This window comes from Streptomyces sp. NPDC026092 (genome assembly GCF_040638605.1).
GTDB lineage: Bacteria > Actinomycetota > Actinomycetes > Streptomycetales > Streptomycetaceae > Streptomyces.
This window is the reverse complement of sequence record NZ_JBEZYN010000002.1, coordinates 460,546-517,672: the sequence shown is the minus strand read 5'-3', so window position 1 is coordinate 517,672 and position 57,127 is coordinate 460,546. Positions and strand designations below refer to the sequence as shown.

The 57,127-nt window shown below is 72.7% G+C and carries 50 protein-coding genes (2 of these 50 running past the window's edge); 22 read left to right on the top strand and 28 right to left on the bottom strand.

The genetic code is table 11. The features are described from left to right. A protein-coding gene (locus AB0F56_RS04935) for a hypothetical protein (RefSeq protein WP_362003974.1) crosses the window boundary here: on the top strand, window positions 1-156 show its 3' portion. 672 nt of this gene lie to the left of the window's left edge; only the last 156 of its 828 coding nucleotides appear in the window; its start codon lies off the left edge, out of view; its stop codon occupies window positions 154-156. A gap of 31 nt (window positions 157-187) precedes the next feature. Here AB0F56_RS04935 and AB0F56_RS04930 read toward each other — a convergent pair whose 3' ends face one another. Continuing rightward, the gene (locus tag AB0F56_RS04930; protein ID WP_362003971.1) at window positions 188-373 is read right to left on the bottom strand and encodes a DUF6104 family protein; all 186 of its coding nucleotides are present in this window, start codon (window positions 371-373) and stop codon (window positions 188-190) included. 96 nt (window positions 374-469) lie between these two features. Here AB0F56_RS04930 and AB0F56_RS04925 point away from each other — a divergent pair, with 96 nt between their 5' ends. From AB0F56_RS04925 to fxsT, 7 genes are all read left to right on the top strand, one after another. Then, entirely contained in the window at window positions 470-946 is a 477-nt protein-coding gene (locus AB0F56_RS04925; protein ID WP_362003968.1) for a CU044_2847 family protein, read from the top strand. Beyond that, window positions 943-3,141, top strand: a complete 2,199-nt coding sequence (locus AB0F56_RS04920; RefSeq protein WP_362003966.1) for a trypsin-like peptidase domain-containing protein — start codon at window positions 943-945, stop codon at window positions 3,139-3,141. Before AB0F56_RS04925 ends, AB0F56_RS04920 begins: the two co-directional genes overlap by 4 nt. A 112-nt stretch (window positions 3,142-3,253) precedes the next feature. Next, complete coding sequence (locus AB0F56_RS04915; RefSeq protein WP_362003963.1) at window positions 3,254-4,261, top strand: MoxR family ATPase; 1,008 nt, start codon at window positions 3,254-3,256, stop codon at window positions 4,259-4,261. Between the two features lie 7 nt (window positions 4,262-4,268). Beyond that, entirely contained in the window at window positions 4,269-7,550 is a 3,282-nt protein-coding gene (locus AB0F56_RS04910) for an SAV_2336 N-terminal domain-related protein (RefSeq protein WP_362003961.1), read from the top strand. 154 nt (window positions 7,551-7,704) lie between these two features. Next, entirely contained in the window at window positions 7,705-7,905 is a 201-nt protein-coding gene (locus AB0F56_RS04905; RefSeq protein ID WP_362003959.1) for a hypothetical protein, read from the top strand. A 78-nt stretch (window positions 7,906-7,983) separates the two neighbouring features. Then, complete coding sequence (locus AB0F56_RS04900) at window positions 7,984-9,315, top strand: HEXXH motif-containing putative peptide modification protein (protein ID WP_362003957.1); 1,332 nt, start codon at window positions 7,984-7,986, stop codon at window positions 9,313-9,315. Window positions 9,316-9,372: 57 nt separating this feature from the next. Further along, entirely contained in the window at window positions 9,373-12,399 is a 3,027-nt protein-coding gene (fxsT, locus tag AB0F56_RS04895) for an FxSxx-COOH system tetratricopeptide repeat protein (protein ID WP_362003955.1), read from the top strand. Between the two features lie 83 nt (window positions 12,400-12,482). On the opposite strand, the gene AB0F56_RS04890 is transcribed toward fxsT, so the two are convergent. From AB0F56_RS04890 to AB0F56_RS04865, 6 genes are all read right to left on the bottom strand, one after another. Beyond that, complete coding sequence (locus AB0F56_RS04890) at window positions 12,483-16,280, bottom strand: multifunctional oxoglutarate decarboxylase/oxoglutarate dehydrogenase thiamine pyrophosphate-binding subunit/dihydrolipoyllysine-residue succinyltransferase subunit (protein ID WP_362003953.1); 3,798 nt, start codon at window positions 16,278-16,280, stop codon at window positions 12,483-12,485. 280 nt (window positions 16,281-16,560) lie between these two features. Continuing rightward, complete coding sequence (locus AB0F56_RS04885; RefSeq protein ID WP_362003950.1) at window positions 16,561-17,658, bottom strand: HAMP domain-containing sensor histidine kinase; 1,098 nt, start codon at window positions 17,656-17,658, stop codon at window positions 16,561-16,563. Further along, entirely contained in the window at window positions 17,655-18,392 is a 738-nt protein-coding gene (locus tag AB0F56_RS04880; RefSeq protein ID WP_315891128.1) for a response regulator transcription factor, read from the bottom strand. The genes AB0F56_RS04885 and AB0F56_RS04880 overlap by 4 nt, the downstream gene beginning before the upstream one ends. Window positions 18,393-18,451: 59 nt before the next feature. Then, window positions 18,452-19,126 carry a spermidine synthase gene (locus AB0F56_RS04875; protein WP_362003947.1) on the bottom strand — a complete coding sequence of 225 codons (675 nt, stop codon included), beginning with the start codon at window positions 19,124-19,126 and terminating at the stop codon, window positions 18,452-18,454. 234 nt (window positions 19,127-19,360) lie between these two features. After that, window positions 19,361-21,106, bottom strand: a complete 1,746-nt coding sequence (locus AB0F56_RS04870) for a glycoside hydrolase family 3 N-terminal domain-containing protein (protein ID WP_362003944.1) — start codon at window positions 21,104-21,106, stop codon at window positions 19,361-19,363. 58 nt (window positions 21,107-21,164) lie between these two features. Further along, the gene (locus AB0F56_RS04865) at window positions 21,165-21,377 is read right to left on the bottom strand and encodes a hypothetical protein (protein WP_362003943.1); all 213 of its coding nucleotides are present in this window, start codon (window positions 21,375-21,377) and stop codon (window positions 21,165-21,167) included. 186 nt (window positions 21,378-21,563) lie between these two features. Here AB0F56_RS04865 and AB0F56_RS04860 point away from each other — a divergent pair, with 186 nt between their 5' ends. Next, window positions 21,564-22,220: a TetR/AcrR family transcriptional regulator gene (locus tag AB0F56_RS04860; RefSeq protein WP_362003941.1), complete on the top strand. Its 657-nt coding sequence runs from the start codon at window positions 21,564-21,566 to the stop codon at window positions 22,218-22,220. A gap of 2 nt (window positions 22,221-22,222) precedes the next feature. Here AB0F56_RS04860 and AB0F56_RS04855 read toward each other — a convergent pair whose 3' ends face one another. From AB0F56_RS04855 to AB0F56_RS04840, 4 genes are all read right to left on the bottom strand, one after another. Continuing rightward, window positions 22,223-22,777 carry a hypothetical protein gene (locus tag AB0F56_RS04855; protein WP_362003939.1) on the bottom strand — a complete coding sequence of 185 codons (555 nt, stop codon included), beginning with the start codon at window positions 22,775-22,777 and terminating at the stop codon, window positions 22,223-22,225. Window positions 22,778-22,793: 16 nt separating this feature from the next. Continuing rightward, complete coding sequence (locus AB0F56_RS04850; protein ID WP_362003936.1) at window positions 22,794-23,012, bottom strand: hypothetical protein; 219 nt, start codon at window positions 23,010-23,012, stop codon at window positions 22,794-22,796. A gap of 103 nt (window positions 23,013-23,115) precedes the next feature. After that, the gene (locus tag AB0F56_RS04845; RefSeq protein WP_362003934.1) at window positions 23,116-23,754 is read right to left on the bottom strand and encodes a sigma-70 family RNA polymerase sigma factor; all 639 of its coding nucleotides are present in this window, start codon (window positions 23,752-23,754) and stop codon (window positions 23,116-23,118) included. Window positions 23,755-24,007: 253 nt separating this feature from the next. Continuing rightward, a complete protein-coding gene (locus AB0F56_RS04840; protein WP_362003932.1) occupies window positions 24,008-24,643 on the bottom strand; it encodes a GNAT family N-acetyltransferase in 636 nt (211 codons plus the stop codon). A gap of 131 nt (window positions 24,644-24,774) precedes the next feature. Between AB0F56_RS04840 and lon the strand changes: the two genes are divergently transcribed. From lon to AB0F56_RS04825, 3 genes are all read left to right on the top strand, one after another. Beyond that, on the top strand, window positions 24,775-27,177 hold the full coding sequence (gene lon / locus AB0F56_RS04835; RefSeq protein WP_362003929.1) for an endopeptidase La: 2,403 nt from the start codon (window positions 24,775-24,777) through the stop codon (window positions 27,175-27,177). 329 nt (window positions 27,178-27,506) lie between these two features. Further along, on the top strand, window positions 27,507-27,977 hold the full coding sequence (locus AB0F56_RS04830; RefSeq protein ID WP_362003926.1) for a hypothetical protein: 471 nt from the start codon (window positions 27,507-27,509) through the stop codon (window positions 27,975-27,977). A 57-nt stretch (window positions 27,978-28,034) separates the two neighbouring features. After that, entirely contained in the window at window positions 28,035-28,676 is a 642-nt protein-coding gene (locus AB0F56_RS04825) for a DUF5701 family protein (protein ID WP_362003924.1), read from the top strand. A gap of 24 nt (window positions 28,677-28,700) precedes the next feature. Here the strand turns inward: AB0F56_RS04825 and AB0F56_RS04820 are convergent, their stop codons facing one another. Continuing rightward, complete coding sequence (locus AB0F56_RS04820) at window positions 28,701-29,570, bottom strand: lytic polysaccharide monooxygenase (RefSeq protein WP_362003923.1); 870 nt, start codon at window positions 29,568-29,570, stop codon at window positions 28,701-28,703. A gap of 216 nt (window positions 29,571-29,786) precedes the next feature. Continuing rightward, window positions 29,787-30,620 carry a lysozyme gene (locus AB0F56_RS04815; protein WP_362003920.1) on the bottom strand — a complete coding sequence of 278 codons (834 nt, stop codon included), beginning with the start codon at window positions 30,618-30,620 and terminating at the stop codon, window positions 29,787-29,789. Between the two features lie 210 nt (window positions 30,621-30,830). Here AB0F56_RS04815 and AB0F56_RS04810 point away from each other — a divergent pair, with 210 nt between their 5' ends. Further along, on the top strand, window positions 30,831-31,325 hold the full coding sequence (locus AB0F56_RS04810; protein WP_362003917.1) for a MarR family transcriptional regulator: 495 nt from the start codon (window positions 30,831-30,833) through the stop codon (window positions 31,323-31,325). Window positions 31,326-31,363: 38 nt separating this feature from the next. On the opposite strand, the gene AB0F56_RS04805 is transcribed toward AB0F56_RS04810, so the two are convergent. Beyond that, on the bottom strand, window positions 31,364-32,137 hold the full coding sequence (locus AB0F56_RS04805) for a hypothetical protein (RefSeq protein ID WP_362003914.1): 774 nt from the start codon (window positions 32,135-32,137) through the stop codon (window positions 31,364-31,366). A gap of 375 nt (window positions 32,138-32,512) precedes the next feature. On the opposite strand from AB0F56_RS04805, the gene AB0F56_RS04800 reads away from it, so the two are divergent. Genes AB0F56_RS04800 through AB0F56_RS04780 form a run of 5 tightly spaced genes read left to right on the top strand, consistent with a single transcriptional unit; the run spans window position 32,513 to window position 38,208 of the window. Continuing rightward, window positions 32,513-35,341: a nitrate- and nitrite sensing domain-containing protein gene (locus AB0F56_RS04800; RefSeq protein ID WP_362003912.1), complete on the top strand. Its 2,829-nt coding sequence runs from the start codon at window positions 32,513-32,515 to the stop codon at window positions 35,339-35,341. Next, the gene (locus AB0F56_RS04795; RefSeq protein WP_362003909.1) at window positions 35,338-35,853 is read left to right on the top strand and encodes a roadblock/LC7 domain-containing protein; all 516 of its coding nucleotides are present in this window, start codon (window positions 35,338-35,340) and stop codon (window positions 35,851-35,853) included. The genes AB0F56_RS04800 and AB0F56_RS04795 overlap by 4 nt, the downstream gene beginning before the upstream one ends. Then, on the top strand, window positions 35,850-36,251 hold the full coding sequence (locus tag AB0F56_RS04790; RefSeq protein WP_362003906.1) for a DUF742 domain-containing protein: 402 nt from the start codon (window positions 35,850-35,852) through the stop codon (window positions 36,249-36,251). Before AB0F56_RS04795 ends, AB0F56_RS04790 begins: the two co-directional genes overlap by 4 nt. Then, on the top strand, window positions 36,232-36,909 hold the full coding sequence (locus AB0F56_RS04785; protein ID WP_362003904.1) for an ATP/GTP-binding protein: 678 nt from the start codon (window positions 36,232-36,234) through the stop codon (window positions 36,907-36,909). Before AB0F56_RS04790 ends, AB0F56_RS04785 begins: the two co-directional genes overlap by 20 nt. A 45-nt stretch (window positions 36,910-36,954) precedes the next feature. Beyond that, window positions 36,955-38,208 (top strand): styrene monooxygenase/indole monooxygenase family protein, encoded by a 1,254-nt coding sequence (locus AB0F56_RS04780; protein WP_362003901.1) that lies wholly within the window; start codon window positions 36,955-36,957, stop codon window positions 38,206-38,208. Window positions 38,209-38,264: 56 nt separating this feature from the next. Here the strand turns inward: AB0F56_RS04780 and AB0F56_RS04775 are convergent, their stop codons facing one another. The 5 genes from AB0F56_RS04775 to AB0F56_RS04755 all read right to left on the bottom strand — a co-directional run bounded on the left by AB0F56_RS04775 (window position 38,265) and on the right by AB0F56_RS04755 (window position 42,332). Beyond that, window positions 38,265-38,807, bottom strand: a complete 543-nt coding sequence (locus AB0F56_RS04775; RefSeq protein WP_362003899.1) for an RICIN domain-containing protein — start codon at window positions 38,805-38,807, stop codon at window positions 38,265-38,267. 168 nt (window positions 38,808-38,975) lie between these two features. Beyond that, window positions 38,976-40,256 carry an NlpC/P60 family protein gene (locus AB0F56_RS04770; RefSeq protein WP_362003896.1) on the bottom strand — a complete coding sequence of 427 codons (1,281 nt, stop codon included), beginning with the start codon at window positions 40,254-40,256 and terminating at the stop codon, window positions 38,976-38,978. A 77-nt stretch (window positions 40,257-40,333) separates the two neighbouring features. Beyond that, window positions 40,334-40,603: a hypothetical protein gene (locus AB0F56_RS04765; RefSeq protein WP_362003895.1), complete on the bottom strand. Its 270-nt coding sequence runs from the start codon at window positions 40,601-40,603 to the stop codon at window positions 40,334-40,336. Window positions 40,604-40,628: 25 nt separating this feature from the next. Then, window positions 40,629-41,351: a TetR/AcrR family transcriptional regulator gene (locus tag AB0F56_RS04760; protein WP_362003893.1), complete on the bottom strand. Its 723-nt coding sequence runs from the start codon at window positions 41,349-41,351 to the stop codon at window positions 40,629-40,631. Between the two features lie 45 nt (window positions 41,352-41,396). Then, the gene (locus tag AB0F56_RS04755; RefSeq protein WP_362003891.1) at window positions 41,397-42,332 is read right to left on the bottom strand and encodes a diiron oxygenase; all 936 of its coding nucleotides are present in this window, start codon (window positions 42,330-42,332) and stop codon (window positions 41,397-41,399) included. A 181-nt stretch (window positions 42,333-42,513) separates the two neighbouring features. Between AB0F56_RS04755 and AB0F56_RS04750 the strand changes: the two genes are divergently transcribed. Together AB0F56_RS04750 and AB0F56_RS04745 are read left to right on the top strand one after the other, a co-directional pair. Beyond that, window positions 42,514-43,623: a ferritin-like domain-containing protein gene (locus tag AB0F56_RS04750; RefSeq protein ID WP_362003889.1), complete on the top strand. Its 1,110-nt coding sequence runs from the start codon at window positions 42,514-42,516 to the stop codon at window positions 43,621-43,623. A gap of 78 nt (window positions 43,624-43,701) precedes the next feature. After that, window positions 43,702-44,556 (top strand): hypothetical protein, encoded by an 855-nt coding sequence (locus tag AB0F56_RS04745; RefSeq protein WP_362003887.1) that lies wholly within the window; start codon window positions 43,702-43,704, stop codon window positions 44,554-44,556. Window positions 44,557-44,560: 4 nt separating this feature from the next. Here AB0F56_RS04745 and AB0F56_RS04740 read toward each other — a convergent pair whose 3' ends face one another. The 8 genes from AB0F56_RS04740 to ligD form a co-directional block, all read right to left on the bottom strand. Further along, window positions 44,561-46,030, bottom strand: coding sequence for a penicillin-binding transpeptidase domain-containing protein (locus AB0F56_RS04740; protein WP_362003885.1), 1,470 nt, complete (start codon window positions 46,028-46,030; stop codon window positions 44,561-44,563). Next, window positions 46,027-47,406 carry an FtsW/RodA/SpoVE family cell cycle protein gene (locus AB0F56_RS04735; RefSeq protein ID WP_362003884.1) on the bottom strand — a complete coding sequence of 460 codons (1,380 nt, stop codon included), beginning with the start codon at window positions 47,404-47,406 and terminating at the stop codon, window positions 46,027-46,029. The genes AB0F56_RS04740 and AB0F56_RS04735 overlap by 4 nt, the downstream gene beginning before the upstream one ends. A 65-nt stretch (window positions 47,407-47,471) precedes the next feature. Next, on the bottom strand, window positions 47,472-48,767 hold the full coding sequence (locus tag AB0F56_RS04730) for a HAMP domain-containing sensor histidine kinase (protein WP_362003882.1): 1,296 nt from the start codon (window positions 48,765-48,767) through the stop codon (window positions 47,472-47,474). Then, the gene (locus tag AB0F56_RS04725) at window positions 48,764-49,594 is read right to left on the bottom strand and encodes a hypothetical protein (RefSeq protein WP_362003880.1); all 831 of its coding nucleotides are present in this window, start codon (window positions 49,592-49,594) and stop codon (window positions 48,764-48,766) included. Before AB0F56_RS04725 ends, AB0F56_RS04730 begins: the two co-directional genes overlap by 4 nt. A 34-nt stretch (window positions 49,595-49,628) precedes the next feature. Beyond that, window positions 49,629-50,315, bottom strand: coding sequence for a class F sortase (locus AB0F56_RS04720; protein WP_362003879.1), 687 nt, complete (start codon window positions 50,313-50,315; stop codon window positions 49,629-49,631). A gap of 125 nt (window positions 50,316-50,440) precedes the next feature. Further along, entirely contained in the window at window positions 50,441-52,534 is a 2,094-nt protein-coding gene (locus tag AB0F56_RS04715; protein WP_362003878.1) for a PBS lyase, read from the bottom strand. 159 nt (window positions 52,535-52,693) lie between these two features. Continuing rightward, the gene (locus AB0F56_RS04710; protein ID WP_362003876.1) at window positions 52,694-53,599 is read right to left on the bottom strand and encodes a DNA ligase; all 906 of its coding nucleotides are present in this window, start codon (window positions 53,597-53,599) and stop codon (window positions 52,694-52,696) included. Continuing rightward, a complete protein-coding gene (gene ligD / locus AB0F56_RS04705; RefSeq protein ID WP_362003874.1) occupies window positions 53,596-54,480 on the bottom strand; it encodes a non-homologous end-joining DNA ligase in 885 nt (294 codons plus the stop codon). Before ligD ends, AB0F56_RS04710 begins: the two co-directional genes overlap by 4 nt. A gap of 49 nt (window positions 54,481-54,529) precedes the next feature. Here ligD and AB0F56_RS04700 point away from each other — a divergent pair, with 49 nt between their 5' ends. Next, window positions 54,530-55,597, top strand: coding sequence for a Ku protein (locus AB0F56_RS04700; RefSeq protein WP_362003872.1), 1,068 nt, complete (start codon window positions 54,530-54,532; stop codon window positions 55,595-55,597). 22 nt (window positions 55,598-55,619) lie between these two features. Here AB0F56_RS04700 and AB0F56_RS04695 read toward each other — a convergent pair whose 3' ends face one another. Then, window positions 55,620-56,435 (bottom strand): hypothetical protein, encoded by an 816-nt coding sequence (locus AB0F56_RS04695; RefSeq protein WP_362003870.1) that lies wholly within the window; start codon window positions 56,433-56,435, stop codon window positions 55,620-55,622. A 227-nt stretch (window positions 56,436-56,662) separates the two neighbouring features. Here AB0F56_RS04695 and AB0F56_RS04690 point away from each other — a divergent pair, with 227 nt between their 5' ends. Then, window positions 56,663-57,127, top strand: the 5' end (the start) of a protein-coding gene (locus tag AB0F56_RS04690) for a BTAD domain-containing putative transcriptional regulator (RefSeq protein ID WP_362003869.1). The gene runs 2,469 nt beyond the window's last position; the window shows 465 of its 2,934 coding nt (coding positions 1-465); it begins with the start codon at window positions 56,663-56,665; its stop codon lies beyond the right edge, outside the window.

The window sequence follows — 57,127 nt, the reverse complement described above, 5'->3', positions numbered from 1 at the left end:
AGGGCCCGGCTGCTCGGCGCGGCGCAACTGGGGGCGGGACTGCCGCTGCTCGCCTGGGGCATCGGCCGCCGCAGCGGAGGCTGGACGACGGCCGGGGCGCTGCTCGTCGTACACGGCGCGCTGGGGCTCGTGTACGACCGGCTGCGCGGTCCGTGACCCCCGAAGGGGGTCACCGGAGACGTACTGGCTACTCGTCGTCCTCGTCCTCGTCGTCGAGGCGGGCCAGCCAGGTCGCGAGGCGCTCGACGGGCACCTCGAAGTCGGGGTTGAGATCGACGAACGTACGCAGCTGCTCGGCGAGCCACTCGAAGGACACCTCCTCCGTGCCGCGCCTCTTTTCCAGTTCCTCGATGCCACGGTCAGTGAAGTACATGCGATCAGGATAGGCCGTGCTCCGCGCGGCCTATCGCGCTTGTCAGCGGCAGGGACTAGCCTTCTTCATCATCGTTTCGGGGAGCGGGGGGCCGCTGTGACGCACGGGATCGCTCGGATTCGACTGGACGACGGCACGCCCGTCTGGGCCCGCGTCAGCGAGCCCGAGGAACTACGCCGGGGCGGCGGCTTCACGGACACCGGCATCGGCGACCGGGTCCTCTCCATGACGGAGGGGCTCACCGACGTCGTGCGCGGGGTCGTCGGCTCGCTGCGGGGCGGGCTCGACCCGCAGGCGCCGGTCGAGGTCTCCGTCAGCTTCGGCATCGAACTCACCGCGCAGGCGGGGAAGGTGATCAGCGTCCTCGCCGAGGGCGGCGGCACGGCCTCGATCGCGGTCTCCCTCACCTGGACCGAACCGGGCCCGGCGACCGCGGCCGACGAGGCAGCCGATTCGGTGGCCGAGCCGGCCCCCGCACCCGGCTCCGTGCGCGCGCCCGCCCCCGTCCCCGGGCCCGCGCCGGCGCCCGATGCGGGGGCGCCGCAGCGGCCGGCGGCCGACGGCGCCGTATGAGCGCCTTCGAATCCCTCGTGCGCCCCGCGCTGGTACGCATCGCGGCTCCCGGTGACGGGTATGACCCGCACGGCGACCGGTACTGGGGCACCGGCTTCTTCATCGCCCCCGGCTGGGTGCTGACCTGCGCCCACGTCGTGGCCAAAGGGGGGAGCGAGGTGTGGAGAGGAAAACGGGCCGTCGGCATCGTCCGGGACGGCGGAGTGACGACCGGCGAGGTCGTCCTCGCGAGCCCGCGCCCCGCCGATCCCGAACAGGTGCTGGACCGCTGGGACTTCCCGGACCTCGCGCTCGTCCGCGTCCCCGACGCCCAGGACGCCAGCTGCGTACGGCTCAGTGAGCGCCCGCCCGTCATCGCCGACCCCATCCCGGTCGCGCTGTACGGCTGGTCACGGGTGACCGGCCGGCTCGCGATCCGCGACGCCGTCGGCAGGGTCCACGGCGTCGACGGCGAGGCCCTCCTGCTGAGCGGCACCCAGCCCGTGGAGGGGCTCTCCGGCGGCCCGGTCGTCGACCTGAACCGCGCGGTCGTCATCGGCCTCAACAAGGGGCGCGGCGCGGACGAGGGCGCCGCCGTCCCCATCACCTCCCTGCGCAGGCTCCACCGCGAGCGCGGCGGCGAGGTGCTCTCCGAGGTCATGCGGGACCACGACCGGTACCACCTCGCCCGCTTCCGCTCGCTCGACAACGAGGACGGCGACTGGACCAGGGCGCAGCTCCGGCACCGTCCACCCGGCACCCCGGGCCTCGACCCCGGGCGCCGTATCCATCTGTACGGTCGGCTCGCCGAGCTGCACCCGCCGACCGGACCCGGAGACGTGCTCCACCTCGTCGACGAGGCCCGGCGGCAGACCGTCGGCCACGACCTGCGCCCGGTGCTCGAAGTCGCCCCGCAGACCTGGCGCGAGGGCGTCGGACTCCTCCACGAACTCCACGAACCGAACCAGGAGTCCGCCACCGACATCGGCCCGAACGCCGTGCTCGTGTACGCGGCCAAGGTCGCCCGGCACGTCAGGGAGCGGCACGGCGAGGGCGCCGCCGTCGCGGACCTGGCCGCCTGGGTCACCGACGCCGCCACCGAGACGCCGCTCCGCACGCGCAAGACCATCGCCGCCGTCCTCGCGAACGGCCGCCCCACCGGCGGCCGTTCGGCCCGGGAGCCCGGGGCCCGCGCCGACGTCCTCGTCGAGATCGACCCCCCGCCCTACGGCCGGAAGTTCCCCTGGCGGGTGAAGCTGCTCTTCGACGGCCACACCATCACCCCGCTGTACGGGGACGACGAGGGCGTCGAGCGCGAACGGCTCCGGGACACCCTGCGGGAGCCCCTCGCGGAGGCGCTGGCCCGCGGCGACCGGGGCGAGCATCTGGCGGCCGTCGAGGCGCTGTTGCCGCGCGAGCTCTTCGACGAGCCCCTGGACACCTGGCGCCTCTCGCCCGACGACGAGTTCTTCGACGAACGCTCGTTACCCCTCGGCCACCGCCGGATCGTCGTCATCCGGGACCGCGGCCGCGCCGGGCGGCCGCCGGCGCCCGAGTGGCGCAGACGGTGGCGCACGTCCGGGCTCGGACCGCTCCGGGCGGTACCGCTGCGCGCCGACACGCTCGCGGCGGCGCGGGACGTCCACGCCGCGCACCGGATCCGCCGCGAGTCGCCCCGCCAGGCCTGGGTACGGCTCTCGGAGGCCGCGGACGGCTCGGTTCCGGTGTACTGCGGCCCCGTGAGCAGCGGTGACGGACTCAAGGCCATGGCCGCCGCGCTCGCCGCAGGCCACCCCATCGCCCTGTGGCGCCACGGCGCCCATGACCACGACCGCACGTCCTGTGCCGAGTTCCACGAGCGGGCCGGCCTGCTGATCGCCGAAGCGGGCGGGGCCGAGGGCCTGCACGGACCGGTCATCTCCCTGCGCAGGCGGGTGTTCGCGGACGAGGACCTGTATCTGGACATGGACCCGGATCCGGACCTGGATGCGGACAGGGACACGTACGCGGACCTGGACGCCGATCCCGCCCTGACTCCAGGCCTGGATCCGGCCCCCTCCCTCGACCCGGCCGTGAGCGGCAGTGGTCCGCCCGCCCCCGTCCGTTCCGAGCACGCCTGGGCCGGGAACCTCGCCGTGCTGTTCGACCCCCCGGACCGCCCTCCGCACGAAGACCCGCTCCAGGGCCCTTCGATGCTCGGAGAGGAGGACTGGTGACCCCGCCGCCACGCGGACAAAAGGTCCGGTTCGTGCATCGCAGAGGGCCGGGGTTCGGCGGTACGTTCGAAAGGCCGGGCCACGACACCGCAGCAGCCAGGAGGAGTTCATCGTGAACGATTGGCGGATCTACCGTGGTGCCGGCCACCCGCACGACGAGATAGGGCGGTTGCCGGCTCCGCCGCCGTGGCGGGACTTCTCGTCGGGCGGCGCCGACGACACCCTGGCCGGCTCCGACCGGCGCCTCGGCGTGCGCCGCCGGCTGGTCCAGAACCACCACCCCAGGCCCGCCGAGACCGACGCCGTCAACGCGGCCCTCTACCTGCGCCGTCCGCTCCTCGTGACCGGCAATCCCGGCACCGGAAAGTCCACGCTCGCCCACGCCGTCGCCCACGAACTGGGCCTGGGCCGGGTTCTTCGGTGGCCGATCGTCTCCCGGTCGACCCTCCAGGACGGGCTCTACCGCTACGACGCCATCGGCCGTCTCCAGGACGTGCAGCTGGAGCGCGCCCAGGCCGGGTCGACGGTGCCCGCCGCGACGCCGGCGGGGATCGGCTCGTACATCCGGCTCGGACCGCTCGGCACCGCGCTGCTCCCCTCCGAGCAGCCCCGGGTCCTGCTCATCGACGAGCTCGACAAGAGCGACCTGGACCTGCCGAACGACCTGCTGAACGCGTTGGAGGAGGGCGAGTTCGCCATCCCGGAGCTGGAGCGGCTCGCCGACCGGGAGCCCGTGGTCCAGGTCCTCACGGACGACGGCCGGAAGGTCCCCGTCCAGGGCGGGCGGATCCGTTGCTCCACGTTCCCGTTCATCGTGCTCACCTCCAACGGCGAACGGGACTTCCCCGCCGCCCTGTTGCGCCGCTGCATCCGCCTGGAGCTGGAGCCGCCGGGCGAGGAACAGCTCGGCGCCATGATCGAGGCGCACCTCGGCCCCGACGCGGCGGCCGGCGAAGAGGGCCTGGTCAGCCGCTTCCTGAACCGCGAGCCCGGCGAGGTCATCGCCACCGATCAGCTCCTGAACGCGATCTATCTGACCCAGCACGCCCCGCGCACCGAGCGGGTGACCCGGGAACGCATCGCGGACATGCTCATGCAGCCGCTCGATCAACCGAGGTGATGGCCGGATGCACCGGATGCATCTGGAAGAGCTCACCCGCAGACTGCGGGCCGGGGGCCAGGAGCCCACGGCCGAGGAGGTCGCGGACGCCGTCTGGCTCGCCCAGTGGCTCCCGACGCCTGTCCCGGACCCGGCGGGCGACGCGGGGGACGACCCGGCGGCGGACCACCAGGAGGACCCGGACGGCACCGAACTCCCGGGAGAGGGACGAGATTCGGCCACCGGCACGGGCGGCGAGCAGGGCGACGGCGGCGACGCGCATTCCCGTACGGGTACGGGTACGAGCCCAGGCACCGGAACCGACGGAGGCCGACCGCCCGGCGACGGCGCCGCCCCCGGCGACGGCACTGGCTCCGACGACGACCCGGACCGGCCCGCCCGCGCCACCGACACCGTCGACATCCGGCCGTTCCTCGGCGGGGCAGGCGGCACCGCCCTCCGGACGGCGGGAGGAAGCCGGGCCCTGCCCGTCCGCGCGCCCGGCGCCAACGCGCTGCCCGGTCTCCTCGGCCTGCAGAAGGCGCTCCGCCCGCTGCGCCACTACGCCCACTTCCCGCTCCGGCCCGGCGAAGGGCTCCTGGACGAGGAGGCGACCGCCGAACGCAGCGCGGCGGCGGGCATGCTCATGCCTGTCATGCGTCCGGCGGCAGGCCGGCGCCCCGACATCCAGCTGCTCATGGACACCGGCCCCGCCATGGTCGTCTGGACCCGCATGGTCGAGGAACTCCGCCAGGCCTGCCAGCAGTCCGGCGCCTTCCGCGACGTCCAGGTGCACCGGCTGTACGACACGGGCGAGGGCGCGCCGCTGGTCACCACGACCTCCGGAGCCGACGGCCGGCCGCGGCTGCGCCCCGGCGACCAGCTGCACGACCCGACCGGCCGTCGCCTCACCCTGATCGTCAGCGACTGCGTCGGCCCGCTCTGGCAGCGCGGCGCGGCCCAGCGGCTGATCCACCAGTGGCCCCGGCAGTCCCCGCTCGCCCTCGTCCAGCCGCTGCCGCCGCGGCTCTGGCCCCGGACCGCGCTGTCCGTGGAGCCGGGCCTGTTGCTCCGTCCGTCGTCCCCCGGCGGACACACCGGTTTCCAGCCCGACGAGGAGCCCTGGGAGCCGTCCGCCCCCGACACGCGCGCGGTGCCCGTGCTCACGCCCACGCCCGAGGCGTTCGCCTCCTGGGCGCGGCTGCACGCGGGGCACGGCTCGGGCGGGGTGCGCGGCTGGGCGGCCCTGATCGCCCCCGAGCCGCTCCGCACGGCGGCGACATCCGGCCCGATCGCCGCCGCGACTCCCGCCCCCACCGCGCCGGCCGCCTCACCCGCGCCCGCCGCCTCACCCGCCCCCACCGCCGCACCCGCGCCGCCCCGGACCCCGCGCAGCGACGAGGAGTTGCTGCGGGCGTTCACCGCGGGCGCCTCGCCCGGCGCGTTGCGGCTCGCCGTCCATCTCGCGGCCGCCCCGCTCGCCCTGCCCGTCATGCAGCTCGTCCAGCGCGCGATGCTGCCCGACACCGGACCCATGGAGCTCGCCGAGGTCCTGCTCAGCGGGCTCCTGCGACAACTGCCGGGCCCTGCTCCGTACCCGTGCTTCAGCTACTCCCCGCGCGTGCAGCAGCACCTCCTCGGCTCCCTGGACCGGGGCGCGGCCGCGCTCGTGCTCAAACACTGCTCCGAGTACGTGGAGCGCAATTTCGGCCAGGGCATGCGCAACTTCCCGGCGCTCGCGGCCGCCCGGCTCGCCGGTCACGGCACCGGCGAGGACCCGGCGGCGGCGCCCGGCACGGTCGAGGGGACCGACGAGCCCACGGGCCCGGTCGGCACGGAACCCGAACTGTTCGCCCGTATCCCCGCGCGCGTGCTCCGCTTCTACCACCCCGACCTGATCACCCCCGATCCGCTGGCCGCCGCCCGGCGCCTCTTCGAGCAGTGGCTCGGCCAGTCCGACTCCTCGCTGCTCGTCCGGGCCCGCCGCCAGGCCGAGGTGGCACTGCCCGACCACCCCGTCGAGGCCGGGATCCTGCTGGGGCGCGTGCTGTACGCGGAGTCCGGCACCGCCGCCGTCCAGGGCACCGAGCGCCGCCGGGAGCTCCTGAGCCGCGCCCTGACCGAACTGGAGCGGGCCGGCGACCTGGCCGAGCCGGGCGGCGCGGAGTGGGCCGAGGCACGGCTCGAACAGGCCGTCGCGCACCACGGGTTGTGGCGCCACACCGCCGACCGGCGGCACCTGGACGACGCCCTGGACGCGCTCTTCGGCGACGTACCGGACTGGCCCGAGGCCCACCACCACACGCTGCACCTGCGCCGGGGGCGGCTGCTCCTCGCGCGCGGTGACGGCGCGGCCGCGGCGACCGAGCTCACCACGGCGCTCTCCCTCCGGGAGAGCGTGGCGGCGCTCCTCGACCTCGCCGACGCCCTGCACCTGTCCGGCGCCGCCCCGGCCGAGATCCTGCCCGTCCTCGACCGGGCCGGGGAGCTGCTCGACGACCGCGTCGCCCTGCGGCTGCGCTGGGCGACGGCGCGCGCCCGGCTGTACGACCGTGCCGGCGACGGCCCGGCCGCCGACACCGCGTACGAGGAGGCCAGCCTGCTCGCCCCCGCCGACAGTGGACAGCGTGGCCGGACCCTGATGGCCTGGGGCGAGTCCCTGATGCGCCGTGCCGCGACCACCCCCGACCAGGCCGCCGTGGACCGCGCCGAGAGCGTCCTGCGCGAGGCCCTCACCAGCCTCCCGGCCGGCGCCCCGGAGCGCTCCCGCGCCGGCATCCTCATCGGCACCGTGCTGGCCCTGCGCTTCCACCGGGCCGGTTTCCTCCCCGACCTCTTCGAGAGCCGCCACCTCCTGGAACAGGCCGCGCGCACGACGCGGGACATCGGACTGCGCTCCGAGGTGTGGCTGCAACTGGGACGGGTGAGACTGGAGTTGAGCGAGACGGCCCGGGACGGCGTCCTGGGCGACGCGCTCACGGCGTACGAACGCGCCTGGGAGGACGCCCGCTCGGCCCACGGCGACACCCCGGGCACGATCACCGGCGCCCGTGCCCTGCACGCCCAGGGGGCCGTGCTGTTCCTGATGGGCCGCAAGGGGCGTGCCGAGACGGCGTTGAGGGCGGCCGCCGAGCAGTGGCGGCGCCTCGACGCCGCGGTCGTGGAGGTGGACTGGAACGACGTGGACCGGACCAGGGGCCTGCTCGCGGAGGTACGCGGGGCTCTGAACCCGTACCGGGCACCGCTCTCCGTCGAGGACCGGCACAGGATCTCGCCGCCGTGGTGGGCCTGGCGCGAGGCGGTCGAGTAGGCGGCCGCCCGAGGGGCGATACGGAGAACGGCTGGATAACGGGGGCGTGAATGGGCGCAGTTGAGTCGAACGGGTTTCCGTCTTCCTGGCGTCGGGAAGAACCGCTCCGCCGCTACGACCGTGGGGGACAGACGTCGGTGGGGAGGAGCCGAGGGTGTCGGAGCACAAGGAGTGGGCGACCGGTGCAGACCGGGACGCCGGTCAGGCTCCGTCCTTGCCCGATCTCACCGCCGTCGACCTGCGGACCTTGCGGGTCATGGACCATCCGGAACTGGTCGCCGCGGTCGAGCGCGTACTCGTGCAGTCCTTGGAGCTCGGCGAGTCCTGGGCGTCGAACAGCGATGGCCTGCCCTGATGGCCCGTCCCTGACGACCGACCGACCGTTTCCGGTCAGATGTGCTCCCCGGGCGCGGGCCCGAGCGGGGAACGGGCCGTGAGCGTCGTGCCCCTCTCCCCGGCCGTCCTCACCCAACTGGCGAGCACCCGCCCTGCCGTCACGGAGGCGCCGCAGCTCCACTCCGCCCTGCGCTCCCGGCGCCTGCTGCTCCTCAAGGCCCTGCGGATCAGGGTCCAGCGCGGGCACGACGACCTGGACCCGGCCTCGTACGAGCGCTTCGTGGACGCCTGGCGGCTCCTGGAGAGGATCGAACGGCAGCGGCCCGCGATCGTCCGGGACGTCCTCGACTACCCCACGACCGGCACCTGGCTGGCCACCGCGCTGGCCGCGCCGACCGTCGCCCTGCTCGCGGAGCACCTGGCGCGCTGGGAGGCCATCGCCGCCACGGCTGCCCTGCGGGCCGGCTGCCCCCTCGACCGGTACGTCGCGGCCCCGCGCGGCGCGCTCTCGCTCACCGGCGTCGGGCGCCTCGGGACCGGCGCCGAGGGGCCGGCCGCCGAAGGGTCGGGTGCCGCGGGTCCGGCCGCCGAGGGGGCGGGCGCCGAGCGGGCCCGTGTCCGCGTACGGGGCCGGACCGCCCTGATCGGCGTCGGCGGCGCCCGGGTTCGGGGCGCCGTCCTGGTGACGAAGGGGCGGCACACCCACGCGGTGGGCCCGGGACGCCGCTGGGAAGCCGTGCGCGCCCTGCCCGGGGGCACCGCCCTCCTCGACGACCTCGACCCCTACCGCGTACCGCCCGGAGGGGTCGGCAACCCGCCGCGGCGCGCCTCCGAGCGGACCGTCGGCGACTTCCCCCTCTGGGCCGCGCGATGGCGGGCGGCCCATGCCCTGCTCTCCCGTACGGACCCCGGCCGGGCCGCCGAGACCGCCCGGGCCGTCCGGATCGTCGTCCCCCTGGCGGCGGGCGACTCGGGCCCGATCGGCGCCACGCTGCGCTCCGCGCCGGGAGCCGTGCTGACCACGCTGCCCGGCACGGCCCAGGAGCTGGCCGAGACCCTCGTCCACGAGGCGCACCACGGCAAACTGGCCGCGCTCCACGAACTCGTACCGCTCTACGACCCCGCGCACGGCGCCGTGCACCGGGTCGGCTGGCGGTCCGACCCCCGCCCCATCTCGGGCGTGCTCCAAGGCGCCTACGCCCATCTCGCCCTCACCGACCTGTGGCGCAGGGCCGCGAGCGGGGGAGGACTGCCGACACCCTGGCGCTCCCGTGCCGGGCAGCAGTTCGAGCGCTTCCACGATCAGGTGGGCGGAGCGCTGGAGATCCTGCTTGAATCCGATGAACTGACAAGCGCGGGGCGGGAGTTCGCCCACCGAATGCACAGGCATCATGCGAGCCTCGGCGCGACCCGAGGCGCCGTTGAGTAACACTGTGCCCACGGGACATGACACTGCGTGGCGCGTGAGTGGAGTAGGGAGAAGCACATGGCGGAACAGGGGCGGTCGAGCGGCTCCGGGACGGCGGACCGAGGAGGAACAGGTGGGCCGGAGCACGTCCTGGTCGTCTTCCCGGGCTATCACCGCCCTTGGGCCACCTGGATCGCGCAGCGCCTCGCGAGGCACGACGTCCGGTCCACCCTGCAACGCTGGGACCCGCCCCGCGAGGTGCCCCTGGAGGACTCCCTCGCGGACCTGCTGCTCTCCAGGGGGCCGGTCCTCCTCGTCCTCAACGACTGGTTCTTCGAACTCGGCCCGCGCCCGGCGGGCGAGTGGAACGACGTGCTGCGCGGCTTCGTCGCCGCCAACGCCGAACGCTTCGCCGCCGTCAACCTGACCAACCGCTCACTGCTCCCCGCCACCGCGGTCCTCGAACCCGTGAGCCTCTGGGGCGTCGGCGAGGAGGAGGCCGAGGCGCGTCTGCTCTCCAGACTCGGCATCGAGCCGCGCCGGCAGGGCGGCCGCCGCATCCCCCTGCCGACCACCCGCTACCCGGACACGCCCCCCGACATCTGGGGAGAGGTTCCTCGCCGGAACCGACGCTTCACCGGCCGCGACGACCTGCTGACCGACCTCCAGCAGCGCCTCATGGACGCCGAGCGCGGCAACGCCGCCTGCACCCTGCTCGGCATGTCCGGCATCGGCAAGACGCAGATCGCCGCCGAGTACGCCCACCGCTTCAGCCCCGACTACGACGTCATCTGGTGGGTCAACTCCGACGACCGCAACATCCAGCGCGACCGCTTCGGCGGACTGGCCTCCGCGCTCGACCTGCCCGTCGGCAGCGAACCCGGCGAGCGCATCCGCGCCGTGCGCGAAGCGCTGCGCCGGGGCGATCCGCACTCCCGCTGGCTGGTGGTCTTCGACGGCTGGGACGACATCGAGGGCATCAACGTGATGCTCCCCCAGGGACCCGGGCACGTCCTCATCACCTCCCGCAACCGCGAATGGGCCGAGCACACCGACGTCCTCGAGGTCCAGGGCTTCGACCGGGCCGAGTCCACCGCCTATCTGATGCGCCGGGCCCCGCACATCAGCGGCGTCGAGGCCGACGAGGTCGCGGCCGAGTTCGGCGACGTGCCCCTGCCGCTCGTCCAGGCGGCCGCCTGGCTCGGCGAGTCCCGCATGGAAGTCCCCGAGTACCTGCGCATGGTCCGCGAGGGACACCTCACCACCGTCGACGAGCCCTCCACCGGCGACGGCTTCCCGAACGCCTCGCTCACGTCCTGGTCGATACTGATCAACCGGCTCCGACGCTCCCAGCCGCAGGCCGTCGAGATCCTCAGCCTCTGCGCCTCCTTCGCGGCCGGCCGCATCCCCCTCGGCATCGTCCGCTCCTACCCCCAGGCGGAACTCCCCGAGGACCTGCACTGGATGGCCACCGACCTCGCCGCGTGGACCCGGGCCCTGGACACCCTGGTCAACTACTCCGTCCTCACCCGGGACAGCCGCGGGACCCTCAGCACCGAGATGGGGCCGCACCAGGAGTCGGTCCACATGCACCGGCTCGTGCACGACATCATCTCCCGGCTCACCGACGGCCCCCACCGGGAGGCCCACCGCAAGGCCGTCCGCACCCTGCTCGCCGAAGCGGACCCCGGCGACCCCATGGACAGCCGGCACTGGCCCCAGTACGCCGAACTGCTCCCGCACCTGGAACCCTCGGGCGCCCTCGTCAGCCGCAACCCCCGCACCCAGACCGCCGTCCTGAACTGTCTGCGCTACTGCTACCGCAGCGGCGAGTTCAAGGCGGGTACGCGGCTCGCCGAGCGGATCCGGGAGAGCTGGACCGACTTCATGGACCCGCTCGCCCAGCCGATGCTCGACCTCACCACGCAGGAGGGCAACATCCTGCGCGCCAGCGGCCGGTTCCGGGAGGCCCACGAACTCGACCGCGCGCTCAAGGAACGGCTCACCCGCGCCACTCCCCGCAACGCGCTGGGCGAACTCTTCTGCGACAGCGCCATCGCGACCAACCTCCGGCACCTGGGCCAGTACGTCGAAGCCGAGGAGCTCCAGCGCGAGGTGCTCGAAGTCTCCCAACGCCTCCTCGGCGAGGGCGAGTTCGTCACCCTCGTCGCCCGCCACAACCTCGGAGTGGCGCTCCGTCTGCTCGGCCGCTTCCAGGAGGCGTACGAGTACGACGTCGACACCCTCGCCCGCCGGGAGAACGTCCTGCGCGCCCGGCACGTGAACACCCTCAACTCCGGAAACGCGCTCGCCCACGACCTGCGGCTGCTCGGCCGCTACCGCGACGCGCTGGTCCGCCAGGAGGCCAACGTCCGCCTGCACGTCCAGGTCCTGGGGGCGCAGCACCCGCAGACCCTGTCCGCCCGCGCCCAACTGGCCCTGTGCCGACGCCGCGAGGGCAGCTCGCAGCAGGACATCGGCAGCCAGATGGCGAGCCTGCTGGAGCAGATCGAGCAGGTGCACGGGCGCACCCACTACCTGACGCTCTCCTTCATCAACAACTACGCCAACTTCCTGCGCGAACACGGCGATCTCAGCCACGCGCGCGAACTGACGCAGGAGGCCGAGGCCGCCTACCGCAGCCTCCTCGGCCCCGCCCATCCGGTCGCCACCGGGATGCTCGCCAACACCGGCCTCGTCATGCAGGCCTCCGGTGAACGCGCGGACGCCATGGCCATGCTGGAGTCCGCGCTCGCCGGGCTCACCGCCTCGCTCGGGGCCGACCATCCGTGGGTCCTCGGCTGCGCGCTCAACGCCGCCGCCGCGCGGAACTTCAACGGGCGGGTCGGCGACGCGACCGAGCTGAGCCGGGAGACGCTCCGGCGGGCCCGCTCGATCCTCGGCAACGACCACCCGCTCACGCTCTCCTGCCAGATCGCCCTCGCGGCCGACCTGCGGGGGCTGCGCGAGGTGGAGGAGGCCGGGAAGGTCGAGGAGGACGCCCTGCTCACGCTGACGCGGACGCTCGGCGCCCAGCATCCGCACACCCTGTCCGCACGGCAGCGCAACCGGCCGTACTGGGACTTCGAGGCTTACCTCGGCTGAGGCCCGGCGCGGCCCCGGGACAACGCCGGAGGCCCGGCCCCCCTCGCGGGGAGCCGGGCCTCTGGGCTGTCCGTACGGCGGGGTCAGGCGTCGAAGACCTCGTTGACCAGCTGCTGCTGCTCGGCCTGGTGGCGCTTGGCCGAGCCGACCGCCGGGGACGAGGAGTGCGGGCGCGAGATCCGGCGCAGGCGCTCGCCGTGCGGGATGTCGGCGCCGACCGCCAGGTCCAGGTGGTCGATCAGGTTGAGCGCGATGAACGGCCAGGCACCCTGGTTCGCCGGCTCCTCCTGGGCCCACAGGTACTTCTCGGCGTTCGGGTACTTGGCGATCTCGGCCTGCAGCTCGGCACCCGGCAGCGGGTACAGGCGCTCCAGACGGATGATCGCCGTGTCCGTGACACCGCGCTTCTGACGCTCGGCCTCCAGGTCGTAGTAGACCTTGCCGGCGCAGAAGACGACCTTGCGGACGTCGGCCGCGTTCACCGTGGAGTCGCCGATCACCGGGCGGAAGCCGCCGGTGGTGAACTCCTCCGCCTTCGACGCCGCGGCCTTCAGACGCAGCATCGACTTCGGGGTGAAGACGATCAGCGGCTTGTGGTGCGGGTTGTGGACCTGCCAGCGCAGCAGGTGGAAGTAGTTCGACGGCAGGGTCGGCATGGCGATCGTCATGTTGTCCTGCGCGCACATCTGGAGGAAGCGCTCCGGGCGCGCGGACGAGTGGTCCGGGCCCTGGCCCTCGTAGCCGTGCGGCAGGAGCAGCGTGACGCCGGAGGTCTGGCCCCACTTCTGCTCGGCCGAGGAGATGAACTCGTCGACGACGGTCTGCGCGCCGTTGACGAAGTCACCGAACTGGGCCTCCCAGATGACCAGGGAGTCCGGGCGGGCCAGCGAGTAGCCGTACTCGAAGCCCATCGCCGCGTACTCGCTGAGCAGCGAGTCGTAGACGTTGTAGTGGGCCTGGTCCTCGGCCAGGTAGAGCAGCGGGGTGTAGTCCTCGCCGGTCTCCTGGTCCACCAGGACCGCGTGCCGCTGACCGAAGGTGCCGCGGCGGGAGTCCTGGCCGGACAGCCGGACCGGGGTGCCCTCCATCAGCAGCGAGCCGATGGCGAGGGTCTCGCCGAAGCCCCAGTCGATCGTGCCGTCGTCGATGGAGGCCGCGCGGCGCTGCATCTGCGGCATCAGACGCGGGTGGACCGTGATCCGCTCCGGGATGTTCACCTGCGACTCGGCGATCCGCTTCACGACCTCCTGGGAGACCGCGGTGGTGACGGCGACCGGGAACTCCGGCTGCGGGTCCGGGATGTGCGCCGGGGCCGGGGCGGAGGTGGCCTCGCGGACCTCCGCGAAGACCTTCTCCAGCTGGCCCTGGAAGTCCTGGAGCGCCTGCTCCGCCTCTTCCAGCGTGATGTCGCCGCGACCGATGAGCGACTCGGTGTACAGCTTGCGCACCGAACGCTTCTTGTCGATCAGGTTGTACATCTGCGGATTGGTGAACTGCGGGTTGTCGCCCTCGTTGTGACCGCGGCGGCGGTAGCAGATGAGGTCGATCACGACGTCCTTGTTGAACGTCTGGCGGAACTCGAAGGCGAGCCGCGCGACGCGGACCACGGCCTCCGGGTCGTCGCCGTTCACGTGGAAGATCGGCGCCTCGATCATGCGGGCCACGTCCGTGGCGTACATGGAGGAGCGGGACGACTCGGGAGCCGCCGTGAAGCCGACCTGGTTGTTGATGACGATGTGGACCGTGCCGCCGGTGCGGTAGCCGCGCAGCTGCGACATGTTCAGCGTCTCGGCGACGACACCCTGGCCGGCGAAGGCCGCGTCACCGTGCAGGGCGACGGGGAGGACGGTGAAGTCCGTACCGCCCTTGTTGATGACGTCCTGCTTGGCGCGGACGACACCCTCCAGGACCGGGTCGACCGCCTCCAGGTGCGAGGGGTTGGCGGCGAGCGAGACCTTGATCTGCTCTCCGTCCAGGCCGGTGAAGGTGCCCTCGGCGCCCAGGTGGTACTTCACGTCGCCGGAGCCGTGCATCGACTTCGGGTCGAGGTTGCCCTCGAACTCGCGGAAGATCTGCGCGTACGACTTGCCCACGATGTTCGCGAGGACGTTCAGCCGGCCGCGGTGGGCCATGCCGATGACGACCTCGTCCAGGCGGGACTCGGCGGCGGAGTCGATGACCGCGTCGAGCAGCGGGATGACGGACTCGCCGCCCTCCAGGGAGAACCGCTTCTGACCGACGTACTTGGTCTGCAGGAAGGTCTCGAAGGCCTCCGCCGCGTTCAGGCGGCGCAGGATCCGCAGCTGCTCCTCGCGCTCCGGCTTGGAGTGCGAACGCTCGACCCGGTCCTGGATCCACTTGCGCTGCTTCGGGTCCTGGATGTGCATGAACTCGACGCCGGTGGTGCGGCAGTACGAGTCGCGCAGCACGCCGAGGATGTCGCGGAGCTTCATCATCGACTTGCCCGCGAACCCACCGACCGCGAACTCGCGCTCCAGGTCCCAGAGCGTCAGTCCGTGCTCGGTGATGTCCAGGTCGGGGTGCTTGCGCTGGCGGTACTCCAGCGGGTCGGTGTCGGCCATGACGTGGCCGCGGACCCGGTAGGAGTGGATCAGCTCGAAGACGCGCGCGGCCTTGGTGACGTCGTCGTCGTGCGAGGCGTCGATGTCCTTGAGCCAGCGGACCGGCTCGTAGGGGATGCGCAGGGCCTTGAAGATGTCGTCGTAGAAGCCCTCCTCGCCGAGGAGGTAGTTCGCGACGACGCGCAGGAACTCGCCGGAGGCGGCGCCCTGGATGACGCGGTGGTCGTACGTCGAGGTCAGCGTCATGACCTTGGAGATGCCCAGCTTGTTCAGGGTGTCCTGGGAGGTGCCCTGGAACTCGGCCGGGTAGTCCATGGAGCCGACGCCCATGATGACCGACTGTCCGGGCATCAGGCGGGGGACCGAGTGGACCGTGCCGAGGCCGCCGGGGTTGGTCAGGGAGACCGTGACGCCGGTGAAGTCCTCCATCGTGAGCTTGCCGACACGGGCGCGCTTGACGATGTCCTCGTAGGCCTGCCAGAACTCGAAGAAGTTCAGCGTCTCGGCCTTCTTGATGCCCGCGACGACGAGCTGGCGGTCGCCGTTGGGCTTGACCAGGTCGATCGCGAGGCCGAAGTTCACGTGGTCCGGCTTGACCAGGGTCGGCTTGCCGTCCTTCTCCGCGAAGGAGTAGTTCATCGACGGCATGGCCTTGATCGCCTGCACCATCGCGTAGCCGATCAGGTGCGTGAAGGAGATCTTCCCGCCCCGGGCGCGCTTCAGGTGGTTGTTGATCACGATCCGGTTGTCGAAGAGCAGCTTCACCGGGACGGCGCGGACGGACGTGGCCGTCGGCACCTCCAGCGAGGCGTTCATGTTCTTCGCGACGGCGGCGGCGGGGCCGCGCAGCGTGACCAGCTCGGGGCCCGCGGGCGCCTCGGCCGCGGGGGCGGCGGGGGCGGGCTTCGCGGCGGCCGGAGCGGCCTTCGCCGGCGCCGGGGCCGCGGCGGCCGGAGCCGGGGCGGCGGCGGGCTTCGCGGGGGCCGGGGCGGCGGCGGCCGGAGCGGCAGCCTGAGCCGGAGCGGCCGCGGCGGGGGCGGCCTTGACCGGGGCCGGAGCGGCAGGTGCGGCCTGTGCGGGGCTCACCTGCGGCGCGGAGGCCGGGGTCTCCGTGGCACCGGGCTTGTAGTCGGCGAAGAAGTCCCACCAGGCACGATCGACTGAATTCGGGTCCTGGAGGTACTGCTGGTAGATCTCGTCGACGAGCCACTCATTGGCGCCGAAGGCGGTCGCAGGGTTCTTACCCTGCCCGTCTTGGCCGGTGGAGGTACTCGGGGAACTGGGGGACTGAGACGACACGGCGGTAACCGCCCTCTTCCGCTTCACAAGGTGATGGACAGCGGAAATAAAGGCTACGCCTCCCTGGCCGACAGGTGCAGGCCGGGCACTACCAACGTCGCGTAAGTCACACTTGACGAGGCGTTTCGGGGCAGGGATTGGCGGGAAACAAGCGTGGTTCTGCCCTCGCGCGGGTACGAGCGACCTGGGTTGCCGCCCCTGAGGCATGCATCCCTGACCACGTCCTGATCGTGTCCTGTAAAAGACCACGCAGAAGACGCGCTTCCCGTTCGACCCTACGTCAACCTCGGGACGGAAGGCTGCCCGGGAGAGTGACCTGGATTCGGCAGCCACGTGACGATTCGGCCACGCCGATCTCGCCGCCGTGCAGATCCACGGCCCAGCGGGCGATCGCGAGCCCCAGACCGGTACCGCCGTCGCTGCCCGGACCGGCCTTGCCCGGCACCTGTCCCCGGTTGAATCGCTCGAAGACCGTGTGCCGCAGCGCCTCCGGGATGCCCGGGCCCTCGTCCTCGACCTCCAGGGCCAGCGAGTCCGGCCAGTCCCCGCGCCGCGCCCGTACGGTCACCCGGCCGTGCGGCGGCGAGTGCTTCACCGCGTTGTCGATCAGGTTCGCCATCACCTGGTGCAGCCGCTCCGCGTCCGCGTGGGCGGTCAGCTCGGGCGGCGAGACGTCGAGGTGCAGATGGACGTCCGTACGGTTGTGCAGGCCGGACGTGGAGGACAGGCCGCGCTGGGACGCGGCCAGATTGGCCTCACGGAGCACACCCGACAGATACGGCCAGACCTCGAAACGGCGTGCCTTGAGCGTGACGACACCGTTGTCAAGACGTGACAGGTCCAGCAGGGTCTCCACCAGCCGGCCGAGCCGCTCCGTCTGCTTCAGAGCCGTACGCATCGTCTCCGGATCGGCCTCCGAGACGCCGTCGACGACGTTCTCCAGGACCGCGCGGAGCGCGGCGATGGGGGTGCGCAGCTCGTGCGAGACGTTGGCGACCAGCTCCTTGCGGTGCCGGTCCACGGACTCCAGGTCGTCCGCCATGCGGTTGATCGTCGAGGCCAGGTCGCCCAGCTCGTCGCGGCGGTCCGCGCCCCGCACCCGTCGGCTGAAGTCCCCGCGCGAGATCGACCCGGCCACGGTGTTCATCTCGTCGAGCGGCGCCGTCAGGGACTGCGCCACGAATTGGGTGATCAAGAGCGTCGCGATCATCGCGAAGATCGTGATGTACCGGAACTCCGTGGAGGTCCGTATCGCCACCAGCGCGAGCCCCGAGGTCAGCAGGACCGCCCCGACGACCAGCGTGCCCAGCTTGGTCTTGATCGAGATCACGATCCGGCGCCTCCTCGGGCGCTCGGGGCGCCGCCCCCGGCGGTTCATGACGCCGGCGTCTCCAGCGCGTACCCGACGCCGTGGACGGTACGGATCCGCTCGGCCCCGATCTTCCGGCGCAGCGCCTTGATGTGGCTGTCCACCGTCCGCGTACCGGAGGCGTCCGCCCAGTCCCAGACCTCCGCGAGCAGCTGCTCGCGGGAGAGGACCGCGCGCGGGGTGTTCGCCAGGCAGACCAGCAGGTCGAACTCGGTCGGCGTCAGGTGCACGTCGTCGTTGCGGACCCGGACCCGGCGCTGCGCGTGGTCGATCTCCAGCTCGCCGAGGCGCAGGATCCCGCTCCGCGGGGTGACGGCCGCGAGCGCGGCCCGCTCCACCCGGCGCAGCAGGACGTGCACGCGGGCGGCCAGCTCGCGCATGGAGAACGGCTTGGTCATGTAGTCGTCGGCGCCGACGCCGAGCCCGACCAGCATGTCCGTCTCGTCGTCCCGCGCGGTCAGCATCAGGACCGGCACCGGGCGCTGCGCCTGGACGCGGCGGCAGACCTCCAGGCCGTCGAAACCGGGCAGCATCACGTCGAGGACCATCAGGTCGGGCTGCCAGGCCTCGGCCGCGTCGACCGCCGCGGGTCCGTCCGTCGCCGTCTGGACGAGGAATCCTTCCGCCCGCAGGCGCGCGGAGATCGCATCCACGATCGTCGTGTCGTCCTCGACGACCAGCACTCGCCGCTGGGCGCCCGGAGTGGCCGCCGCACCGTGGTGAGTGGTGTGTGTCTGCTCCATCGCCCCGCCTCGCATCGCTGGTATCGGCCAGCAGCCTAGAGGCACTGACAGCGTCCCGGCTATCCAGGCCGTACGGCGAGGTGCACCACGTCAGGGACGCCCCGGGCAACGGGGATCTCTTCCGTCCGTACCCCGTTGAATCCGGCATTCCGCAAGGACGCTTCGAAATCGGCGGAGGGCCGGGCCGACCAGACGGCGAGGATTCCGCCCGGTTTCAGGCGCCTCGCGCAGGCCGCCAACCCCTCGGCGGAGTACAGGTTTTGGTTGTCCTCGGTGACGGTCCAGTCGGGTCCGTTGTCGATGTCCAGGCAGAGTGCGTCGTACGTGTCGGGGGAGTCGTGGACGTACGCCACGAGGTCCGTGTGCAGGATCACGTTCCGCGGATCGGCGAGCGCCGGGCCCGAGATCGCGGCGAGGGGGCCCGCGCGGTGCCAGTCGATGATCGCCTGCTCGCGCTCGACCACTGCGATCCGGCCCCAGCGGGGGTCCGCGGCGGCGTGGGCGAGGGAGAAGCCGACGCCGAGACCGCCGATGAGGACCGAGGGGAGGGGGCCGCCGGGCGGCGGGTCGAGCGCGAGGTACGCGGCGTCGATCAGCCGTCGCTCCGAACGTCCGTCGGAGGTGTCCATCAGGAACGTGCCGTTGGCGATGATCTCCAAATGCTCGCCGCGCCGCCGCAGTACGACTTCTCCGTACGGTCCTTCGTGGCGGTCGAGGGTGACGGGTCTTGACATGTGCGCGCACTCCCGGTCTGGGCAGACGACTGTCCCGGCCATCCTCGCGGGGCGGGGAGGGCCGGGACAAATGGGAATCGGCGGAAAACGGTCCGGGGCCGGGCCCCCACGGGCCGGCCCCGGACCGGGTGCGGGGTCGATCAGGTACCCCGCGGTTCAGGGGGATCGGATCCAATATTTTGGATCTTGGATCCGATATCCGATATCCGATGTCTTGGATCCGATCCGTGGTTCTCAGATGGTCAGGCCGTGGCCGTGCGGGAAGACCGGATCCACCGTGTCGTTCGGGACGTCCGGGCGGGCCGCCTCCACCGCCGCCATCGAGCGGGGCAGCTCGAAGGGGAGTCGCCCCTCCGCCTTCGCCCGGCCGAAGGCCACGTCGAGGAGGGCCTCGTCGCTCGCGCCGAAGTCGGCGATCAGGGCCGCCGCCCGCTCGGCGATCTCCGGCAGGACGGCGGGACGCTCCAGGTTGACGCAGACGACCGTCGGGACGGTCCCGAGCAGCGCGAGGATCCGGCTCAGCTCGGGCTCCGCGAAGGCGAGCGAGCCGGAGTGGAAGAAGGCCTCGAAGAGGTTCGGCCGCTCCTCGTACGGGGTGCGCAGCCGCAGCACGGCGAGGTCCGCCTCGGCCGGGTCGGTGACGACGTCGCCGTAGCCCGCCGCGACGGCCGCGTCGACGTTCTCGACGTACAGCTTCGGGCGGCCGGCCAGCGGCAGCGGGCCGGCCGTGAGGACGGTCAGCGAGCGGCGCTGGGCCGCCGCGCCCGCCGCCTTGAAGTCGGCGCGGCCGACCGTCTCGGCGGCCTCCTCCGGGTCCACGTACCGGCGCTCGTCGAAGAGCCCGAGCACGAACTTCTCGCGCAGCAGCCGCCGTACGGAGACGTCGACGCGCTCCTCGGAGATCCGGCCGGACTCGACCAGCTCCACGATCACCTCGGGGCACTGCTCGCCGCCGAACTGGTCCGAGCCCGCGTCCAGCGCCTTCGCCGTCCGCTCCGCGACGCTCAGGTGCTCCACGCCCCAGGCCCGCGCCGCGTGCGGCTCGCCGAAGATCACCGAGTCGGTGAGCAGCCCCCAGTCGGTGCAGACGATGCCTTGGAAGCCGAGCTCCTCCCGCAGCAGCCCGGTGACCACGCCCTTGTTGAAGCCGAAGCCGACCTCCTCCCAGTCGGTGCCGATCGGCTGGCCGTAGTACGGCATCATCTGCGAGCAGCCCGCGGCGATGGCGGCCTTGAAGGGCTCCAGGTGGTGCTCCCGCATCCCGCCCGGGTAGATCTGCTCCTTGCCGTGCGGGAAGTGCGGGTCCTCGCCGTCCTTCTGCGGGCCGCCGCCGGGGAAGTGCTTGACCATGGCCGCGACCGAGTCCGGACCGAGCTCCTCGCCCTGGAGGCCGCGGACGTACGCCTGGACGAGTTCGCCGGTCAGCTTGGCGTCCGAGCCGAAGGTGCCGGTCTGGCGGGCCCAGCGCGGCTCGGTGGCGAGGTCGATCTGCGGATGGAGGGCGGTGCGGAAGCCGACGGAGAGGTACTCGCGGCGGACGGTGTCGGCGAAGTGGAAGACCAGTTCGGGGTCGGCTGTCGCCGCGAGTCCGAGCGCCTCGGGCCAGGCGGAGAACGCGCCGGCGTTGAAGGAGGCGCCGATGTTGTCGGTGAAGGCGTGGCGCGGGTCGGTGGAGAGCGAGACCGGGATGCCGAGCCGGGTGTTCGCGGCCATCTCCTGGACCGCGTTGTGCCAGAGGGCCATCTCGCGGGCGCCGTAGGTGCCGAGCAGGTTGAAGTGGGTGAGGTGGCGGTCCTCGAGCAGCTCGGGCGTGGTGAACGGCAGCATCGAGCCGTCGGTCTCGGTGACCGGGGTGCCGTCCGCGTTCGTCATCAGCATGGAGTGGAAGAGCTGGCCGGCCTTCTCCTCCAGGGTCATCCGGGCGAGCAGGTCCTCGACGCGCTCGTCGACGGGTCGGGTGGCGTCCTGGTACGGGTGCATGGCGGGTCTCCTGGGGTGACGTGACCGGGGTGCGGGGCCGGGCGGCGGCTGGACCGGGCTACTTGACCGAGCGGATGAACTGGACGGCGAGGGCGCCGAGGACGCAGGCCACGCCGCCGAAGAGGAACAGCGCGCCGTAGTTGCCGCCGCCCCCGATCGCCAGCAGGGCGGGCGCCGTGATCGGGACGAGCGACTGGGGCAGGGCGTTGCCGATGTTCAGGACGCCCATGTCCTTGGCGGACTCCTCGGGCGTCGGCCGCGTCAGCCGCATCGGGTGCGGTGGTCCGTGTCGGTTCGTGGGTGAGCGCCATGAGGACTCCGTCGTTCGGGCCGACCGCGTCGTCGGCCTTGGCGCCCTCAGGCTAAGCGTGAAAACCGAGTGGGTACTAGGTTTTGGTTCTGTGTCCTGGATCACGGGACGAAAGCCCCATCTCGGTCACCACCTAAGCTGGGCCCCATGTCGGAGAACAAGGGCCCAACGACCCGTAAGAGCGCAGGCAGGGGCAGCTATGCGGTGGGGGACGAGCGCCGCCGGAAGATCCTCGACACCGCCGTCGAGCACTTCGGGCGGTGGGGCTTCCACGCCTCCTCCCTCGCCCGGATCGCCAACGACTGCGGCATCACCCAGGGCGGGCTGCTGCACCACTTCCGCGGCAAGGAGGACCTCCTGCTCTCGGTCCTCGCGCAGAGCGAGCAGCACGACGTCGAGCGCCTCTTCGCCGACGAGCCGCAGTCGTACGCCGCGTATCTGGAGACCGTCGTCGCCCTCGTCGAGGACAACACCCGGCGCCCCGGCATCGTGCGGATGTTCAACGTCCTGGCCGGGGAGTCCGGCAACGTCGGCCACCCCGCGCACGACTACTTCAAGGAGCGGTACGCGCGCGTGCTCGGCCACACCGTCGACCTGATGGAGGCGGCCGTACGGCGCGGGGAGCTGCGCGAGGGCATCGACTGCCTGGCCGCCGGGCAGGAGCAGCTCGCCGTCATGGACGGCCTCCAGCTCCAATGGGCCCTCGACCCGGGGGCGATGGACATGCCCGCACGGGTACGGGCTTTCCTGGACCGTCAGTTCAGCGACCTGTCGGTGACCGGCGAGGGGCTACCGGCCGCCTGACCTCAGGGGCCGGTCGGCGGGCCGCCGTCGGGGAGGGCCTCGAAGACACGCTGGAGGGCGGGCGGGCGCTCGCCCTCACCGGCGACCACGACGCGGTACCGGTGCGTGAACACGTACTGGAACCCGTCCGCCACCGGCTCTCCCGTCGGGCGCGTGGGCACCTTCGCGTACGCCGGGTCCTCCAACGCCGCGCGCAGTCCGGCCACTTCGGCGGCGGTCATGCGGCCGGTGCGCGGGGGCTCGGTGCCCGACCGGGTGGAGTAGGTGCCGTCGTAGTGGACGATCAGCTGGTTGCGGACCCCGGCCAGGCCGCCGTTGACGTTCACCTCGACGAGGACCTCGCGGGGGCCGGGCTCGTGGTCGTTCTTGACCGTGCCGTCCGACCCGGTGGGGACCGGGGGCGCGGGGACGGTCGTGGGGGTGGCGGCCGGCGAGCCCTGCTGGGTCACGGTGGGTGCCGACGGGGTGTCCTGCTCGCCGCAGCCGGACACGGCCAGCCACGGGACCAGTACCGCCGACGCGACCCACACCGTTCTCGCGCGCACCTTCGTCACCATGGTCCCGAGCATGCCCTCACCCGATCCGGTTGACCAGGGTCGCGTGCAGGGCGTCCAGGCGGGGGCCGTGCGGCCCGCGGCGTACCGCCAGGTCGACGGCGTCGACGCACCCCCGGCACCGTTCGAGATGGGCCTCGGCATGGCCGAGGAGCTCGCCGGAGAGCTGCCCGCGGGCGTACGCGTCCACCCAGTGCGCCGGGAGGTGCCGGGTGGGGGCGGGGGGCGCGGAGGTCACGGGAGGCTCGGGCGTCGTGGCTGTGGTGGCTGTCGTGGGGGGAGAGAGCTCGGCCATGCGAGGGCTGCTTTCGGAGCTGGGGGCGGGGGTGGGGGAGTGGGGGTTACGGGCGGGGGCGGGGGACCCGGTCGCAGTCATGGGCACCTCCTCCGCCGGTCGCGCGCGGGACGCCGTCCGCGGCCTCGGCCGCGTCCTGGGCCACGAGCCACTCGCGCAGCCGGGCGCAGCCCCGGGCGGCGCGGGCCTTGACCGTGCCCTCGGGGACGGCGAGGCGTTCCGCGGTCTCGCGGACGCTGTAGTGCTGGAGGTAGCGCAGCTCGATGACCTCGCGCTGCGGGGCGGGGAGCCCGGCGAGCGCGAAGGCTATGGCCGCGTAGCGGGGCGAGGAGGCGAGCAGGCAGTCCTCGGCGGAGGGTGCCGTACCGGCGGAGGCCGGGGTGTGGTCGCGGGCCCGGTCGGCGAGGGCCCGCTGACGTCCGGCGGCGCGTTCGAGATCGACGGCGCGGCAGTGCGCTATTCGCCGCAGCCAGGCGGGGACGCTGCCCTCGTGGAAGCCGGAGGCGCTCTTCCACACCGTCAGGAAGGTCTCCTGGACGGCGTCCTCGACGGTCTGGGCGGGGAAGCCGCGGTTGAGGAGATGGGCGAAGAGAGGGCCCGCGTGCCGGGCGAACAGCCGGGACAGCGCGTCCTTGTCGCCACCGGCGACGGCGTGGACGAGGTGCCCGTCGCACGCGTCGTCCACGCCGGACGGACCACCGCCGGACGGACCGTCGTAGGCCCCGGACCCGGCCCCGTCTCCGGGCGCGGCTCCGTCTTCGGTGCACTGCCCGCACCCGGGAAAGCTCGTCGTCACGACCTCTGAACGTGGGGGAGGGGTACGGAGGTTGCCATTCCGCCCATTTTTTCGCCGCCCGCCGGGGAGCACCGGCGCACACCGGGGGCGCAGACTCCCCCACCCCCGCGCCCCGTACGCCCGCGCCCCCGTCCCCCGCTCCCTACGCCTCCCGCACGATCCCCGTCAGCGGGCACTCGTAGCGCCAGTCCAGGCTGTCGTAGAGGGCCAGGCCGTCGCGGGTGGCCGAGAGGATGCCCGTGGTCGCGCCGGTCTGCGCGGCCGCCGCCTCCAGGGTGCGCATCACGTTGGCGCCGAGGCCGCGTCGGCGGTGGTCGGGGTGGGTCTCGATCTGGTCGGCGACCGCCGTCACGCCCGTCGGGGCCATCTGGCCGCGCGCCGCGAGCGTGCCGTCCGGGGCCACGATCCGGACCCGGATCACCCCGTCCCGGGTCTCCGTCGTCCGCGCGTACCCCTCCGGCGCCGGCGGGCGCGCCCCCAGGTCCAGGGTCTTGCTCATCATGTAGCCGGGGTCGTCGGGGATCGTCCACCCCGGGGTGATCCACTCGGCCGACTCCTCGGGGCCGGCCATGATCTTCAGCCACGCGCCCGGCACGGTGATCTCCTGGCAGAGCTTCCCCACGGACACCGCGTCCGGCGCCGGCAGGACGTGCCGGAAGACGTGCGTCGGCAGACCGACGTCGATCCGCCAGCCCCAGGGCTCGACGACGGCGGGCGAAGTGCCCCGCGAGACGGTCCAGCCCGCCACCCAGGCGGAGGTAAGAGTCGCAGTGTCCATAGAGGCATTACAGCGTCGCCGCTCCTCCCCGCACCAGAGTGATCGCTCAGAGCGAACGGCCCCCGGGGAACATCCACGGGCGGCCGCGCATTGAGTCCACATAGCTCAACTTGACTGCCGAAGGGGAGATCATGGCTTCGACGTCCTCACCGCTCACTCTGCCTGTGCTGCCGCTCGACGACGAGGTCGTGCTGCCCGGAATGGTGGTGCCGCTGGACCTGTCCGACACCGACGTACGCGCCGCGGTCGAGGCCGCCCAGGCCGCCGCCCGTTCCGGGAGCGGCAAGCCCAAGGTGCTGCTCGTGCCCCGGGTCGACGGCACGTACGCCGGGACCGGTGTGCTCGGCACCGTCGAGCAGGTCGGCCGGCTGTCCGACGGCGACCCCGGCGCCCTCATCCGGGCTCTGGGCCGCGTGAAGATCGGCGCGGGGACGACCGGTCCCGGCGCCGCCCTCTGGGTCGAGGGCAGCGTCGTCGAGGAGACCGTGCCCGACCCGCTGCCCGGCTCCGTGACCGAACTGGTCAAGGAGTACAAGGCGCTCGCCACCAGCTGGCTGCGCAAGCGCGGCGCCTGGCAGGTCGTGGACCGCGTCCAGCAGATCGACGGCGTCTCCGCGCTCGCCGACAACTCCGGGTACTCGCCCTTCCTCACCGTCGAGCAGAAGGTCGCGCTCCTGGAGACCGCCGACCCGGTCGCCCGCCTCAAGCTCGCCACCGCCCAGCTCCGCGAGCACCTCGCCGAGCAGGACGTGGCCGAGTCCATCGCCAAGGACGTCCAGGAGGGCGTCGACAAGCAGCAGCGCGAGTTCCTGCTGCGGCGCCAGCTCGACGCCGTACGCAAGGAGCTCCGCGACCTCAACGGCGAGACGGAGGGCGACGAGTCCGACGACTACCGGGCCCGCGTCGAGGCCGCCGACCTGCCCGAGAACGTCCGCGAGGCGGCACTCAAGGAGGTCGAGAAGCTGGAGCGGTCCAGCGACCAGTCCCCCGAGGGCTCCTGGATCCGCACCTGGCTCGACACCGTCCTCGAACTGCCGTGGAACGAAAGGACCGAGGACCAGTACGACATCCAGGGCGCCAAGGCCGTCCTCGACGCCGAGCACGCGGGCCTGGAGGACGTGAAGGAGCGGATCACCGAGTACCTGGCGGTGCGCAAGCGGCGCGCCGAGCGCGGTCTCGGCGTGGTCGGCGGCCGGCGCGGCGGCGCGGTCCTGGCCCTGGTCGGCCCGCCCGGTGTCGGCAAGACCTCCCTCGGCGAGTCCGTCGCACACGCGATGGGGCGGAAGTTCGTCCGGGTCGCCCTCGGCGGCGTACGGGACGAGGCGGAGATCCGCGGCCACCGGCGTACGTACGTCGGAGCCCTGCCGGGCCGGATCGTACGGGCGATCAAGGAGGCCGGGTCGATGAACCCGGTGGTCCTGCTCGACGAGATCGACAAGGTCGGCTCGGACTACCGGGGCGACCCGGCGGCCGCGCTCCTGGAGGTCCTGGACCCGGCGCAGAACCACACCTTCCGCGACCACTACCTGGAGGTCGAACTCGACCTCTCCGACGTCGTGTTCCTGGCGACGGCGAACGTCCTGGAGGCCATCCCGGAGGCGCTGCTCGACCGGATGGAGCTGGTCAGGCTCGACGGGTACACCGAGGACGAGAAGGTCGTCATCGCCCGCGACCACCTGCTGCCGAGGCAGCTGGAGCGGGCGGGCCTGGAGCCCGGCGAGGTGGTCCTGGAGGACGCGTCGCTGCGGAAGCTGGCGGGCGAGTACACCCGTGAGGCGGGCGTACGGAACCTGGAGCGGTCCATCGCGCGGCTGCTGCGGAAGGTCGCGGCCCAGCACGAACTGGGCGACCGGGAGCTGCCGTTCGCGGTCGGCGTGGACGACCTGCGCGGGTTGATCGGGCGGCCGCACCACATCCCGGAGTCCGCGCAGGACCCGGCCGAGCGCCGGACGTCCGTACCGGGCGTGGCGACCGGGCTCGCGGTCACGGGCGCGGGCGGTGACGTGCTCTTCGTGGAGGCGTCGCTCGCCGACCCGGAGACGGGCGCGGCGGGGCTGACCCTGACGGGCCAGCTGGGCGACGTGATGAAGGAGTCGGCGCAGATCGCGCTCTCCTTCCTGCGGTCGCACGGCGCGGAGCTGGAGCTGTCCGTGAGCGGTCTGAAGGACCGGGGCGTGCACATCCACTTCCCGGCGGGCGCGGTCCCGAAGGACGGCCCGAGCGCGGGCATCACGATGACGACGGCGCTCGCCTCGCTGCTCTCCGGCCGGCTGGTCCGGACGGACGTGGCGATGACCGGTGAAGTGTCGCTGACCGGGCGCGTCCTGCCGATCGGCGGCCTGAAGCAGAAGCTGCTCGCGGCGCACCGGGCGGGCATCACGACGGTCGTGATCCCGAAGCGGAACGAGGCGGACCTGGACGACGTCCCGGCCGAGATCCTGGAGAAGCTGGAGGTCCACCCGGTGACGGACGTCCGCCAGGTCCTGGAGATCGCCCTGGCCCCGGCGACGGTGTCGGTGAGCGCGGCGGCGTGAGCCGGTAGGTCGTGAGTCCCGATCTGGAGCGGGGCGTCCCTTTCGCGGGGCGCCCCGCTCCGCTCGTTCGCGTGCGTTCGGGCAGCCCGGGTTCATGACGGGGTGCCCTCGTCGCCCTTGAACGGGGCCGGGCGGGCTCGCACCATGCCCGTACGCGCGTGAGAGGGAGGTGCCGTGGTCGCCGACAGGAAGCGCCGACGGACCGGGTCGGACGACGAGCAGGAGCTTCCTCGGCGTGCCGCGCCGGCCGTCAGGGAGGCGGAGGCCCTGAGCTCCGGTGGGCGGCTGACGCCCGAACTCGCGGGCTCCCTCCAGGGGTCGGCGGGAACATGTTCGCGGGGAACGTGTTCAATATCGCCAACGACAGCGACCGGTCCGACGACGAGAGCGACGGGAGCGACAGGAGCGAGGGGCGCTCCCCGGCACCGCGGGCGCAGTCGACGACGCTGACCTTCGACGGGGACTTCCGCATCGAGAACGCGAGCATGTTCCTCGGGAACATCTTCAACGCGGGCCACTTCCGGGGCGGCGGCACGGGCGCGGGGCCCGTCGAACCCGAGCACGACAACCTGTACGTCGGCAACACGTTCCGCGTCCGGGGAACGATCGACCTCACCGGCGGCGTCTACCACGGCAACGCGTTCACGGCGCGGAGGATCATCATCAGGGGCAACGCCCTCTTCGTGGGCGGCAACTCCTTCACCGGAGACGTCCAGGTCGAGGACCCGGACCTGGTGGCCCAGGAGATCTACGTGGGCGAGATCACCGCCGCCCACGCCGACGAGATCAGCCCGCTGTGAAGCACCTGCTGTGAACCACCCGCTCCGCCGCACACCGTGAACCAAGGAGAACCCGCCATGCCCCCACTGCCTTCCCTCGCCGCCCAGGCGGAGCGTCTCGTCGAGCTCGGGGTGCATGACCACGCCGGGACAACCGCCGAGGAGGTGCGGGAGTTCGTGCGGGAGGCCGGGGGCGAGCGGGACGACGTGCTGCTCGCCGTGCACCCCGACCGGGCGCCCGCCTCCGTGCTCGCGCCGCTGCTGCGGCGGGAGGACAAGGCCGGGTTCGTCGTGGTCGACATGCCCGACGTCGACGACTTCGCGCCCACCGGGATCGACGTGCCCGACGCGCCGCTCTACCTGGTCGCCGGGATCGACCGCGGCGACCACCTGTCCAACTGGAGCCCGGAGGAGGCGCTCCCCGCGCTCACCAAGGAGGAGCGCACCCCGCTGCTGCTCACCGAGGGCATCCACTGGGTGCTCCAGGAGCCGGCGGCCCTGGAGCGCAACCGCTGCTTCATGACCATCGGCTCCCGGCTGCGCAAGGCGAACGGCGCGTTCGACGCCCGTACCCCGGCCATCTGGATCAGCAACGGCACCGGGCGCGACGGCCGCGAGCGGCGCGACGCCCCGAAGGTCGGCTGGTGCTGGTGGGGCAACCGCCACACCTGGCTCGGCTTCGGCTCGACCACGGGGCGCAGCGCCCAGGGCCTGTCGTAGAACGACAGGCCCTGGCTCACGCCGTTACGACGACGCGTTCCGGCGCCGCGTCAGGAGCAGGCTGCCCGCGCCGAACGCCGTCAGGGCGGCCGCGCCTCCGAGGGCCAGGGGGAGCGGGGAGGGGCTGCTCCGGTCCGCGTCGGAGGAGAGCGCCGGGGCGTGCTCGTCGCCGCCGTGGCCCGCGTGGCTCACCGTGGACCGGTCGGCGCCCGCGGCGATCTTCGCCTCGCTCGGGGCGGAGGCCGCCGAAGCCGCCGCCGTACCGCCGAAGGTGACGTCCGAGCAGCTGTAGAACGCCTCCGGGCTGTCGCTGCGCTGCCAGACCTTGTAGACGATGTGGCGGCCCGTACGGGCGGGCAGGGTGCCGGTGAAGTTGTAGTGGCCGTCTGTCGCGGTGCGCGCCGTGGGGTAGGTCGCCACCGGGGTCGCGTCCAGGTCCGACCACTTCAGCGGCTTCGTCGGGTCGAAGCCCTGCTTGGTGATGTAGACCGTCATCGTGCCCTGGTGCGGCGCGGTCACCCGGACCTTGAAGTCGAAGGACCCCGCCGACACCGCCGTCGACGGCCAGTCCGTCCGGGCCCAGTCGAGCGCCCGGTACTTCTCGCGGTTGGCCGAGCAGAGCTTGCCGTCCGGGATCACCACCTGGTGCTGCCCGTCGGCGTTGGCGATGTTGACCTCGTTCCAGTCGTAGAGCGGCTGGGTGCCGGAGTCGGCGACCAGGTCCTTGCACACCTGCGACCTCGGCGTCTCCGGGCCCTCCGCGTAACAGGCCGCGACCCGGCTCACCGGGTTGAAGACCGCGCCGTGCGCGGCGGCGGTGGACGGGGTCAGCGGGATCAGGGCGGCGGCGGACAGGGTGGCGGCTGCGGCGGCGGTGCGGCGGATCGGCGGCATGCGGGGCTCTCTCTCGTGCGTGGGGGAGGACGGGACGAGCAACGAGCGGCACGCGTACGGGAGTTGGGGAGGGGCCGTACGCGCCCACCCGAGGTTCGCATTGGTCCATACCAATGGGCAAGGGGGTGGGACGAGAAAGCCGGAAGCGGCCTTCCGCACGCGCCGCCGCGCGCCCGGAAGACCGCCGTGTGTCTGAAGGGCCTCGCCCGGCCGTCCTCAGCCGTTGGCCAGTGCCTGCACCCGCGAGAGGTCCCCGTTGAAGCGGTTGTGGTCGCCGACCGTCGGGCCGGTCGAGGTGTACTGCCACATCGTGTAGTACCCCCAGCCCGCCGGGAGTTCGCCCACCGCCGCCGCGTACCGCGCGACCCACAGCGGGTTGGTCGAGCCGAAGCCCGCGTAGTTGCCGGTGCACTGCGTCCACCAGCTCGTCGCGGTGTAGATCACCGCGTCACGGCCCGTCCGCGCCTTGTACCGGTTCAGGAAGTCGCGGATCCACGCGACCATCGCCGACTGCGACTTGCCGTAGCAGGTCGCCCCGTACGGGTTCCACTCGATGTCGAGGGCGCCCGGCAGCGTCCTGCCGTCCTTGGACCAGCCGCCGCCGTTGTTCACGAAGTAGTCGGCCTGGGCCGCGCCCGTCGTCGTGTCCGGGGTCGCGAAGTGGTACGCGCCGCGGATCATGCCCACGTTGTAGGAGCCGTTGTACTGCTGCGCGAAGTAGGGGTTCTTGTAGTAGGTGCCCTCCGTCGCCTTGACGTAGGCCCACTTCACCCCGCTGTTCCACAGGGTCGACCAGGCCACGTTCCCCTGGTGGCTGGAGACGTCCACGCCCTCGGTCTGGACGGCGCGCGGCGAGCCGGGCGTGCCGGCCGAGCCGTCGTGCGCGAGGACGCCCATGCCCATGTGGGCGGAGCCGCGTGGGGGAACGGCCTCGGCGTCGGTACCGGCGCCGGCGGCGTTGGCGGGGCCGGAGAGGGTGAGGGGCAGGAGCAGGGCCAGGGCCGCGAACGCGGCGCCGGCGAGGGTCTTTCCGGATCTGTGCACGGGCATTGCGTGCCTCCGAAAGGCTCGGTGGGGGAGCGAGTCGGACAGTCCTGGAATGGACATGTCACCAACGACGCTACGCACGTAGACCCGCCCGGCGGAAGAGGGCCCGGGTGCCGCCGTTGGTCTACGCCTACGAAATACTGAGAGAGCTGCGGCGATGGCCGCGGCGACAAGAAACTTTCAGCGACCGGAAAGCGCGCGAGGGGTGCTGACGTGCACGGAAGCGGTACGGGGAGTGAAGCCGAACCGACCGGCGGGGCGACCGGGGGGAGTGGTGTGGACCAGGAATTCCTGGCTCTGGAGCGGGAATTGGCGGTCTTTCTGCGCCGAGCCCGCGCCCAGTCCGGCGAGATGGCCCGCGAGGTCCACCCGGAGCTGGAGTCCTCCGCGTACGGACTCTTCGTCCGGCTCGACGACACCGGCCCGCAGCGCGCCACCGAACTCGCCGGCTACTTCGGCGTCGGCAAGGCGACCATGAGCCGCCAGCTGCGCGTCCTGGAGGACCTCGGGCTGGTCGCCCGCGACCCCGACCCGGCCGACGGGCGCGCCTCGCTCGTCCGGCTCACGGAGGAGGGGCGGCGCCGCTTCCGCCGGGTGCGGGACGCACGGCGCGGACGGTACGTCCGCAAGCTCGCCGACTGGGACCGCGCCGAGGTCGCCGAACTGGCCCGGCTGCTCCACCAGCTGAACGCCCGCGCGGAGAGCTGAGGCGAGCCCACCAGGGGGCCCGCGGGTGGTGGGCCGACTCACAACACCGCGTACACCGCCGTCGCGTCGTCGTGCACCTTCCAGCGGTGCGCGGCGGCGCCCGACTCCTCCAGCGCGCGGACCCGCGTCAGCAGCCCGTGCGCGCCCTCCTTCCGCAGGACGGCGAAGCAGTCCGCCCAGTCGCCCTCGCCGAACAGCTCCACCCAGCGCGACGCCCCGTCCGTGAGCGCCGCGAGCGCCCGTACCTCCGCGCGGGGCGTCGTCCCGGTCACCGCCCGCCGTGCCACGTCCGGGTCGGCCGCGGCCGTGAAGAAGCCGCCCTCCCGGTTCCGCAGCCGGTCCGTCGCCGCGAGCGAACGGCGGACCTCGTCCGGGATCCGGTCGAGACGGTCGTCGAGTACCACCCGCACCGCGCCGTCCGGCGCCTCCAGGAGCAGGACGGAGTCCGAGAGGACGAGGTGCTCCACGAGGGCCTCGTCCCAGCGCGCCATCGCGACGGTTGCCTGGGGCGTACGTACGTGAGAAAGGTCACATGTGGCGCGGTGGGCGTTTGCCGTGCGCCGAATAGCCTCCGCCAGAATCTCGGACAGCGTCATATCGCGTCGCGAAGCGGACAGTTCGGTCAGCGCGCCGCCGAGGCGCGCGGTGAACCAGGGCACGTCGTGCACACAACCGTCATCACCGGCCGGCGGCGTCACCCCGTCGAGCACCACCACCGTCCCGCCCCCGCCGGACGCGGGTAGAGCCGTGGCCGACCAGTCCTCGTTGGGGCGTTCGGGACTGCCGGGAAGGGTGACGACCTCGGTGCGCATGATGCCCAGTCTGCCCCTGTGGCGACCGGAGGCCGCGACGGACCTTCACAGCGTCTCCAAACGGCCGAATCTGGCCTGTACCAAGCCTTCGAGGTGCGCCCGAGAGGCGGAAGCGGAGGCTCCGACGAGCTGCGGGCGGGCATCCTGCCAAAGCCCGCGCGGAAGATCCAACCGGCGCTCCGTGCGGCCCCGCGGAAGTGTCGCGTGGAGTTGTTCGCCAACTCAGGAGTGTTGTTCACTCGTTCGGGTGGCGGAGCGGCCGATGCGCGTCCCCTTCCCAGAAGCGCTGGAATGGTCGGAAGCCGTACCAGGGGTGGGGGCGCTCTACTTACGTGACCGGTCGTCACCTCTGCTTCATGGGCGGACGAGTCGAGAATGCGAGCAGCACCGGTGCAGAAGAAGCGGCCTCGGAGCAAGAACGGCACGCGGAGCCAGGCCCCCGGTGACCCGCTGAGCACGGGCGACGCCACGGGCTCCGGCGCCGTACCCGGGAGCCCCACGCCCGGAAGCACGACACCCCCCGTCGTACCCGCGCCCGTCGGACGCTCCAAGCGCGTCCGCAACCGGCTCGTCGCCGGTGTCGCCCTCGTCGGCGTCACCGTGCTCGCCGCCGGCGCGCCCGCGATCCTCACCGCCTCCGGCGAACTGACCGACTCCCAGCGCCTGGTCACCCTCGCCGAGCTGGACCGCCAGGCCGTCACCCTCGCCCACTCCCTCGCCGACGAGCGCGACGAGGTCGTCGCCTACATCGCCGCGGGCCGCGACGAGCAGCAGGGCGACAGCGCCAAGAGGCGGCAGGTCACCAGCACGCGCTCCACCCGCGTCGACCGCCAGATCGACGAGATCCGGCCCGCCGCCTCCGAGGAGCTCCGCCGCGACCTCGCGGGCCTGCCCTCCCTCCGCCGTACCGCGCTCACCGGCAAGGGCACCGCCCTCGAAGCCCACAAGGCGTACTCAGACGTCATCGCCAAGCTCCAGGCCCTCGCCGACGAGCTGGCCGAGAAGACCCCCGCCCGCGCCGCCGACGCCACCCGCGCCCCCGCCGCCCTGGGCCGCGCCGTCGAACAGGCCTCGGCCGCCCGCGGCCTGCTCCTCGCCGCCCTCGCCGTACCCCAGCCCGAGTCCGACGGTGTCGAGTACGACCCCGTCACCGGCACCTACGTGCCCAAGAAGGCGGAGGGCGCCGACGAGGCGGACAGGACCCGCAACGCCCTCACGGCCGCCGCTCAGCAGGCCCGTGTCCGCGAACTGGCCACGCTCGCCGACTTCGACCAGTCCGCCGCCTCCACCGGGCGGAACTCCCTCGCCGCCACGGTCACGGGCCCGGACGTCAAGAAGGCGGAGGGTCTCCTCGCCCGCCTCACCGACCAGCCCGAACTCACCAAGTCCGAGCGCAGGACCGACCCCGAGCAGCTGGAGTCCGCGCTCTCCGCCCGCATCGAGCAGATGCGCGGCGTCGAGTCCGCGCTCTCCGCCACCCGCGTGGACCGCCTCGCCGAACTCCGCGACGACGACGTCACCGCCCTCGAAGTGCGCATCGCCTTCCTCGGCGGCTGTCTGCTCGTCGCCATCGGCATCTCCACGTTCGTCGCCCGCAGCCTCACCCGCCCCCTCGCGGTGGTGCGCATCGGCGCCGCGCGGCTCGCCGCCGCCCCGGAGCCCGAGACCGAGGAGCCGGTCCGCTTCACCGGCCGCAACGACGAGTTCGCCCAGGTCGTACGGTCCCTCAACACCCTCCACGGCAAGCTGGCCGACCTCGGCCGGCGGGCCGCGGCCCTCGACAGCGAGCGCGCCGACCTGACGGGCGCCCGCGAGGCGCTCGGCACCGAGCTGGCCGCCCAGCGCGCCGAACTCCAGGGCCAGACCGCCCTCCTCACCGCCGAGCTCGCCCGGCTCCGGCACACCGTCCAGCACACCTTCGTCAACCTCTCGCTGCGCAGCCTCGGGCTCGTGGAGCGGCAGCTCGGCGTCATCGAGATGCTGGAGGAGCGCGAGCAGGACCCCGACCGGCTCGCCACCCTCTTCAAGCTCGACCACATGGCGACCGTCATGCGCCGCCACAGCGAGAACCTCCTCGTCCTCGCAGGCCACGAGCACGTCCACGGCCACCCCGGGCCCGTCCCGCTGGTGGACGTGCTGCGCGCCGCCGTCAGCGAGATCGAGCGGTACGAGCGGGTCACCCTGCAGTCCCTGCCGCCGCACGCCCAGGTCGCCGGCTTCGCCGCGGACGACCTGTCCCACCTGATCGCCGAACTCCTGGAGAACGCGACCTCGTTCTCGCCGCCCGACGCGCAGGTCCAGCTCTCCGGCTGGCTCCTGGAGAGCGGCGAGGTCATGCTCTCCGTCCAGGACGAGGGCATCGGCATGACCGAGTCCCGGCTCGCCGAGCTCAACGCGCGGCTCGCCGAGGCGGACCCGGCCGACATCGCGGGGGAGGGGCTCGGCATCCGCGTCACCGCGCTGCTCGCCGCCCGCCACGGCGTCCGCGTGCAGCTGCGCGAGCAGAAGCAGGGCGGCATCGCGGCGGTCGTCGTCCTGCCGCAGACGCTGCTGCCGACGGCCCCGCCGACCGCCGGCCCGCCGGCCGTCCCGGTCATGGGCGGCGCGCCCACCCTGAACCTGCCCGGCTCGGTCGCCGAGGCCAACTCCAACACTCTGCCCTCCCGCACCCGCGACCCGCTCGTGGAGGCGGCGGAGCGTGCCATCGAGGCGGCAGAGGCGGAGGAGTCCCTCGCGCAGGAGACCCCTGTCGAGAAGGCCTCTGCGGAGCCCGAGGCCCCGGCGGAGCCCGAGACCCAGGCGGAGCACGTGTCCCCCGCGGAGTCGGAACCGGAGCAGGAGCCGGAGCACGAGCAGGAGCCCGAAGCTCCCCAGCCCTCGCTCGCGGAGACCACGCTCCAGGTGCGGCTGCCCGACCCGCCCGCCGAGCCCGACACGCACGAGCGCGCCCCGGAGGAGACCGAGCCGGCGGCCGCCGCACCCCGCGTCACCGACAAGGGGCTCCCCAAGCGCACGCCGAAGATCGTTCCGCAGGCCGGCACCGCCCCGGCCCCGCGCCCCGGTGGCGTGGACCCGGAGGCACTGCGCCGCAGGCTGGGCGGTTTCCACCGAGGGGCCGAGGAGGGCCGTAGGGACGTAGAGGCCGAGATCGAAGCACGTACCGAGGAGAAGACGGGGGACACAGTCGAGGAGGCACGCGGTTGACCGCGACCGGAACATCTGAGACCGGCACACCTGCGACCGGAACGTTCGGACTGAGCACGGAGGCCCGCAACCTGCACTGGCTGCTGGGCAACCTCGTCGAGGAGGTGCCCGGGGTCCGCTCGGTCGCCGTCGTCTCCTCCGACGGACTGCTGCTGCTCTCGTCCGACCCGGCGGCGCAGGACACCGCGCCCGCACCGGCGGACCGCCCGAGCGGGCCGCGCGGCTCCAGCGCCGACCTCGCCACGATCGTCTCGGGCATCGGCAGCCTCACCGTCGGCGCCGCCCGCCTCATGGACGGCGGCGGGGTCAAGCAGACGATGGTGGCCATGGAGGAGGGCAGCGTCTTCGTCATGTCCATCAGCGACGGCTCGCTGCTCGGCGTGCACGCGGAACCGGACTGCGACATGAGCGTCGTCGCGTACCACATGGCCCTCTTCGTCGGCCGCGCCGGACACGTCCTCACCCCCGAACTCCGCAGCGAGCTGCGCAAATCGATGGAGGGCCCCCAGTGACCGCGACGCACCGACTGCCGGTACGAGGGGACGGGCGCCGCCCCGCGCGCGTCCGCCCGTACTCGCTCACCGGCGGCCGCACCCGGTTCGGCCACATCCTGCTCGTCGAGACCTTCGTCGCGGCCCTCGAAGCGGTGCCCGAGCGGAAGGTCCTGACGGACGGCGGGCCCGCCCGCGGCCTGATGCCCGAGATGCGGGCCATCGTCGAGATCTGCCGCCGGATGCGTACCGTCGCGGAGATCTCGGCGCTCCTGAAGATGCCGTTGGGTGTCGTCCGGGTGCTGCTCAGCGACCTGGCCGACCAGGGAAAGATCCGTGTGTACGGGACCGGTCACGGCACCGGGCAGCCCGACCGCGCGCTCCTCGAAAGGGTGCTGAGTGGACTCCGCCGTCTCTGAAGCCGCTGCCCCGGCCCTCGCCGGAATCCCCGCCCAGCCCGAAGCCCCGTCCGCACCGCGGGACGCGGGCACGGAGGAGGGCGCGCAGGACTGGCAGCTCGACCACACCCGGGCTCCCATAGCCACCAAGGTCGTCGTCGCGGGCGGCTTCGGCGTCGGCAAGACGACCTTCGTGCGCGCCGTCTCGGAGATCACCCCGCTCCAGACCGAGGCCCTGATGACGCAGGCCAGTCAGGACACCGACGACCTCACGGCGACGCCCGACAAGCTGACGACGACCGTCGCGATGGACTTCGGCCGGATCACCCTGGACGAGGACCTCGTCCTGTACGTCTTCGGCACCCCCGGCCAACAGCGCTTCTGGTTCATGTGGGACGACCTGGTGCGCGGCGCGATCGGCGCGATCGTGCTCGCCGACACCCGCCGGCTGACGGACTGCTTCCCCGCCCTCGACTACTTCGAGAGCTGCGGGCTGCCGTACATCGTCGCCGTCAACCACTTCGAGGGCACCGAGCGGTTCGAGCCCGAGGACGTCCGCGACGCCCTCACCGTGCCCCCGCACGTACCCGTCGTGATCATGGACGCGCGCAAGCGGTACAGCGTCGTGGAGACCCTGCTCGCGATGGTCGGGCACGCGCTCGAAGCCGCCCCCGAATAGTCGGATCGATCCGTCAGCCGCCGTAAGTCGTTAGGAACACCCGCCATGCGGAAGATACTCATCGTCGGGGCCGGTCAGTCCGGTCTCCAGCTCGCCCTCGGACTGCAGTCGCAGGGGTACGAAGTCACCCTCATGTCCAACCGCACGGCGGACGAGATCCGGTCCGGCCGGGTCATGTCCACCCAGTGCATGTTCGACACCGCGCTCCAGCACGAGCGCGACCTCGGCATCAACTTCTGGGAGTCCCAGGCCCCGCGGATCGAGGGCCTCGGCGTCTCGGTCGCGGGCCCCCTCGCAGGTGAAACAAACACAGCCCAGCGCGTGATCGACTGGGTCGGCAAGCTCGACGGGCACGCGCAGTCCGTGGACCAGCGCGTGAAGATGGCCGGCTGGATGGAGACCTTCGCCCAGCGCGGCGGCCAGCTCGTCATCCACGGCGCTGCCGTCTCCGACCTGGACTACTTCTCCCGTACGTACGACCTGGTGCTCGTCTCCGCCGGCAAGGGCGAGCTGGTCTCCATGTTCGGCCGCGACGCCGCCCGTTCCCCGTACGGCGAGCCGCAGCGCGCCCTGGCCGTCGCGTACGTCCACGGCCTCGGCCCCCGCCCCGAGCACCCCGACTTCGACGCGGTCCGCTGCAACCTGGTCCCGGGCGTCGGCGAGCTCTTCGTCATGCCGACCCTGACCACCTCAGGGCGTGCCGACATCCTCTTCTGGGAGGGCATACCCGGCGGTCCGCTCGATGTCTTCCAGGGGATCAAGGACCCGGCGGAGCACCTCTCGCTCACGCTGGAGCTGATGGAGAAGTTCACGCCCTGGGAGTACGCGCGGGCCACCAAGGTCGAACTGACCGACGCGGGCGGCACCCTGGCGGGCCGCTACGCCCCGACCGTCCGCAACCCGATCGGCCGCCTCCCCGGCGGGGGCCTGGCGCTCGGCGTCGCGGACGTCGTCGTCGCCAACGACCCGATCACCGGCCAGGGCTCGAACTCGGCCTCCAAGTGCGCGGCCGCCTACCTCGCCGCGATCGTCGAGCACGGCGACAAGCCCTTCGACGAGGACTGGATGCGGTCCACGTTCGACCGCTACTGGAACACCGCGCAGCACGTCACCAAGTGGACGAACGCGATGCTGGGCGTCCCCCCGGAGCACGTCCTGAACCTGATCGGCGCGGCCGGCCAGCTCCAGCCGGTCGCCGACCGCTTCGCGAACGGCTTCAACGACCCGGCCGACTTCGAGAACTTCTTCTACGAGCCGGAGAAGACCGAGGCCTACCTGGCGTCGGTCACCGGGGCCTGACGGTCGGGGAGAGGGCGGGCGGGCGCCGGGCAGGTGCCCGGCGCCCGCCCAGGGGTTTACCAGTCCACGGCCTTGATGCTGAAGCTCTGGTTGGGCTGGTAGGTGCACGACCACAGCCGCGCGGGGGCGCCCGGCTGCGTGCTCCAGTCGGCTATCTCCAGGCACTTGCCATAGACGTACGCGTGGTCCATGGACAGGTTGTACTGGCCGCGGAAGACCTGGTTGAGGCCCCAGTGGCAGTCCCACTGGTTGGCGGTCGCACCGTTGTTGCGCCCCCAGCCGCCGATCTCCAGGCACTTACCACTGTTCACGTTCACGTAGTAGAACGCCCCGTTGTCATTCTGCTGGGAGTAGCGGTGCCACTTCTGGTTGTCGCCACCGGTACAGGGCCACTGACGGACGGCCGCGCCGTTCGCCTTGCTCCAGTCCGCCACCTCAAGACACTGGCCGGAGTGCTCCGCCTTGATCTCGACGGTGGCCAGGTAGACGAGGGACGGCGCGGCCTGGGCCGGAACGGCCGCGACGCCGAGGGCGAGACCGAGGGATGCGGCGAGCACGAGCAGTCCGCGGCGGGCGCGGGTGAACGGGTTGAACTTCATGGTCCTCTGCAATCAAGAAGGTTCCGGCCCGTGGCCGGAAATCATTGTCATGATCGCATAATTATCAGCCTTAAATGATCCTTTCTCAACGTCAGTTGATGCCGTGAATCGGATTGCCTCCTTCCGTTCTTCTGCTTCGGTGCGTCGTCGTCTCCGTGCGAAGAGTGCTCAGGCCCCGCCCTGATCGAACCCCTCGTCCGAGCCGTCCGTGGCCCCGGCAGGGAGCTCGGGCGGCGTGTACGTCGTCAGGGCCACGGCGGTCGGGTCGGGGCGGACGGCCCCGAGCAGCGGGTTGGCGGCGATCGGGGAGACCTTCACCTTGGCGCCCGGGCGGGGGGCCTGGACGACCAGGCCGTGGCCGAGATAGATCGCCACATGGGTGGCCTCGGGGAAATAGACCACCAGGTCGCCGGGGCGCAGGTCGCGCAGCTCCACCCTCGGCAGGGTGCGCCACTGCTCCTGGCTCGTGCGCGGGATCTCCCGGCCCGCGTTCGCCCAGGCCTGCGAGGTCAGCCCGGAGCAGTCGTACGACTCCGGTCCCTCGGCGCCCCACTCGTACGGCTTGCCGATCTGCCGTACCGCGTACGTCAGCGCGTCGCCACCCTGTTGTGACGGGGTCCGGTCGACGTCCAGGACGCCGGAGTCGAGCAGCTCGCGCTGGGCGCCGGCGGTCTGGGCCCGTTCCAGTTCGGTCAGCCGGGCGAGCTGGTCGTCCGGGAGCGAGGCGAGCAGCTTCTGGACCTCCCCGAGCTTCTTCTGGACGTCGTCGCGCTGCTTCTTCTGCCGCGTGGCGAGGCTCTGCTTCCGGTCCAGGGCCTTGCGGGAGGCGCTCGCCAGCTCGCCGGCCTTCTTCTCGTCCGCCGTGAGCCGGGCGACGGTTCCGGCCCGTTCGCGGGTGGCACGGTCCATCAGGTGGCTCTGGTCCAGGGCCTGCTGGGGGTCGGGGGCGAGGAGCAGGCGCAGATACGGGGAGAACGCCGAGGTCGCGGCCCGCCCCTGGTACTGCTCCCTGGCCAGCCGCCCGGCCGCGTTCCGGCCCTGGGCGAGGCGCTCGCGGGCCCGGGCGAGGGCGTCGGCGACCTTCTTGGTGTCGGCGGTCTGGAGGCGCAGGGCCTCGTCGGTGGCGTTGAAGGCCTCGGCGGCCTGCTCGGCCTGACGGTACAGGGTCCTGAGCCGGCCGAGGAGCGCGACGACGGAGTCCCCGCCGGGGGGCGGGAGTTCGGCCGCGTCGTCGACGGGGGTGCCGCTGGCGTCCTCCGCCGGGCCGTCCGTCGGTTCCTGGCCCTCGACCGTCGCCGGTGCCTCCACCGTGGGGTCCACCGGTGCCTCCACCGGTGCCTCCACCGGGGGGTCCACCGGGTCGTCCGCCGTGGCCGTCGGGGCGCCCGCGAGCGCCGTCGACGCGGCGAGCACCCCCGTGCAGACCGTGCGCAGCAGCCTTCCTGACACGTCATCACCTCCACCGCGATGATGGCGGGAGCGTGCGGTCGGATGAGCTCACAAAGGGGCGAATCGGCCCAACGGCCTCACCCGTTCGGCTTGGTCCAGGGCCACTTCGGCCGGAACGGTTCGCGGCCCTCGGGGACGTACTCGTAGATCCAGCCGCGCGGAAGGCCGAGCCGCTTCGTGTGGCCGGCCGGTTCGCGGCGATAGGTGTGGACGGTGGCCGGGCCGCCGTCCGCGTCCGGTACGGGCACGTCGTACCACTTCGGGGGGTGCCCGGTCGGGCCGACCAGGATCGGCAGGATCTCGCCGTCCAGGGGCCCGCCTCGGAAGGGGGTGTTCTCGCTTCTCACGGGACCAGTCTCGTACACACCGGCCTCACAGCAGGTGAGCGGCCTCGCTCACGACGGGTGTCACCCGTCGCGCCAGGGTCCCGACCGGCCCGTCGGGTCTCTCCTGTGCGAGGAGCTTCTTGACGACCGAGGCCGTCTCCTCGTCGGTCGCGGCCGTGGCCGCGAGCAGCGCGACGAGGTGGTCGACCAGCCAGTCCCGCAGCTCGCGCGCCGATGGCCGCTTCTCCTCGTCCAGCCAGATCAGCGAGGCGGCCTCCACGGCCGCGATCCAGGTGCGGACCATCATCCGCATCCGGGGTCCCGGCTGGTCCACCCCCAGGTGGACGAGGATCTGCTCCGCCGCGGCCCGCCGGACCTCGTCCACGATCGCTGTGGTCCGGGAGGTCTCGGCGACGCTGCCGCCCTGGAGGAGGGCGCTGAAGCCGGCGTCGTGCCCGTCCACGAAGGCCAGGTACCGGTCGAGGACCCGGCCGAGCCGCTCGGTGGGCGGCCCGGACGGCGGCTCGGCGAAGCAGCGCTCCAGCGCGTCGGCGGAGGAGCGCAGGGCCGCCTCGTACAGCTGCTGCTTGCCGCCGGGGAAGTAGCGGTAGACCAGCGGCCGCGAGACGCCCGCCGCCTCGGCGACGTCGTCGAGGGAGACCTCGTCGGGCGCGCGGTGCGCGAAGAGTGTCAGGGCGGCGGCGAGGAGCTGCCCCCGGCGCTCCTCGACGCTGAGCCGGCGGTACGCGGGCGAGGCGGCACTGGTCATGCCTCGCAGGGTAGCTCCGCGTGGCGACAAGGAGGGGTGCCGGTCTCAGGCCAGTAGTCCGGAGGCCTTCCAGAGCCGGCGCCCCGGGCCCCGGAGCACGCCGATGTCGTCCAGGAAGTCCGTGAGCCGCTTGGCGCCGGACTGCATGACCTCTCGGCGGTGGCCGCTCGCCCGGACCTGGGCGACGGCCTGGCGGCGGTCCAGGCCCACGTTGTCGTACACCTGGGGGTTGATGAAGCAGGTGGAGAAGACCCGGGCAGCCTCGCCGCAGCTGAGTCGGGTGAACTCCTGCTCCCAGCGCGGCGCGGTGATCATCTGGCGCCGCAGCTCCTCGCGGGCGTACCGGACGTGTCGCGCCTCCTCGACGACGTGGATGCGGGTGACGCCGCGTACCAGGGTCTGGACCCGCTCGTCCGGGAAGGTCAGCCGCTGCATCCAGTCCAGGATCTCCTCGCCGAGGAGGGTGGCGGCGAAGGAGCCGGGGGTGGTGGAGACGGTCTTCAGGACGCGGCCCAGGTTGTGGTAGACCCGCGGCACCGGGTAGGCGGGCGTGCCGCCCTTCTGGATCATCCGGGCGAACATCATCGAGTGCCGGCACTCGTCGGCGATCTCGGTGAGGGCGTAGCGCACATGGTCGCTGGTCAGGGACTTGTCGTAGATGTGCCGGACGAGCAGCTGCATCAGGATGATCTCGAACCAGATTCCGAGCGAGGCGATCGAGGCGGCCTCGTGCCGGGCGAGGTCCATCCGCTGCTCCTCGGACATCCGCCGCCACATCGGGGTGTCGTAGAGGGAGACCAGCTCGGGCGGCCAGAACCACTTGCCGTCCTCGAGGGGCGCGGCCCAGTCGAGTTCGGTCTCCGGGTCGAAGGAGTGCTTCAGGGAGGACTCGAGGAGTCGCGCCGCTACCTGCTCACGGTCGCGGAGCGGGCCGAGGGCGTCCCGCAGGAGGGTGAAGTCCAGCTCGGTACGGGTGGTCATGACGGTACGACACCTCGCTGTGCTCGCGGTCGGGTTACCGGCGGTCGCCTTTATGAGACTGCTCGTCAGCAAGTGCGTCAATCCCTTGCGCACGACTTGTTGACCCGGTGTCTACCAAGGTGTCAGCCTGCCGGGAGGACCACGTCCGGCGAGCAGTCGAGTCGAGAGCAAGGAGTCGTCAGTGTCGACGCGCGACCTCTACACGAAAGCCCCCGGGGACCCCATCTGGCAGGTCCCCGCGACCGGTTCGGCCCGCTTCAGCTGGGACTACGACGACGGAAGGGAACGCCTCCTCGCCCTCTACCAGAAGGGCAAGGACAAGCAGTGGGACGGCAACAAACGCATCGCCTGGGAGCTGGAGGTCGATCCCTACGACCCGCTCGGCACCCCCGACGACGTCCTGACCCTCCACGGCACCCGCCACTGGGCGAAGATGACCGAGAAGGACAAGGGCGAGCTGCGCCGGCACTACGCCTCCTGGCAGTTCAGCCAGTTCCTCCACGGCGAGCAGGGCGCGATGGTCTGCGCCGCGCGGATCGTCGAGTCCGTCCCCGACCTCGACGCCAAGTTCTACTCCGCGACGCAGACGATGGACGAGGCGCGGCACGCGGAGGTCTACAGCCGCTTCCTGCACGAGAAGATCGGGATGCTCTACCCGATCAACGACAACCTCCAGAGCCTGCTCGGCGACACCCTGCGCGACTCCCGCTGGGACATGCCCTACCTCGGCATGCAGGTCCTGATCGAGGGTCTGGCGCTCGCCGCCTTCGGCATGATCCGCGACACCACCGACAAGCCGCTGCCCAAGCAGATCCTGGCGTACGTGATGCAGGACGAGGCCCGGCACGTGGCCTTCGGCCGGATGGCGCTGCGCGACTACTACAAGCAGCTGTCGGACGCGGAACTGCGCGAGCGCGAGGAGTTCGTGATCGAGGGCTGCTACCTGATGCGGGACCGGCTGCGCGGGATCGAGGTCCTGGAGAACTTCGGCATCGGGCGCAAGGAGGCGGAGGAGTACAGCGAGCAGAACGAGTTCCTGCACCTCTTCCGCAAGCTGCTCTTCAGCCGGATCGTCCCGTGCGTCAAGGACATCGGCCTGTGGGGCGAACGGCTCCAGAAGGCCTATCTGGACATGGGCGTCTTCGACCTCGGCGACTCGAACCTGGACCTGCTGATGAGCCAGGACGAGGAGATCGCGGAGGCCCTCGACCGCGAACGCTTCGAGGTGGAGGAGCGGGAGCGGGTCGCGGAGGTCGCGGAGGCGATCGCGCAGGGCGGGGCGGAGGGGTAGGTCGCCCGCTCGGCCCTCCCCGACACGACCGGCACCCGGGATTCCCCGTGTTCACGCCGGTGACGTACCGTGCCCGCCATGAGCATGCCGCCACCGCCGAACCAGCCGCCGCACAACCCCTACGGCGGTCCCGTGCCGCCCCCGCAGCAGCCGGGGCCGTACGGTCCGCCGCAGGGGATGCCCCAGCCCGGGCCGTACGGCCCGCCGCACCAGGGCTACCCGCAGCAGCCCGGCATCCCCCAGCAGTACCCCGGGCCCGGCGCCGGCGGCTGGGGGCAGCCGCCGATGGGGCCGCCGCCGAAGAAGAAGCGCACCGGCCTGATCGTCGGCATCGCCGTCGGCTCCCTGGCCGTCGTGGCCGGCCTCGGCTACGCGGGCAAGCTCGTCCTCGACGGGGCCGGGGTCACCGGCGACTTCCCGGAGGCGACGCACGAGCTGGTCGTGCCCAAGACCCTCCTGGACGGGCAGTTCACGCTCACCAACGACGCCTCCGAGACCGAGGGCAAGGAGGTCGAGGACACCTACGACCCCACGGTCAAGGACCCCAAGGCGGCCATCGCCCAGTACACGGGCAAGGAGAGCTCCGTTCTCGTCGTCTCCGGCTTCCACGGCAGGATCAAGAACCCGGCCCTCACCCGCGCCTCGATCCTCTCCGGCGCGGCGAAGGACAAGGGCAGCACGCTCGTGATCAAGCCCAAGGACTTCAGGCCGGCCGGTCACGACGTGACCATCAGCTGCCAGGTCACGACCACGAAGGACGCCACCGGGACCGCGACCCTCCCCATGTGCGCCTGGGGCGACGAGAACACGGCCTCCTTCGTCGCCGTCGTCACCACCGAGTCGGCCACCGCCGACCCGTACGACGTCGACCTGGCGGAGCTCGCCGAGACCACGGCGAAGGTCCGCGCCGAGATGCGGAAGCCGATCAAGTAACGACCTAGCGGTTGGCTTTGGCGCGCAGCGCCTCCTCCATCACCGCGCGGGCGATCGGCGCCGCGCTGCCGCCGCCGCTGATCTCCGTACGCCTGGCCTCGGCGTCCTCGACGACGACCGCGACCGCCACCGCGGGCTGGGCCGCGTCCGCGGCCTGGGCCCAGGCGATGAACCAGGCGTACGGAGTGCCGGTGTTGCCCAGGCCGTGCTGGGCCGTGCCCGTCTTGCCGCCGACCGTGGCCCCCGGGATCGCGGCGTTGCTGCCCGTGCCCTCCTCGACCGCCCTGACCATCAGCCGCTGCAGCTGGGTCGCGGTCGAGGGGCGCATCGCCTGCCGGTAGCTGCGCCGGCCGGTCGTGTCGACCGTCGTGCCGCGCGCCGTGGTCGTCCGCTCGACCAGGTACGGGTGGGCGATCTCCCCGTTGTTGGCGACCGCCGCCGCCACGAGCGCCATCTGCAGCGGCGTCGCCGTCGTGTCGAACTGGCCGATGGAGGAGAGCGCCAGCTGGTCGTCGCTCATCGCGCGGTCGAAGTTGGACTTGGCCACCCACGACGGGATCGTCAGACCGACGTCGTTGAAGCCGAACTTCTCGACCGCCTCCACCATCCCGCTGAGCCCCACGTCCACCCCGAGCCCCGCCATCACCGTGTTGCAGGACCACTGGAGCGCGTACGCCAGGGACGCGTTGCCGCAGCCGGTGGCCGCGTTCGGCAGCACCTGCCGGGTCCCCGGCAGGATGAACGGGTCCGGGGTGTCCGTCGGCGCCTCGACGTCCGTCACCGTGCCCGCGTCGAGTGCGGCCGCCGCCGTCACGATTTTGAACGTGGAGCCGGGCGGATACGTCTGCCGGATCGCCCGGTTCAGCATCGGCTGGTTCGGCGAGGTGGTGAGCCGGGCCCAGGCCCCCTTGACCCCGTCGCCCGTACCGGACAGTTCGCCCGGTTCGTACGAGGGGGAGGAGACGAGCGCCAGGATCCGGCCGCTCGACGGCTCGACGGCCGCCACCGCGCCCCGCTTCCCGCCGAGCCCCCGGTACGCGGCCTGCTGCATGGACGCCCGGATCGTCGTCACCACGTCGCCGCCCGCCTGCCGGCCCCGGCTGAGGTCGTTCCAGAACGGGAACGGCGCGAGCAGCGGGTCCGTACCCGCCAGGATGCCGTCCTCCGCGTGCTCCACGAACGTCGTGCCGTACGTCTGCGAGGCGAAGCCGGTCACCGGCGCGTACAACGGGCCCTGCTTGTAGGTGCGTTCGTAGCGCAGCTGCTGGCCGCTGTCGCGCGAGCCGGTCACCGGCCGCCCGTCGACCACGATCTCGCCGCGCGGCTCGCCCCAACGGGAGATCGCCACCCGCCGGTTGGCCGGGTTCTCGTCCAGCGCGTCGGACTGCACGACCATCACCCGCGCCGCGTTGACGAGCAGCGCCACGAGCAGGACCAGACAGAGCGCCGCCGCGCGCCGGATGTACGGGATCACCGGGCGTCCTCCACGATCGGCGCGATGACCCCGGTCTCGACCAGCTCCGGGCGGGGCGCGCGGGCCGAGTCGCTGACCCGGATGAGGAGCGCCACGATGATCCAGTTGGTCACGACGGACGAGCCGCCCTGCGCGAGGAACGGCATCGCCATGCCGGTCAGCGGGATCAGGCCCATCACCCCGCCGGCGATCACGAAGACCTGGAGGGCCAGGATCGAGGCGAGGCCGATCGCGAGCAGCCGCCCGAAGGGGTCGCGCAGGGCGAGCCCGGCGCGGTACCCGCGCGCGACGAGCAGCGCGTACAGCAGGAACAGGGCGGTGAGGCCGACCAGGCCCAACTCCTCGCCGGCCGTCGCCAGGATGAAGTCGGACTTGGCGGCGAAGCCGATCAGGATCGAGTGGCCGAGGCCGAGGCCGGTGCCGAACATCCCGCCCGCCGCGAAGGCGAACAGCGACTGCGCGAGCTGGCCCGGCCCGTCGCCCGCCTCGATCGAGGCGTAGGGGCTCAGCCAGTCCTCGACGCGGCTGTGCACATGCGGTTCGACCGAGCCGACCGCGAACGCCCCGACGCCCGCCAGGAGCAGCCCGACCGCGATCCAGCCGGTCCGGCCCGTGGCCACGTACAGCATGATCACGAAGAGGCCGAAGAAGAGCAGCGAGGTGCCGAGGTCCCGCTCCAGGATCAGCACGCCCACGCTCAGCAGCCAGATCGCCGCGATCGGCCCGAGCACCCGGCCGGTGGGCAGCTGGAGCCGCCAGATCCTGCGTCCTGTGTACGCGAGCGCGTTGCGGTTGGCCGCCAGGTAGGCGGCGAAGAAGACGGCGAGCAGGATCTTGGCGAACTCGCCCGGCTGGAAGGAGAGTCCGCCGATCCGGATCCAGATCTTCGCCCCGTTGACCGCCGGGAAGAAGATCGGCACGAGCATCAGGACCAGGGCGCTGGCCATCGAGAGGTACGCGTACCGCTGGAGCACCCGGTGGTCGCGCAGCAGCACCACGACCGCGCCGAAGAGCGCCACCCCGAGCGCCGACCAGACCAGCTGCGCGAAGGCCGCCTGGTCCTTCGGGGTCTCCAGGTCGAGCCGGTAGATCAGGACCAGGCCGAGGCCGTTGAGCAGGACCGCGATCGGCAGCAGCAGCGGATCGGCGTACGGCGCCCGCAACCGTACGGCGAGATGGGCGAGGAGCGCGAGTCCGCCGAGACCGGCCCCGTAGCGCAGCGCGTCCGGAGGCACCGCGCCGTTGTGGGCCAGGCCGACGTCCACATACCCCAGGACGGAGATGAGGACGGCGCAGACGAGGAGGGAGAGTTCCACGCCGCGGCGCTTCGGGATGCGTAGCCCGGGCGGGGGAGCGTCCGCCGTCGTTGCGGTCATGAACCGCAACGTAGCAAGCGATATGGCTTATATCCCTTATGTGTGACGGTGTGCCGTCACGGGCGTCAGGGCTCCGGATCCTCGTCCGGCTCGGCCAGCCGCACGTACTCCGGCAGCGTCAGCCGCGCCAGGGCGCCGCCGTCCGGGGCGTCGGCGAAGACCAGCTTCGCGCCGATCACTTCGGCCTGCCCGGCCGCGATCGTGAGCCCGAGCCCGTGCCCCTTGCCGCCGCTCTCGGTACGGAACCGCTGCGGCCCGGTCGCCGGCAGGTACTCCGGGTATCCAGGACCGTGGTCCCGTACGGTCACGACGGCGCCGTCCACGGTCAGGACGACCGGCGGGGCGCCGTGCCGGTGCGCGTTGGCGACGAGGTTGCCGAGGACCCGCTCCAGGCGCCGCCGGTCCGTCTCGACCGTCGCGTCGCGCAGGACCCGCACCTCGGTCTCGGTGCCGGACGCCCGCACCACGCCCCGGGCGACCGTGGCGAGATCGTGCATTGCCAGGTCCACGGTCTCGTTGCGGGCGTCGAGCCGGGAGATCTCCAGGAGGTCCTCGGTCAGCGAGCGCATCGCCTGGACCCGGTCCCTGACCAGCTCCGACGGCCGCCCCTCCGGCAGGAGTTCGGCCGCCGCGGAGAGGCCGGTCAGCGGGGTGCGCAGCTCGTGCGCCACGTCCGCCGTGAAGCGCTGCTCGGTCTGCAGCTTGCGCTGGAGCGAGGAGGCCATCGTGTCCAGCGCGCCGGAGACCGTGGCCACCTCGTCCTGCGGGCGCGCCGGGTCCTTCGTGCGCGGGTCGTCCACGCGCGCGTCGAGGTCGCCCGCGCTGATCCGCCGAGCCACCTGCGCGGTCAGGTGCAGCCGCCGGGTGACCCGGGTGACCGCGAACGCGCCGACGAGCAGGGTCGCCCCGATCGCGAGGACCGAGGAGCCCAGGATCGACCGGTCGAGGCCCTCGATGATCTCCCGGCCGGGGGAGTAGTCGATCCGCACGGCGAGGGCGCGGCCGTCGGCCGGTCCCGCCGCCCACATCGTCGGCCGGCCCTCGTGCTCCTCGACCACCGTGCCCCGCTCGCCGCGCACGGCGAGCGCCCGCAGCTCCTCGGGCAGGCCCTCGGGGTCGATCCCGGCGGCCCGGGGGAGCGGGTCGCCCGCCTCGTACGCGCGGGAGGCGGTGGTGAGCCGGGCCAGCGCCCGCTCGCGGAAGTCGTCCTCGGTCTGGCCCGCCACCGACACATGGACGAGGGCGCCGAGCAGCGCCGCCAGGGCGCAGCACATGACGGTGATGAAGACCGCGGACTTCCACGTCAGCGTCGCGGTCCAGGCCGGAAGGCGCGGCCGCCGCCGCCCGCGGCGCGCCGTCACGAGGGCTCCACGAACGGGTCGTCGGAGCCGGACGCGGAGGACGAGCCCGGGGCCGCGGGGGAGGCCGAGGGCTCGGGCCCGCGCGAGGAGCCGGCCGTCGACGTGGACGGCGAGGGCTCGACGAGCCGGGGCTCGGGCGCCGGCGAGGCGGACGGCCCCCGGGGCTTGACGCGGACGATCTCGTCCCGGGTCGGCAGCATCGCGCGCTGCTGCTCGTCCCAGGACCAGGCCGTGCGGTACTCGTACCCCGGGATGCCGGCCGAAGCGGCCCGCACGATCAGGTCGCGGCCGGCCAGCTCCACGCTGATCACCTGGTCGACGGTGGCCATGATCCGGGTGAGTCCGTTGTTCTCGGCGGTGTAGACCCGCACGCCCATCTGCTGGTCGGGCATCCGGATGCCGACGATCAGCTCGTCGCGGCCGTTGCCGGTCAGATCCCGGTAGTACGCCCGCATGACCGGGCACTTCGCGGGCTCCGCGGTGCACCGGCCGATCTGCCGGGCCGTCTCCTCGTACATGCCGTCCGCGCCGGAGTACGTGTCCGGGTGGGCGTTCACCTCGGCCCGGACGACCGCGACGGCGTCGACCCGGCGGACGTCGTTGTCGGGCACGCGTATGCCGGGGACGGACTGGGTGTCGGTCTCGCCGTAGTCGAGCGGCGGCTCGGTGGCCGGCGGCACCTCGGGCCAGAGGCGGACGGGGCCGATGGCAGTGGGGGTGACCCCGGCGCTCTTCAGCTCGCCCTCGGTGCCGCAGCCGGACAGCACGAACGGCGCCGCCACGGCCAGGGCCACGGCGGCGACGAGCGGCAGTCCGCGCCTTCTCACTCTGCTCCTCGGTGGGTCCGCTCCCCGCGACCCGTCACTTCACGAGGCCGGCGAAGAGGATGATGTTGTCGGTCCGATGGCCGTCCGCGATCGGTCCGCCGCAGGTGATCAGCCGCAGCTCGGGACGGTCGGTCTTCCCATAGACCTTATTCGTAGGGAAGTCCTTTTTGTCGACCTGCTGGATCTCGCGGACCTCGAAGACGGCCGTGGAGCCGTCCGCCCGGCCGACCCGGATCAGGTCCCCGGTGCGCACCTTCGCCACGTCGCGGAGGAGCGCCGGGCCCTTCGCCGTGTCGTAGTGCGCGACCAGGACGGCGGGCCCCTTCTCGCCCGGCGTCACCCCTCCTGTGTACCAGCCCGCCTGTTCGGCCTCGTCGACGGAGGGCACCTGGAGGCCGCCCTCGGCGTCCAGACCGAGCCGGAGCACGGGGGAGGTGTCCACGCCCGCCGCCGGGACGACGAGCCGCGTCGGCTCCGAGGCCGTCATCGGCGGGGCCTCGTGCCGCGACGGGGCCGCTGTGACGTTCCGCACGGAGACGTCGGGGGCGACGGGCCCCGGGGCGGCGCCCGCCACGGTCGAGCAGGCGAGCAGGCCGCCACCGAGGGCGAGCGCGAGCGCGGAGCCGACGACCAGCCGCCGACCGCGACGGGGCGCTCGGGTGGTGTCCTCGCTCTGGTACGGCACGGACGGCATGGGTGGCACGGGCGGCGCGGACGGCATGGGCGGCTCCGGATCCTCGGCGGTGACAGCTGATGGATTCGAAGCTAAATGTCCGCTATTGCGGCCTTGTAACAGTGGGCCGTAGGCCCCGCGACGAAGCCGCCACGGCCGTCCCGGGCTCCGCCCTACCGGTCCATCCGGTCGAGCGCCGCCCGGCAGAAGGTCAGCAGCTTCTCGTCCTCGTGGACGTCATGGCTGCTGTGTCCACCGCTCTCGCGCACGTTGTGACGCCGCCGCCGGTCCAGCTCCGCGCGGATCACCCAGCGCGCCGACTCCCCCGCCGCGGGCCCCATCTCGGCCAGGCACTCCGCGATGTCCACGCGCGCGTGCCGGTTCTCCTCCCAGGCGTCGAGCAGCACCGGAAGCGCCGCCTCCGCGTCCCCGGACACCCGCCACAGGGCCGCCGCGCTGCGCACCCGTACCCACAGGTCACGGCAGTCGAGGCCGGGGAGCAGGGCCGGCGCGCTGCGCGCCGCCGCCGGGCCGATCACGCCGAGCGCCCGGGCCGCCGCGCACCGGTCCGGCGCCGGCGCGTCGGGGCCCAGCCAGCCCGCGAGGGTCGGCAGGACGGCCTCGCGGTCGCCCTCCACCGACCAGAGCGTGAGCGCCGCCTGCGCCGAGACCGCCGCCGCCTCGCTCTCCAGGAGCTCGCGTGCGTCCGGGATCACCGCCCGCGCGGCGGGACCGAAGGCCGCCAGAGCCGTGAGCGCCGCCTCCTGCACCCAGTCCCGCCGGTTCGGCGGCGCCCCGCGCAGCACCCGCAGCACCTCCGGCACCGCCTGCACACCCCGGACCGAGGCCAGGGCGAAGAGCAGCGGCGCCGCGTGCTCGTACAGCCGGTCGTCGAGGTCGACCCGGGCCAGCCTGCGGCGCAGCAGCGGCGCGAGCGGCGCGGCGGCCGGTCCGAGCGTGGGCACGGCGTACAGCAGGTCCCGGCGTACGTCCGGCTCCACCAGGGCGCGGGCGAGCGGGGGCACGGCGCGGGCGTCCCCGGAGCGGGCGAGGGCGAGCAGCGCCCTGGCGCGCCCGTCCGGCCCGCCGGGCGGGCCTTCGAGCCGCTCGGCCCACTCCGGCCGCTCCGGTCTGTCGGGGCGGCGGGCGAGCCGGGCCGCGAGGGCGTCCGTCGCGGGTCCGGTCAGTTCGAAGAGGCCTTCGAGGAACGAGGTGGCCGCGTCGCGCAGCCTCGGCTCGGGGTCGGCGAGCTGCTCCCCGACGAGCCGTACGACCTCTTCGTACCGGCCGCGCCAGACCCGTATCAGACCCCCGCACAGCCAGATCGCGTCCAGGCGCTGGCAGCGGTCGGGGCTGCGGAGCTGGGCGAGGATCAGCGCGGTCCGCTCCTCGACCCGGTCGTCGAGCGCGGTGTGCAGGGTCCGCATCAGCTCGTCGGTCCACGGGGTCGGGCGGCCGGTCGAGCGCTCCTCGAACAGCTCACGGACCTGCCCGGCCGACCCGCCCGGCCGGGCGTCCGGCTCCGGCGGCGCGGTCCGCACCTCGTCCAGGAGCCGCGTCACCCGCTCCACCACGTCGTCCGGGACCTCGGCCGGCGCGCACCGGGCCACCTGGGCGAGGGCCGCGAGCCGGAGGCCGGGCGCCTGGGCCGCGCGGGTCAACCAGCCCAGCCAGTCGACGGTCTCCTCCCGCAGCGACTCGTGCCGCCGGGCGATCCGCCCCACGGCCTCCACCAGGGCGAGCCGCACCTCCGTGTCGCGCTCGACCGTCAGCCGCTCCCGCAGCAGGGTCAGCACGCGGGCCGGGTCGGGGTGGAGCGAGGCGAGCGCGCACGGCGCCGCGAGCCGGACCTCGGGGTCCGGGTCGCCGACCAGGCCGAGGAAGACGTCGGCGCCCGCCGCGACGGCGGCCGCCGCCATGGCGTAGTTCGCGGCGGGGATGAACTCCTCGTCGTCCGCGTCGAGTTCGTCCAGTTCCTCCTCGCCGCTCAGATCGATCCCGCCGATGCTGGTGAGCAACTCCACGATGCCGCCCCGGTCCTGGACCTTGGGATCGGCGACGAGTTCGAGCAGGAAGGGGATGCAGGCGAGCGTCGAGTCGTACACGTCGCCCTGGTGGTGGACCGCGCCGTACATCCCGTCGAGGGCCAGTTCCCGTTCGGAGGGGTCGGACGCGGCGAGTCCGCGCAGCATCCCCGGTACATCGTCGGCAGGGCCGTAAGCATGCCCCAATGAGGCCCAGTCGACCTCCTCGATCCCCGTCAGCATGCGGCCGCCGCCTTCCCCGTGAGCTGTACCAGGACGCAAGTGTGCACCACCACACCGTGAACCAGGACCCGCTGACCGGACGCGGTCTCGGAAGCGCCCTCGGGCCGCTCGAATCGCGCCATCCGCGGCGACGGCCCCCGGAGTTGCCCGCGGCAACGGCTATCCGTCGGACCGTACGCGTACGAAGCGGGCGGTCTCCTGCCGCCCGGACAGCTGCCGCAGCTCCACCGGAAGCGGCTCCGCGAGCGGTGTCACGGGACCGTGCTCCGGGTCGACCACGGCCGCCCCGAGCCGCCCCGCCGCCAGCGCCCCGACCTCGCGGGCCTGCGTCGGAGTGAGCTTGGGCGAGGTCGTCACCGTACGGTCGTCGGGGAGGCGGACGACCAGCGCCCGGGGCCGGTCCACCGGGCCGACCAGGCCGAGGAGCAGGCCGTCGAGGGTGTCCGCGTGCCGCACCTTCCGCCAGGACCACGTCTCGCCCGCCCGGTACGGCGAGCGCAGCGCCTTCGCCACGACCCCCTCGACGCCCGCCGCCCGCAGCTCGCGGAACCAGTCCCGCGCGGTCTCCTCGTCCACCGTCGCGAGGACCCGCTGCACGGGCGGGCCGATCTCCTCCAGGGCCGTCCCGAGCAGCCGCCAGCGCTCGGCGAGCGGCAGGGGCCGGACGTCCCGGCCGGGGACGGCGAGGACGTCGAAGGCGATGTACGAGACCGGGACGCCCGACCGCCTGCGGTCGCCGGGCGAGCGGAGCAGATCGGTGAAGCTCAGCCGCCCGTCCCGGTACGCGCACAGCTCCCCGTCCAGGACGAGCCCGGCCGGCAGCGCCTCGCCCAGATGCGCCGCGATCTCGGGGAACTCCGGGGCGAGGTCCCGGTGCGAGCGCGACTGGAGGACCACCCTGCGCTCCTCCAGGACGAAGGCGAGGGCGCGGAATCCGTCCAGCTTGAGGGAGTACTGGAACCCCCCGGGCGTGCTCCCCTGCGCCGGGATCTCGTCGGCCGGGCGGGGGCGCATCACGTCGACGGGCGGCCGCAGGACGGGGCCGGTCGCGGGCGCCGGGGTCATGGCAGGGCCCCGGCCCGGTCCGGGTCGAGGAGCGGGGCGAGCAGCTCCCCGTACCGCTCCAGACGTGGCGCGATGTCGTCCATCAGAAGTACGAGCCGTTCGGGCGCGTCGCACGCCTCGACCTCCTCCCAGGTCACGGGGGCGGAGACGGCGGGCAGTGGGCGGGCGCGCAGGGTGTAGGGGGTCGCGGTGGTCTTGGCGGCCGCGTTCTGGCTGAAGTCGACGAAGACCTTGCCGGGCCGCAGGGCCTTCGCCATCCGGTGGACGACGAGCGCCGGGTGGTCCGCCTCGGCGCGCACGGCCAGCTCCTTCGCGTACGCCGAGACCGCGTCGGACGGGGTCGGCTCCAGCGGCACGAGCAGGTGCAGCCCCTTGGCGCCGGAGGTCTTGGCGAAAGCCTCGAGGCCGTCCGCCGCGAGCCGCTCGCGCAGCCAGAGGGCCACCCGGCAGCACTCCACGACGGTCGCGGGCGGCCCCGGGTCCAGGTCGAGGACGAGGCGGTCGGCGACGGCGGGGGAGTCGGCCCGCCACTGCGGGGTGTGGAACTCCACGACCAGGTTCGCCGCCCACATCAGCGAGGCGAGGTCCTGGATCATGACCTGCCGGGCGCGCGGCTCGTCGGAGCGGGGGACCGGGGTGGTCTTCACCCAGGCGGGCGTGCCGGGCGGCGGGTTCTTGGTGAAGAAGAGCTGCCCTTCCGGGCCGTCCGGATAGCGCAGGAAGGACACCGGGCGGTCGCGCAGATGGGGCAGGATCGCGGCCCCCACGGTCGCGTAGTAGTGCAGCAGCTCGCCCTTGGTGGTGCCGGTGGCCGGGTGGAGGACCTTGTCCAGATTGCTCAGCGGGAGGCGACGCCCCTCCACCTCCGTGATCGGCGTCATACGATGAGAATCCCACGAATCCGGAAGTATCGTGCGAAAGGGATGAAACGTGCGATCCATATGGAACGGCGCCATTTCCTTCGGCCTGGTCAGCATCCCGATCAAGCTGGTCAACGCCACCGAGAGCCGGTCCGTGTCCTTCCGCCAGATCCACGCGGCCGACGGCGGCCGCATCCGCTACCGCAAGGTGTGCGAGCTGGACGGCGAGGAGGTCTCGCAGGCGGAGATCGGCAAGGCCTACGAGGAGTCCGACGGGACCATGATCCCGATCACGGACGAGGACCTGGCGGCGCTGCCGCTGCCGACGGCCAAGACGATCGAGATCGTGGCCTTCGTGCCGGCCGGGGAGATCGACCCGCTCCAGATGGACGCCGCGTACTACCTCTCCGCGAGCGGGGTGCCGGCCGCCAAGCCGTACATCCTGCTCCGCGAGGCGCTGAAGCGGAGCGAGAAGGTGGCGGTCGCCAAGTACGCGCTGCGCGGGCGGGAGCGGCTCGGGATGCTCCGGGTCGTGGACGACGTGATCGCCATGCACGGGCTGCTCTGGCCGGACGAGATCCGGGCGCCCGAGGGGGTGGCCCCGGAGACCCCGGTCCAGGTGCGGGACGCCGAACTCGACCTGGCGGACGCCCTGATGGCCACGCTCGGCGAGGTCGACATCGGCACCCTGCACGACGACTACCGCGAGGCGGTCGAGCGGATGATCGCCGCCAAGGCGGAGGGCGGCGCGGCGGTCGCGCCACCGGAGCCCGAGGCGGAGGGCGGCGGTCAGGTCATCGACCTGATGGCGGCCCTGGAGAACAGCGTCCGGGCGGCGAAGGAGGCGCGCGGCGAGAGCGGCGGCGTCGCCGACGTCACCGAGCTGGCGCCCCGCAAGAGCGCGCCGCGCACCCCGAAGGAGACGGGGGCGCGGAAGTCCACGGCGAAGACGGCGGCCAAGAAGACGGCCGCCCCGGCCCGCAAGTCCACGGCGAAGAAGTCCACCGCGAAGTCCACCGCCAAGGCGACGGCGAAGTCCACCGCGAAGAAGACCACGGCCAGGACCACGGAGAAGGCGGCCGCGAAGAAGGCCTCGACGCCCGCCAAGAAGGCGGCGCCGCGCAAGCGCTCGGCCTGAGCGACGGCCGCCTTCCTGGCTGCTAGGACGTGACCAGCTCCCGCAGGGAGGCCTTCATCGCCGCGACGAAGGCCTCCCGCTCGGCCTCGCCGGTCAGGTCGAGCGAGAGGTACGGATTGAGGTCCTCCAGCTCCACGAGCAGCAGCTCCCCGTCCGGCGCCCGGCAGGCGTCCACCCGCTGGATCCCGTGCGCCAGGTCGTTCCAGTCCACGAACCGCTGCGCGAACTCCAGGTCGGCGGCGGTCGGTTCGTACCGCTGGAGGACCCAGCGGGCCTCCGGATCGGGCGCGTACAGCGCGTACTGGAAGGCCGGCCCGACGAAGTAGAAGGAGACCTCGTACGTGAACGGGATGCGCGGCTGTACGAGCATCCCGGCCGGGTCCACCTCCCCGAGCCGGTCCCGGTCCACGAACCGCAGGCCCACCGAGTCCGCCCCGAGCAGCGGCTTCACGACGTACTCCGCGGCCTCCGGGAGCCGGTCGAACTCGTCGCGGCGGCCCGCCGTCGGAATGACCGGAAATCCCTCCCTCGACAGCCGCAGGAGGTAGTCCTTTCCGGCCATGTCTCCCTTTCCCGTCAGGGAGTTGAACACCCGCACCCCGCTCGCGCGGGCCGCGCGCGTGAACGCGTCGTACGCCTCCTGGTAGTGCAGGACGGGCCCGCTGTTGCGGACGACCAGCGCGTCGAAGCGGTCCATGAGTCCGGCCGCGTCCAGCGGATGGCAGAGCGCGACCGTGAACTCCTCGCGCAGCCGCCCCGAGAGCCAGATGTCCTCGTCGCAGTACCGGCGCCCGCGCGCCTGATAGCCGAGGTCGGTGACGTAGAGAAGTGTTGCCATGCGTTGTCCCGTCTGCTCCCGGTTGGCCGGATCGCCAAAGATTACGTGACGGAAACGCCGAGGCTCCCAGCTTGCGGATCACCCTGCTCCGCCGCATAGCGTGTACGAACACCGGTGCGAACGCCGGTGTGTGAGAGCGTTTTCAGCGGCCCGAGACGACCACCGGGCGCGATCGGTGCGCGGTGGGGGCACGAGCCGTCGGCACCGCCGAGAGGTGAGGCGACAGCATGCACTACCGGATCCTGGGGCCGGTGCGGGTATGGCGGGGGGACACCGAGCTGACCCTGGGGCCCCCGAAACAACAGGCCCTGCTGGCTCTGCTGTTGGCGAGGGCCGGACAGCTCCTGACCCCGCAGGAGGTGATCGACGCCCTGTGGGAGGAGCCGCCGGGCAGCGCCGTCAACGTGGTCCACCGCCATGTCGGCGCGCTCCGCAGGCTCCTGGAGCCCGAGCTGCCCAGCCGGGCGGACGCCCGGCGCCTGCTCCGGGGCGCGGGCGGCTACCGGCTGCCGGTCGGCCCCGGCGAGCTCGACCTGCTGCACTTCCGGTCCGTGCGCCAGGACGCCCGCCGGGCCACGGCGGCCGGGGACGGCGCACGGAGCGTGGACCTCCTCGTCGACGCGCTCGGGATGTGGGGCGGCCCCGCCGGGACCGGCCTTGCCCCGAGGGTCGCCGCGCACCCGCTCTTCACC

Coding starts and splice junctions, on each gene's coding strand:
- AB0F56_RS04880 (WP_315891128.1), bottom strand. CDS start 18,392: ATGGAGCAGACACACACCACTCACCACGGTGCGGCGGCCACTCCGGGC.
- AB0F56_RS04760 (WP_362003893.1), bottom strand. CDS start 41,351: ATGACCAGTGCCGCCTCGCCCGCGTACCGCCGGCTCAGCGTCGAGGAG.
- AB0F56_RS04830 (WP_362003926.1), top strand. CDS start 27,507: ATGTTCGCGGGGAACGTGTTCAATATCGCCAACGACAGCGACCGGTCC.
- AB0F56_RS04875 (WP_362003947.1), bottom strand. CDS start 19,126: ATGTCAAGACCCGTCACCCTCGACCGCCACGAAGGACCGTACGGAGAA.
- AB0F56_RS04720 (WP_362003879.1), bottom strand. CDS start 50,315: ATGCCGTCCGCGCCGCCCGTGCCACCCATGCCGTCCGTGCCGTACCAG.
- AB0F56_RS04710 (WP_362003876.1), bottom strand. CDS start 53,599: ATGACCCCGGCGCCCGCGACCGGCCCCGTCCTGCGGCCGCCCGTCGAC.
- AB0F56_RS04735 (WP_362003884.1), bottom strand. CDS start 47,406: ATGACCGCAACGACGGCGGACGCTCCCCCGCCCGGGCTACGCATCCCG.
- AB0F56_RS04920 (WP_362003966.1), top strand. CDS start 943: ATGAGCGCCTTCGAATCCCTCGTGCGCCCCGCGCTGGTACGCATCGCG.
- AB0F56_RS04855 (WP_362003939.1), bottom strand. CDS start 22,777: ATGGTGACGAAGGTGCGCGCGAGAACGGTGTGGGTCGCGTCGGCGGTA.
- AB0F56_RS04840 (WP_362003932.1), bottom strand. CDS start 24,643: ATGGACACTGCGACTCTTACCTCCGCCTGGGTGGCGGGCTGGACCGTC.
- ligD (WP_362003874.1), bottom strand. CDS start 54,480: ATGACGCCGATCACGGAGGTGGAGGGGCGTCGCCTCCCGCTGAGCAAT.
- AB0F56_RS04815 (WP_362003920.1), bottom strand. CDS start 30,620: ATGCCCGTGCACAGATCCGGAAAGACCCTCGCCGGCGCCGCGTTCGCG.
- AB0F56_RS04865 (WP_362003943.1), bottom strand. CDS start 21,377: ATGCGGCTGACGCGGCCGACGCCCGAGGAGTCCGCCAAGGACATGGGC.
- AB0F56_RS04755 (WP_362003891.1), bottom strand. CDS start 42,332: ATGACCACCCGTACCGAGCTGGACTTCACCCTCCTGCGGGACGCCCTC.
- AB0F56_RS04910 (WP_362003961.1), top strand. CDS start 4,269: ATGCACCGGATGCATCTGGAAGAGCTCACCCGCAGACTGCGGGCCGGG.
- AB0F56_RS04695 (WP_362003870.1), bottom strand. CDS start 56,435: ATGGCAACACTTCTCTACGTCACCGACCTCGGCTATCAGGCGCGCGGG.
- AB0F56_RS04775 (WP_362003899.1), bottom strand. CDS start 38,807: ATGAAGTTCAACCCGTTCACCCGCGCCCGCCGCGGACTGCTCGTGCTC.
- AB0F56_RS04825 (WP_362003924.1), top strand. CDS start 28,035: ATGCCCCCACTGCCTTCCCTCGCCGCCCAGGCGGAGCGTCTCGTCGAG.
- AB0F56_RS04800 (WP_362003912.1), top strand. CDS start 32,513: ATGCGAGCAGCACCGGTGCAGAAGAAGCGGCCTCGGAGCAAGAACGGC.
- AB0F56_RS04805 (WP_362003914.1), bottom strand. CDS start 32,137: ATGCGCACCGAGGTCGTCACCCTTCCCGGCAGTCCCGAACGCCCCAAC.
- AB0F56_RS04745 (WP_362003887.1), top strand. CDS start 43,702: ATGAGCATGCCGCCACCGCCGAACCAGCCGCCGCACAACCCCTACGGC.
- AB0F56_RS04870 (WP_362003944.1), bottom strand. CDS start 21,106: ATGCACCCGTACCAGGACGCCACCCGACCCGTCGACGAGCGCGTCGAG.
- AB0F56_RS04860 (WP_362003941.1), top strand. CDS start 21,564: ATGTCGGAGAACAAGGGCCCAACGACCCGTAAGAGCGCAGGCAGGGGC.
- AB0F56_RS04820 (WP_362003923.1), bottom strand. CDS start 29,570: ATGCCGCCGATCCGCCGCACCGCCGCCGCAGCCGCCACCCTGTCCGCC.
- AB0F56_RS04930 (WP_362003971.1), bottom strand. CDS start 373: ATGTACTTCACTGACCGTGGCATCGAGGAACTGGAAAAGAGGCGCGGC.
- AB0F56_RS04780 (WP_362003901.1), top strand. CDS start 36,955: ATGCGGAAGATACTCATCGTCGGGGCCGGTCAGTCCGGTCTCCAGCTC.
- lon (WP_362003929.1), top strand. CDS start 24,775: ATGGCTTCGACGTCCTCACCGCTCACTCTGCCTGTGCTGCCGCTCGAC.
- AB0F56_RS04885 (WP_362003950.1), bottom strand. CDS start 17,658: ATGAACCGCCGGGGGCGGCGCCCCGAGCGCCCGAGGAGGCGCCGGATC.
- fxsT (WP_362003955.1), top strand. CDS start 9,373: ATGGCGGAACAGGGGCGGTCGAGCGGCTCCGGGACGGCGGACCGAGGA.
- AB0F56_RS04715 (WP_362003878.1), bottom strand. CDS start 52,534: ATGCTGACGGGGATCGAGGAGGTCGACTGGGCCTCATTGGGGCATGCT.